The 56,790-nt window shown below is 71.9% G+C and carries 52 protein-coding genes (1 of these 52 cut by a window edge); 17 read left to right on the top strand and 35 right to left on the bottom strand.

Annotated elements, in window-relative coordinates:
• Window position 1: 1 nt before the first annotated feature.
• Window positions 2-1,411 (bottom strand): amidase, encoded by a 1,410-nt coding sequence (locus JOD65_RS10315; protein WP_307821073.1) that lies wholly within the window; start codon window positions 1,409-1,411, stop codon window positions 2-4.
• Between the two features lie 121 nt (window positions 1,412-1,532).
• The gene (locus tag JOD65_RS10310; protein WP_191196629.1) at window positions 1,533-2,087 is read right to left on the bottom strand and encodes an NAD(P)H-dependent oxidoreductase; all 555 of its coding nucleotides are present in this window, start codon (window positions 2,085-2,087) and stop codon (window positions 1,533-1,535) included.
• A 73-nt stretch (window positions 2,088-2,160) separates the two neighbouring features.
• On the opposite strand from JOD65_RS10310, the gene JOD65_RS10305 reads away from it, so the two are divergent.
• Window positions 2,161-2,748: a TetR/AcrR family transcriptional regulator gene (locus tag JOD65_RS10305; RefSeq protein WP_307821072.1), complete on the top strand. Its 588-nt coding sequence runs from the start codon at window positions 2,161-2,163 to the stop codon at window positions 2,746-2,748.
• Between the two features lie 17 nt (window positions 2,749-2,765).
• Here JOD65_RS10305 and JOD65_RS10300 read toward each other — a convergent pair whose 3' ends face one another.
• A complete protein-coding gene (locus JOD65_RS10300; RefSeq protein WP_191196627.1) occupies window positions 2,766-3,458 on the bottom strand; it encodes a DUF305 domain-containing protein in 693 nt (230 codons plus the stop codon).
• A 188-nt stretch (window positions 3,459-3,646) separates the two neighbouring features.
• On the opposite strand from JOD65_RS10300, the gene JOD65_RS10295 reads away from it, so the two are divergent.
• Complete coding sequence (locus JOD65_RS10295; RefSeq protein WP_191196626.1) at window positions 3,647-5,446, top strand: LVIVD repeat-containing protein; 1,800 nt, start codon at window positions 3,647-3,649, stop codon at window positions 5,444-5,446.
• Window positions 5,447-5,488: 42 nt separating this feature from the next.
• Here the strand turns inward: JOD65_RS10295 and cimA are convergent, their stop codons facing one another.
• The 3 genes from cimA to JOD65_RS10280 form a co-directional block, all read right to left on the bottom strand.
• Window positions 5,489-7,069 carry a citramalate synthase gene (gene cimA / locus JOD65_RS10290; RefSeq protein WP_191196625.1) on the bottom strand — a complete coding sequence of 527 codons (1,581 nt, stop codon included), beginning with the start codon at window positions 7,067-7,069 and terminating at the stop codon, window positions 5,489-5,491.
• 346 nt (window positions 7,070-7,415) lie between these two features.
• The gene (locus tag JOD65_RS10285) at window positions 7,416-8,768 is read right to left on the bottom strand and encodes a circularly permuted type 2 ATP-grasp protein (protein ID WP_191196624.1); all 1,353 of its coding nucleotides are present in this window, start codon (window positions 8,766-8,768) and stop codon (window positions 7,416-7,418) included.
• A 93-nt stretch (window positions 8,769-8,861) separates the two neighbouring features.
• A complete protein-coding gene (locus JOD65_RS10280) occupies window positions 8,862-10,658 on the bottom strand; it encodes a serine/threonine protein kinase (protein ID WP_191196623.1) in 1,797 nt (598 codons plus the stop codon).
• 89 nt (window positions 10,659-10,747) lie between these two features.
• On the opposite strand from JOD65_RS10280, the gene JOD65_RS10275 reads away from it, so the two are divergent.
• The 3 genes from JOD65_RS10275 to JOD65_RS10265 all read left to right on the top strand — a co-directional run bounded on the left by JOD65_RS10275 (window position 10,748) and on the right by JOD65_RS10265 (window position 13,121).
• A complete protein-coding gene (locus JOD65_RS10275; RefSeq protein WP_191196622.1) occupies window positions 10,748-11,092 on the top strand; it encodes a TraR/DksA family transcriptional regulator in 345 nt (114 codons plus the stop codon).
• A gap of 242 nt (window positions 11,093-11,334) precedes the next feature.
• The gene (locus JOD65_RS23985) at window positions 11,335-12,480 is read left to right on the top strand and encodes a sensor histidine kinase (RefSeq protein WP_191196621.1); all 1,146 of its coding nucleotides are present in this window, start codon (window positions 11,335-11,337) and stop codon (window positions 12,478-12,480) included.
• Complete coding sequence (locus tag JOD65_RS10265) at window positions 12,477-13,121, top strand: response regulator (protein ID WP_191196620.1); 645 nt, start codon at window positions 12,477-12,479, stop codon at window positions 13,119-13,121. Before JOD65_RS23985 ends, JOD65_RS10265 begins: the two co-directional genes overlap by 4 nt.
• Here the strand turns inward: JOD65_RS10265 and JOD65_RS10260 are convergent.
• Genes JOD65_RS10260 through JOD65_RS10240 form a run of 5 tightly spaced genes read right to left on the bottom strand, consistent with a single transcriptional unit; the run spans window position 13,100 to window position 18,071 of the window.
• Complete coding sequence (locus JOD65_RS10260) at window positions 13,100-13,777, bottom strand: DUF2306 domain-containing protein (RefSeq protein ID WP_191196619.1); 678 nt, start codon at window positions 13,775-13,777, stop codon at window positions 13,100-13,102. The two genes, JOD65_RS10265 and JOD65_RS10260, sit on opposite strands and share 22 nt — an antisense overlap.
• Window positions 13,778-13,834: 57 nt before the next feature.
• Complete coding sequence (gene nhaA, locus JOD65_RS10255; protein ID WP_307821071.1) at window positions 13,835-15,721, bottom strand: Na+/H+ antiporter NhaA; 1,887 nt, start codon at window positions 15,719-15,721, stop codon at window positions 13,835-13,837.
• The gene (locus tag JOD65_RS10250; RefSeq protein ID WP_191196618.1) at window positions 15,718-16,797 is read right to left on the bottom strand and encodes a branched-chain amino acid aminotransferase; all 1,080 of its coding nucleotides are present in this window, start codon (window positions 16,795-16,797) and stop codon (window positions 15,718-15,720) included. The genes nhaA and JOD65_RS10250 overlap by 4 nt, the downstream gene beginning before the upstream one ends.
• 34 nt (window positions 16,798-16,831) lie before the next feature.
• Entirely contained in the window at window positions 16,832-17,920 is a 1,089-nt protein-coding gene (locus tag JOD65_RS10245) for a 3-isopropylmalate dehydrogenase (RefSeq protein ID WP_191196617.1), read from the bottom strand.
• 10 nt (window positions 17,921-17,930) lie between these two features.
• Complete coding sequence (locus tag JOD65_RS10240) at window positions 17,931-18,071, bottom strand: hypothetical protein (protein WP_191196616.1); 141 nt, start codon at window positions 18,069-18,071, stop codon at window positions 17,931-17,933.
• A gap of 424 nt (window positions 18,072-18,495) precedes the next feature.
• Between JOD65_RS10240 and JOD65_RS10235 the strand changes: the two genes are divergently transcribed.
• Window positions 18,496-19,062 carry an O-methyltransferase gene (locus tag JOD65_RS10235; RefSeq protein ID WP_191196615.1) on the top strand — a complete coding sequence of 189 codons (567 nt, stop codon included), beginning with the start codon at window positions 18,496-18,498 and terminating at the stop codon, window positions 19,060-19,062.
• 106 nt (window positions 19,063-19,168) lie between these two features.
• On the opposite strand, the gene JOD65_RS23980 is transcribed toward JOD65_RS10235, so the two are convergent.
• Window positions 19,169-20,953, bottom strand: a complete 1,785-nt coding sequence (locus tag JOD65_RS23980; protein ID WP_191196614.1) for an FG-GAP repeat domain-containing protein — start codon at window positions 20,951-20,953, stop codon at window positions 19,169-19,171.
• 70 nt (window positions 20,954-21,023) lie between these two features.
• Window positions 21,024-21,728 (bottom strand): membrane protein YczE, encoded by a 705-nt coding sequence (gene yczE / locus JOD65_RS10225; protein WP_191196613.1) that lies wholly within the window; start codon window positions 21,726-21,728, stop codon window positions 21,024-21,026.
• Between the two features lie 61 nt (window positions 21,729-21,789).
• On the opposite strand from yczE, the gene yczR reads away from it, so the two are divergent.
• Window positions 21,790-23,241, top strand: coding sequence for a MocR-like transcription factor YczR (gene yczR / locus JOD65_RS10220; protein WP_191196612.1), 1,452 nt, complete (start codon window positions 21,790-21,792; stop codon window positions 23,239-23,241).
• Window positions 23,242-23,251: 10 nt separating this feature from the next.
• Here yczR and serA read toward each other — a convergent pair whose 3' ends face one another.
• Window positions 23,252-24,862 (bottom strand): phosphoglycerate dehydrogenase, encoded by a 1,611-nt coding sequence (serA, locus tag JOD65_RS10215; RefSeq protein ID WP_191196611.1) that lies wholly within the window; start codon window positions 24,860-24,862, stop codon window positions 23,252-23,254.
• A 135-nt stretch (window positions 24,863-24,997) separates the two neighbouring features.
• Between serA and JOD65_RS10210 the strand changes: the two genes are divergently transcribed.
• Complete coding sequence (locus JOD65_RS10210; RefSeq protein WP_204811096.1) at window positions 24,998-25,570, top strand: YdeI/OmpD-associated family protein; 573 nt, start codon at window positions 24,998-25,000, stop codon at window positions 25,568-25,570.
• A gap of 10 nt (window positions 25,571-25,580) precedes the next feature.
• Here the strand turns inward: JOD65_RS10210 and JOD65_RS10205 are convergent, their stop codons facing one another.
• Together JOD65_RS10205 and JOD65_RS10200 are read right to left on the bottom strand one after the other, a co-directional pair.
• On the bottom strand, window positions 25,581-26,294 hold the full coding sequence (locus JOD65_RS10205) for a DsbA family oxidoreductase (RefSeq protein WP_191196610.1): 714 nt from the start codon (window positions 26,292-26,294) through the stop codon (window positions 25,581-25,583).
• A 95-nt stretch (window positions 26,295-26,389) separates the two neighbouring features.
• The gene (locus JOD65_RS10200) at window positions 26,390-27,889 is read right to left on the bottom strand and encodes a purine-cytosine permease family protein (RefSeq protein ID WP_191196609.1); all 1,500 of its coding nucleotides are present in this window, start codon (window positions 27,887-27,889) and stop codon (window positions 26,390-26,392) included.
• A gap of 198 nt (window positions 27,890-28,087) precedes the next feature.
• Here JOD65_RS10200 and JOD65_RS10195 point away from each other — a divergent pair, with 198 nt between their 5' ends.
• From JOD65_RS10195 to JOD65_RS10165, 7 genes are all read left to right on the top strand, one after another.
• Window positions 28,088-29,650 carry a class I adenylate-forming enzyme family protein gene (locus JOD65_RS10195; protein ID WP_204811094.1) on the top strand — a complete coding sequence of 521 codons (1,563 nt, stop codon included), beginning with the start codon at window positions 28,088-28,090 and terminating at the stop codon, window positions 29,648-29,650.
• Window positions 29,651-29,725: 75 nt separating this feature from the next.
• The gene (locus JOD65_RS10190; protein WP_191196608.1) at window positions 29,726-31,015 is read left to right on the top strand and encodes a DUF4437 domain-containing protein; all 1,290 of its coding nucleotides are present in this window, start codon (window positions 29,726-29,728) and stop codon (window positions 31,013-31,015) included.
• A 25-nt stretch (window positions 31,016-31,040) separates the two neighbouring features.
• Window positions 31,041-31,757: a hypothetical protein gene (locus tag JOD65_RS10185; protein WP_191196607.1), complete on the top strand. Its 717-nt coding sequence runs from the start codon at window positions 31,041-31,043 to the stop codon at window positions 31,755-31,757.
• Entirely contained in the window at window positions 31,757-32,950 is a 1,194-nt protein-coding gene (locus JOD65_RS10180; RefSeq protein ID WP_191196606.1) for a CaiB/BaiF CoA transferase family protein, read from the top strand. The genes JOD65_RS10185 and JOD65_RS10180 overlap by 1 nt, the downstream gene beginning before the upstream one ends.
• Window positions 32,947-33,768, top strand: coding sequence for a cyclase family protein (locus JOD65_RS10175; RefSeq protein WP_191196605.1), 822 nt, complete (start codon window positions 32,947-32,949; stop codon window positions 33,766-33,768). Before JOD65_RS10180 ends, JOD65_RS10175 begins: the two co-directional genes overlap by 4 nt.
• Before the next feature lie 74 nt (window positions 33,769-33,842).
• On the top strand, window positions 33,843-35,261 hold the full coding sequence (locus JOD65_RS10170) for an MmgE/PrpD family protein (RefSeq protein WP_224747955.1): 1,419 nt from the start codon (window positions 33,843-33,845) through the stop codon (window positions 35,259-35,261).
• Window positions 35,258-36,724 carry a dihydroorotase gene (locus JOD65_RS10165; RefSeq protein WP_191196604.1) on the top strand — a complete coding sequence of 489 codons (1,467 nt, stop codon included), beginning with the start codon at window positions 35,258-35,260 and terminating at the stop codon, window positions 36,722-36,724. Before JOD65_RS10170 ends, JOD65_RS10165 begins: the two co-directional genes overlap by 4 nt.
• A gap of 91 nt (window positions 36,725-36,815) precedes the next feature.
• Here JOD65_RS10165 and JOD65_RS10160 read toward each other — a convergent pair whose 3' ends face one another.
• Genes JOD65_RS10160 through JOD65_RS10095 form a run of 14 tightly spaced genes read right to left on the bottom strand, consistent with a single transcriptional unit; the run spans window position 36,816 to window position 48,038 of the window.
• Entirely contained in the window at window positions 36,816-37,613 is a 798-nt protein-coding gene (locus JOD65_RS10160) for an SDR family oxidoreductase (protein ID WP_191196603.1), read from the bottom strand.
• A gap of 18 nt (window positions 37,614-37,631) precedes the next feature.
• Complete coding sequence (locus tag JOD65_RS10155; protein ID WP_307821070.1) at window positions 37,632-38,480, bottom strand: HpcH/HpaI aldolase/citrate lyase family protein; 849 nt, start codon at window positions 38,478-38,480, stop codon at window positions 37,632-37,634.
• Entirely contained in the window at window positions 38,470-39,630 is a 1,161-nt protein-coding gene (locus JOD65_RS10150) for an acyl-CoA dehydrogenase family protein (protein WP_191196602.1), read from the bottom strand. Before JOD65_RS10150 ends, JOD65_RS10155 begins: the two co-directional genes overlap by 11 nt.
• Window positions 39,627-40,049 (bottom strand): Zn-ribbon domain-containing OB-fold protein, encoded by a 423-nt coding sequence (locus tag JOD65_RS10145; protein ID WP_204811092.1) that lies wholly within the window; start codon window positions 40,047-40,049, stop codon window positions 39,627-39,629. Before JOD65_RS10145 ends, JOD65_RS10150 begins: the two co-directional genes overlap by 4 nt.
• Complete coding sequence (locus tag JOD65_RS10140; protein ID WP_191196601.1) at window positions 40,046-41,194, bottom strand: acetyl-CoA acetyltransferase; 1,149 nt, start codon at window positions 41,192-41,194, stop codon at window positions 40,046-40,048. The genes JOD65_RS10145 and JOD65_RS10140 overlap by 4 nt, the downstream gene beginning before the upstream one ends.
• The gene (locus tag JOD65_RS10135; RefSeq protein WP_191196600.1) at window positions 41,191-41,580 is read right to left on the bottom strand and encodes a MaoC/PaaZ C-terminal domain-containing protein; all 390 of its coding nucleotides are present in this window, start codon (window positions 41,578-41,580) and stop codon (window positions 41,191-41,193) included. The genes JOD65_RS10140 and JOD65_RS10135 overlap by 4 nt, the downstream gene beginning before the upstream one ends.
• Entirely contained in the window at window positions 41,577-42,044 is a 468-nt protein-coding gene (locus tag JOD65_RS10130; protein ID WP_191196599.1) for a MaoC family dehydratase, read from the bottom strand. The genes JOD65_RS10135 and JOD65_RS10130 overlap by 4 nt, the downstream gene beginning before the upstream one ends.
• Window positions 42,041-42,892 carry a RidA family protein gene (locus JOD65_RS10125; protein ID WP_191196598.1) on the bottom strand — a complete coding sequence of 284 codons (852 nt, stop codon included), beginning with the start codon at window positions 42,890-42,892 and terminating at the stop codon, window positions 42,041-42,043. Before JOD65_RS10125 ends, JOD65_RS10130 begins: the two co-directional genes overlap by 4 nt.
• A complete protein-coding gene (locus JOD65_RS10120) occupies window positions 42,889-44,229 on the bottom strand; it encodes an MmgE/PrpD family protein (RefSeq protein ID WP_191196597.1) in 1,341 nt (446 codons plus the stop codon). Before JOD65_RS10120 ends, JOD65_RS10125 begins: the two co-directional genes overlap by 4 nt.
• A complete protein-coding gene (locus tag JOD65_RS10115; protein ID WP_191196596.1) occupies window positions 44,226-45,434 on the bottom strand; it encodes a CaiB/BaiF CoA transferase family protein in 1,209 nt (402 codons plus the stop codon). Before JOD65_RS10115 ends, JOD65_RS10120 begins: the two co-directional genes overlap by 4 nt.
• Complete coding sequence (locus JOD65_RS10110) at window positions 45,431-46,477, bottom strand: LLM class flavin-dependent oxidoreductase (protein ID WP_191196595.1); 1,047 nt, start codon at window positions 46,475-46,477, stop codon at window positions 45,431-45,433. The genes JOD65_RS10115 and JOD65_RS10110 overlap by 4 nt, the downstream gene beginning before the upstream one ends.
• 3 nt (window positions 46,478-46,480) lie before the next feature.
• A complete protein-coding gene (locus JOD65_RS10105) occupies window positions 46,481-47,002 on the bottom strand; it encodes a MaoC family dehydratase (protein ID WP_191196594.1) in 522 nt (173 codons plus the stop codon).
• Window positions 46,999-47,721 carry an alpha/beta fold hydrolase gene (locus JOD65_RS10100; RefSeq protein WP_191196593.1) on the bottom strand — a complete coding sequence of 241 codons (723 nt, stop codon included), beginning with the start codon at window positions 47,719-47,721 and terminating at the stop codon, window positions 46,999-47,001. Before JOD65_RS10100 ends, JOD65_RS10105 begins: the two co-directional genes overlap by 4 nt.
• Complete coding sequence (locus tag JOD65_RS10095; protein WP_191196592.1) at window positions 47,718-48,038, bottom strand: antibiotic biosynthesis monooxygenase family protein; 321 nt, start codon at window positions 48,036-48,038, stop codon at window positions 47,718-47,720. Before JOD65_RS10095 ends, JOD65_RS10100 begins: the two co-directional genes overlap by 4 nt.
• A 57-nt stretch (window positions 48,039-48,095) precedes the next feature.
• Between JOD65_RS10095 and JOD65_RS10090 the strand changes: the two genes are divergently transcribed.
• Both JOD65_RS10090 and JOD65_RS10085 read left to right on the top strand, forming a co-directional pair.
• A complete protein-coding gene (locus JOD65_RS10090; protein ID WP_191196591.1) occupies window positions 48,096-48,923 on the top strand; it encodes a red chlorophyll catabolite reductase in 828 nt (275 codons plus the stop codon).
• The gene (locus tag JOD65_RS10085; protein WP_191196590.1) at window positions 48,920-49,780 is read left to right on the top strand and encodes an NAD-dependent epimerase/dehydratase family protein; all 861 of its coding nucleotides are present in this window, start codon (window positions 48,920-48,922) and stop codon (window positions 49,778-49,780) included. Before JOD65_RS10090 ends, JOD65_RS10085 begins: the two co-directional genes overlap by 4 nt.
• A 100-nt stretch (window positions 49,781-49,880) precedes the next feature.
• On the opposite strand, the gene JOD65_RS10080 is transcribed toward JOD65_RS10085, so the two are convergent.
• The 5 genes in view from JOD65_RS10080 to JOD65_RS10060 are tightly spaced (at most 54 nt apart) and all read right to left on the bottom strand, a layout consistent with a single transcriptional unit that may run on beyond the window.
• Window positions 49,881-51,278 (bottom strand): hypothetical protein, encoded by a 1,398-nt coding sequence (locus tag JOD65_RS10080; protein ID WP_191196589.1) that lies wholly within the window; start codon window positions 51,276-51,278, stop codon window positions 49,881-49,883.
• Complete coding sequence (locus tag JOD65_RS10075) at window positions 51,278-51,979, bottom strand: neocarzinostatin apoprotein domain-containing protein (protein ID WP_191196588.1); 702 nt, start codon at window positions 51,977-51,979, stop codon at window positions 51,278-51,280. The genes JOD65_RS10080 and JOD65_RS10075 overlap by 1 nt, the downstream gene beginning before the upstream one ends.
• Before the next feature lie 54 nt (window positions 51,980-52,033).
• Window positions 52,034-54,901: a branched-chain amino acid ABC transporter permease/ATP-binding protein gene (locus JOD65_RS10070; protein WP_191196587.1), complete on the bottom strand. Its 2,868-nt coding sequence runs from the start codon at window positions 54,899-54,901 to the stop codon at window positions 52,034-52,036.
• The gene (locus tag JOD65_RS10065; RefSeq protein ID WP_191196586.1) at window positions 54,898-55,677 is read right to left on the bottom strand and encodes an ABC transporter ATP-binding protein; all 780 of its coding nucleotides are present in this window, start codon (window positions 55,675-55,677) and stop codon (window positions 54,898-54,900) included. Before JOD65_RS10065 ends, JOD65_RS10070 begins: the two co-directional genes overlap by 4 nt.
• Window positions 55,655-56,790, bottom strand: partial view of a type 1 periplasmic-binding domain-containing protein gene (locus JOD65_RS10060; RefSeq protein WP_191196585.1) — the 3' portion only. It continues 262 nt past the right edge of the window; the window shows 1,136 of its 1,398 coding nt (coding positions 263-1,398); its start codon lies off the right edge, out of view; it ends in the stop codon at window positions 55,655-55,657. The genes JOD65_RS10065 and JOD65_RS10060 overlap by 23 nt, the downstream gene beginning before the upstream one ends.

Genomic DNA, 56,790 nt, shown 5'->3' with positions numbered 1-56,790 from the left:
CTCACCAGCCGGGCGGCCGGTTGTCCACCCACGCCGCCCCGCGGTCGACGTACGCCTGCTCGACCTGCGCAGCGAGCGACAGGAGCTGTTCCTCCTCGGCGGGTCGCGCCGCGACCATCACGCCGACCGGGAGACCGTCGTCGGTCCAGTGGAGCGGCAGCGACACCGCCGGCATGCCGGTGACGTTCCACGCGCTCGTCCAGGGCGTGAACGCCTTCTGGGCGGCGAAGTCGCGCGCCGGGTCGGCGTCGTCGCGCAGCGCGCCGACCTCGACCGGCGGGCTCGCGAGGGTCGGCGTGAGGACGACGTCGTACGGCGCCAGCGCGGCGAGGGCCGCCGCGGCGTGCTGCCGGAGCCGCCCGATGGCGAGCCCGAACTCCGGTCCGCTGACGGCGTGGCCGAGGCCGCCGAGCCAGCGGGTCAGCGGACGGAGCCGGTCCTCCCGACCCGGAGGCGCGGGCGAGAGCGCGGTCAGCACCGCCCAGCAGGTCTCGAAGTCCGCGACCGCCTCGCGCGGGATCGGCACGGGCACGTCCTCGACGTCGTGGCCGAGGCCCTCGAGCAGCCGCGACGCGTCGTCCCAGGCGGTCACCGCCGACGGGTGGACGTCGACGTCCGTGATGACGGGCGTGACGAAGCGCGCAACCCGCAGCCTGCCCGGCTCGCGGTCGCAGGCGTCGAGGAAGCTGCCCGACGGCTCGGGCGCCCAGAACGGGTCGCCGACGCGCCGCCCGGCGAGCACGTCGAGCAGGGCAGCGGCGTCGCGCACGCTGCGGGCCAGGGTGCCGGCGGTCGCGAGCCCGACCGGGTCGCCGTAGCGGGGCGCGCCGCTGATCCGTCCGCGCGTGGGCTTGAGCCCGACGAGGCCGCAGCACGACGCCGGGATCCGGATCGAGCCGCCGCCGTCGGAGCCGGGCGCGACGGGCAGCAGGCCGGCGGCGACGGCCGCGGCCGCCCCGCCGGACGAGCCGCCGGCGGTGCGGGTGGTGTCCCACGGCGTGACCGCCGGAGGGGCGACGTCGGGCTCGGTGTAGCAGGGCGAGCCGAACTCGGGCGTGCTCGTCTTGCCCAGGCTCGGCATCCCCGAGGCCTCGACGCTCAGGACGAGGTCGTCGGAGGCGTCGGGCACGAAGTCGTCGTACGCCGCGGAGCCGAAGGTGGTCCGGACCCCGGCCGTCGGGTGGAGGTCCTTGATCCCCGTCGGGACGCCCCAGAGCGGACCTGCGTCCGCGGGGCGTCCCGCTTCGGTGAGCCGGCGGGCGTGGTCACGCGCCAGCTCGTGGGTCGGCGTGATGAACGCGCCCACCTCGTCGGCGCGGCCGGCGTAGTGCTCGACCAGCTCGAGCGGCGACATCTCGCCGCGGCGTACGGCATCACCCTGCTCGAGTGCGGTCAGGTCGTGGACGGACACACCTCGAACCTACCGGCGGGGAGGCCGGGCGCTGGAGTCCCCGGATATCCGGTGACTCCCACGCTTTGCACCCGAGATCTGAGCCGACAAGCGGGAGACTCGGGTGCAAGGTCGGGGTGGATCAGGCCGCGACCTCGACCTCGTGCGCGACGAGGGCGTCGAGAGCGCCGAGGAAGCGCTGCACGGCCTCCTCGTTGGCCAGCGGGTCACCCTCGAGAGCGGGCTCGTCGACGACGATGCCCTCGACGACGACGGCCCCGGCGATGGTGGCGGAGTGGCGGGCGTGCTCGTGCGACCACTTGCCGCCGTACGGCGTGGGGGTGGCGCCGATGGCCGCGAAGGGCTTGCCGACGATGGCGCCCTGGCCGTAGGGCCGCGACAGCCAGTCGATGGCGTTGTTGAGCACGGCCGGCATCGTGCCGTTGTACTCCGGCGTCACGGCGAGGACGCGGTCGGCTGCCGCCACGGACTCGCGCAGCGCGGTGGCGCTGGCGGGAGCGGTCTCGCCGTCGCGCTCCTCGTTGTAGAACGGGACGGCGTCGAGGCCCTCGAGGACGTCGACGGTCACACCGGCGGGGGCGTGGTCGCGGAGGTGCTCGGCGATCCGACGGTTGAGGCTGCCGTCGCGGGTGGAACCGAGGAGGACAGCGACACGGGTCTGCTTCTGGTTGGTCATGAACGTCGAAACGGACTGCGGTCCGCTTCTATTCCGGTGCAGGCGAACTTTCTTCCGACCTACGCTGAGGGGCGTGACCCACCTCCTGCCGCTGGCCGACGAGCCTGCGCCTGAGCGGGCCGACGCGGCGCGCAACCGCGAGGCCATCCTGGCAGCGGCGCTGCGCCTGGTGGAGACGCGGGGGGTCGGGTGCGTGACGATGGACACGGTCGCGACCGAGGCAGGCGTCGGCAAGGGCACGCTGTTCCGGCGCTTCGAGAGCCGCGAGGGGTTGATGGCCGCCGTCCTCAACGAGTCCGAGACCGCGTGGCAGGGCAGCGTCATCTCCGGCCCGCCGCCGCTGGGCCCGGGCGCACCGCCGCTGGAGCGGCTCCTGGCGTTCGGACACTCGCGGATGCGGGTCAACGTCACCCACGGTGACCTGATCCGGGCCGCCACCGGGACGGACCCGGTCCGCTCCCGGGCGGCTGCCGGGTTCGCGCTCATGCACGTACGCCACCTGCTCGGCCAGCTCGAGGTGACGGGCGACCTGCACTTCCTGGCGTTCGCCCTGCTCGCCCCGCTGGAGGCGATGGCGCTCGAGCAGCAGCGGGTCGACGGGGTCAGCCTGGCGCAGATCGAGCTGGCCTGGGACGACCTCGTGGCACGCGTCGTCGGCTGACCGCAGGCACCCGCAGCTCAGCTGCCCAGTCGCTCCTTCATCGCGGCGATCTCGACCTGCTGGTCGGTGCCGATGTGGCTGGCCAGCTGGAACACCTCGGACTCCTGGCCGCCCTCGCCACCGGTGAGCAGCGTCTCGACCATCACCACCGCGCCCTCGTGGTGCCGGATCATGCCTTGCAGGAACAGCCGGTCGAACCGCTCACCCTTCGACCGCGCGAGCTGGTCGAGCTGGGCGGGGGTGAGCATGCCGGGCATGTCCTGGTGGCCGCCTCCGTCTCCGTGGCCCCCATGGTCGCCGTGCATCCCCGACACCATCTCGCCGCGCTGGTCGAGCCACTTCTCGAGCAGCGCGATCTCGTCCTGCTGTGACACCTCGATGCGCTCCGCGAGCTGGGCGAGGTCGGGGTCCGCGGCGCGGTCCTCGACGAGGGCCGTCATCTCGAGCGCCTGCTGGTGGTGCGGGAGCATCATCTGGACGAACTCGACGTCGGCGTCGGTCCAGGTGGGGTCCTCGATCGCCTCGGCCTCGTCGGGAGAGAGCGTCTTTCCCGACTCGCCGGGGGCGCCGAGCTGGACCACCGGCGCCGCGTCGTCCGCGGGCGCCTCGTCGTCGGAGGTGCAGGCCGCCGATCCGAGCGCGACGGCGAGACCGACGAGGAGGGCCGGCCACCGACGGACCCGACCGCCCCTGTTGCTCCTGCTCCCCATGTGGGTCTCCCACTCGCTCGATGCTTGCTCGTCGGCCGGATGGCTCGATCTCGGTGCCACAACTGGTCTGGTGTGGGTATGGCGGTCGACGCCCGACCCTCGCTACGTTGTCGGACATCGTAGGTCGATCTCGCGGCGGGCCTCCCGGGCCCGGGCATTCGGGCCGACCTGAGCGGGAGGGTACCCACATGTCGCGTCAGCCCCGTCCGAGCCGGTCCGTGCTACGAGCCGCCGGGGTGGTGGTCCTGGCTGCCGCGCTCCTGCCTGCGATGGCGTACGCCGCGGACCTTCCCGATCCGACCGACCCACGCGTCGGCCTCGCGCCGGGCTACCTCCCGTGGTCCGAGGTGACGAGCAACATCGAGCTGCTCGACAACGACCCACGCGTGGCGCCCTTCGACGCACCTCCGGGCAACTTCGGGTTCGTGAACTCCGACCTCGCGTTCACCGGTGACACCGCTGTCGTGGGCAGCTTCAACGGCTTCCAGTTCTACGACATCTCCGACCCGGCCGACCCCACCCTGAGCGGCTCCTTCGTGTGCCCGGGCGGCCAGGGTGACGTGTCGGTCTACGGCGACCTGCTCTTCATGTCGGTCGAGGAGACCCGCGGCCGCATCGACTGCGGCAGCCAGGGCGCCGGCGGCGCGGTCAACCTCGAGCGCTTCCGCGGCGTCCGGATCTTCGACATCAGCGACCAGGCCAACCCGGTCCAGCTCCCGGGCGTGCAGACCTGCCGCGGGTCCCACACGCACTCGATCGTCACTGACCCCGACGACCCGGCCAACATCTACATCTACAACTCCGGCACGTCCGGCGTACGCCCCGCTGCTGAGCTGGCGGGCTGCGAGAACGCGAACGCCAACAACCCGGCCCCGGTCACCTCGGGCAACCCGACGCAGTGGCGCATCGACGTGATCAAGGTGCCGTTGGCCGCACCCCAGACGGCGGCCATCGTGAGCCAGCCGCGGATCTTCACGGACCCGGCGACGGGCGCCTTCAACGGGCTGCAGAACACGACCCCCGGCACCCTGCACCCCAGCGGCACGGCGTACTCGCCCCTGCCGAACACGAACACCTGCCACGACCTGACCTCGTTCCCGGCGCGTGAGCTGGTCGCCGGCGCGTGCCAGGGCAACGGCATCCTCCTCGACACCTCGGACCCCGTGAACCCGGTGCGCCTCGACGCGGTGTCCGACCCGAACTTCTCCTACTGGCACTCCGCGAGCTTCAACAACGACGGCACCAAGGTGATCTTCACCGACGAGTGGGGCGGCGGCACGAGCGCCCGGTGCCGGGCGACCGACAAGCTGGAGTGGGGCGCCGACGCGCTCTTCGACCTCGACGGCGACCAGATGGAGTTCGCCAGCTACTACAAGATGCCGGCCGTGCAGACCACGCAGGAGAACTGCGTCGCCCACAACTCCTCGCTGGTGCCGGTGCCGGGTCGCGACATCCTCGTGCAGGCCTGGTACCAGGGCGGCCTGTCGGTGATCGACTTCAGCGACACCGCCAACCCGGTCGAGATCGCCTACTTCGACCGAGGCCCCATCAACACCCCCAACCCGGCCGGGCTCAACCTCGGCGGCCTCTGGTCGACCTACTGGTACAACGGACAGGTCTACGGCAGCGAGATCGCCCGCGGCTTCGACACCTTCGGGCTGACGACCAGCGACCTGCTCAGCGAGAACGAGCTCGACGCGGCCCGTGAGGTGCAGGTCGACGAGTTCAACGCCCAGCACCAGGAGAAGATCGTCTGGGAGCCGAGCTTCAACGTCGCCGGCGCCTACTTCGACCAGGCCGTCCGCTCCGGCGAGCTCGACGGGGCGACGCTCGACACCGTCGAGAAGCACCTCGCGAAGGCGGAGAAGCTCGAGGGCAGGGGCGCCTCGGCGAAGGCCCAGCTCGCCAACGCCATCCGGGTCCTCGACGACTCCGGCGACCAGGGTGAGCTCAAGCAGGCCCTGAAGGACCTGCGCGACAGCCTCTGAGCAGGGCGGGCGCCGCCACCGGTCCGGTGGCGGCGCCTCCCCTCAACGGTGGTGTCGGCGCAGGCCGAAGGTCAGCCCGTCGACGAGCGCGCCCCACGACGCCTCGATCACGTTGGCGCCGACGCCGACGGTGACCCACGACGACTCCCCGTCGGTGGTCTCGATGAGCACGCGGGTGATCGCGTCGGTGCCGTGGCCCTGGTCGAGGATGCGGACCTTGTAGTCGATCAGCTCGAACTTCGCGACCTCCGGGAAGGCCTGCCCGATCGCCTCGCGCAGCGCGGCGTCGAGGGCGTTGACGGGACCGTTGCCCTCGCCTGTGACGACGTAGCGCACGCCCTCCGACCGCAGCTTCACCGTCGCCTCCGAGATCGCCTCGCCGTCGGTGCGGGTCTCGGTGATGACGCGCCACGACTCGACGTCGAAGTACGACGGCCGCGCGCCCTCGACCTCCTCGGCGAGCAGCAGCTCGAAGGACGCGTCGGCGGCCTCGAAGGTGTAGCCGCGCTGCTCCATCGCCTTGACCCGGTCGGTGACGCGGGTGACGAGCTCGCGGTCGTCGGACAGGTCGTAACCGAGCTCCCGGCCCTTGAGCTCGATCGACGCGCGCCCGGCCATGTCGGAGACGAGCAGGCGCATGTCGTTGCCGACGACGAGCGGGTCGAGGTGCTGGTAGAGGTCCGGGTCGACCTTGATGGCACTGGCGTGGAGGCCGGCCTTGTGGGCGAACGCCGACGTGCCGACGTACGGCTGACGCGACGCCGGCGGCACGTTGGTGACCTCGGCGACGGCGTGCGCGATGCGCGTCGCCTCGCGCAGCAGGCCCTGCGGCAGCACGTTGCGGTCCAGCTTGAGCTCGAGGTTGGCGACGACGGTGACGAGGTCGGCGTTGCCGGTGCGCTCGCCGTAGCCGTTGATGCAGCCCTGCACGTGGCTCGCCCCGGCGGCGACGGCGGCGAGCGAGTTGGCCACCGCGCAGCCGCTGTCGTTGTGGGCGTGGATGCCGACGCGGGCGCCCGTGGTCTCGATGACGTCGAGCACGACGTCGGAGACCCAGTCGGGCAGCATGCCGCCGTTGGTGTCGCACAGGGCGACCACCTCCGCGCCGGCCTCGGCGGCGGTGCGCAGCACCTCGAGGGCGTACGCCCGGTTGGCGCGGTAGCCGTCGAAGAAGTGCTCGGCGTCGAGGAACACCGTCTGCCCCTCCTCGCGCAGGTGCGTGACGGTGTCGCGCACCATCGCGAGGTTCTCCTCGAGCGTGGTGCGCAGCGCGAGCTCGACGTGGCGGTCGTGCGACTTCGCGACCAGCGTGACGACGCCCGCGCCGGAGTCACGCAGGGCGCGCACGAGCGGGTCGTCGGCGGCACGTACGCCGGCCCGGCGGGTCGCGCCGAATGCTGCGAGCCGCGCGTGGCGGAGGTCGAGCTCCTCGCGGGCGCGGCGGAAGAACTCGGTGTCCTTGGGGTTGGCCCCCGGCCAGCCACCCTCGATGTAGCCCACGCCGAGGCCGTCGAGCTGCTTGGCGATGCTCAGCTTGTCGGCGACCGTGAGGTTGAGGCCCTCCTGCTGGGCGCCGTCGCGCAGGGTGGTGTCGTAGACGTGGAACGAGCCGTGCAGGTCCATCGGAGGTCCTCGGTCTCGGAGGTGGGCAGTGGTGGGGGCAGAAAAAAACCTCCTGGGGTGCAGGAGGTCGGCGCGGCGGGGAGTCCCGTCACGCTAGGCAATGATGATCGTGCTGGTGGTCACGACTTCATGGTGCCACCGAACCCGCGCCCCCGAGACGTGCGTCTCGCCATCCGGTCGGCACGCGCACACGTGCCCCGGGCGCCACTCCCCCACGAGCGACACCCGGGGCACGTGATGTCCCCCCGAGCTGGATCCAGTCCACCGCGCCGCACCGGGTCGGGGCCACGGCCAGCGACCCGCACAGTTCTCGTACAGTTCGCCGGTCGCGAGGGCCGCGGCCGCGCTAGCCGACCCAGGTCGCCTTGGCTCCGCCGTCCTGGGAGGAGTTGACGACCATCTGCCCCTCCTCGAGCGCCACGCGGGTCAGGCCTCCCCGCGGCACGGTGACCTCGCGACCGTCGAAGAACACGAACGGCCGGAGGTCCACGTGGCGCGGCTGCGGGACGCCGTCGACGATCGTCGGCTGGGTGGACAGCGAGACGACGTCCTGGACGATCCAGCGCTTCGGCTCGTCGCGCATCGCCTGCCGGGTGGCGGCCAGCTGGTCCGCGGACGCCGTCGGACCGATGACGACGCCCTCGCCGCCGGCCCCGTCGCGGGGCTTCGCGACCAGGTCGGGCAGCCGGTCCAGCGCCTCCTGCAGCCGGTCGGCGTCGGTGAGGTCGTAGGTCGGCACGGAGCGGACCCGCGGCTCCTCGTGGAGGTAGTAGCGGACCATCTCGTCGACGTGCGCGTAGACGGACTTGTCGTCGGCGACCCCGGTGCCGTAGCAGTTCACCATGCCCACCTGGCCGGCACGCCACGGCTCGAGGAGCAGGCTCGCCACGTCGACGCCGGCGTCGCGCGGCGTCAGGCCGTCCTGCTCGGTGCGGCGGTAGACGGCTCGCACGGGCGTCCCGTCGGCCAGTCGCAGCCCGTCCCCGTCGCGCCGGAGGCCGTCGGGCTCGACGAGCTCCAGCCCGGCCTCGTCGGCGAGGCGGCGGTGCTCGTAGTACGCCGAGTTCTCGGGGCCGTCGGTCACGAGCACGAGCGCGCCGTCGGCGCCGGGGTTGGTCGCCTCGAGGCAGCGTCGCAGCGCAGCGGCGCACTCGTCGAGGCCGGATGACGACTCGACGCCCAGCACCTCCGACACGGCCTCCGACACGGCCATGGCGTACGCCATCCCCGACGGCGTTCGGACGTTGTCCTCCAGCACCAGCAGCGTGCCGTCCTCGTCGCGGACGACGTCGAACCCGGCCACCGAGATCCAGGCGCCCGCCACGGGGGCGCTGCCGGTGAGGTCCGGCTCGAGGTAGGGCGTCGCGTCCAGGACGTGGGCCGGCACGACGCCGTCGGCGACGCACCGGCGCTCGGCGTACACGTCGGCGACGAAGGCGTCGAGCGCGCGGATGCGCTGCGCCAGGCCGTCGGCGAGGAGGTCCCACTCCCCCGGGTCGAGCAGGCGCGGGACGGGGTCGGCGCGGAAGGCGTGGCCGCCCGCTCCACCGAAGCGGACGCCCCGCTCCTCCAGCACGGCGTTGACCCGGCGGCTCAGCTCGTCGCGCTCAGTAGCGGACGAGGGCCGCTGGGTGGGGTCGGTCCGTTCGGTCTGGTCGGTGTGGTCGGTCGGATGGGCCGCGTCGGCGTGATGGTCCATCCGACCTGTCTACCAAGTGCATGACAGGCCGTTCCCCCCGAAGGGTGGTGCCCACGGGGGAACGACCCGGGCCTGCCCGAACGGCGAGGTCCGTCACAACCAGCCGGGAAGCCGTACGTCGGAGAACGGAGCCGAGTCGTCGGGCGCCCAGCTGGTGCCCCGCGCGGACGCCGCCGCACCGAGGCCGGACCCGGCGGCCGCGACGAGCAGCGTGACGAGCAGCCACGGGACGCCGCGGCGGGCGAGCGGGTCGACGACGCGGTGGACGGGCGAGCGGAGTCGCTCCGAGCCCGGGCCCCACCACGTCGACAGAGCGAACATCGCCCCGATCACCGCGAGCGAGGTGGTCAGCGACAACGCGCCCGCGAAGCACAGCAGCGCGACGCCGCAGGCGATGCCCGCGCTCCACAGGAACAGCAGCAGGGAGCCGCCGAGACCGGCCACGGCGTGCCACGGGGCGGCGAGCAGCACCTGGATGCCGTCGTACCACTTGGCCCCGCGACGGTCGCGCCGGCTGCCCGCGGACGACGCGGCCAGCGAGCCGCTGCGCAGCAGCCAGACGACGACGGCGAGGACGGCGATCGCGACGTAGGGGGCGAACGTGATGGCGCCCGCGACGACGCCGCCGACGGCGAGCAGGGTGAGTGTGCGGCGCAGCCGCTCGCCGGCCGGCACGCGCGGCCGAGCAGGCGGGCCGTAGTCACCGACGTACTCGGTGGAGCCGTCCGGCAGCACGCGGGTCTGCCGGTGCGGCTGTGTGCCGGCGTCACCCCACCCGACGGTCGCGTCGTCGTCGTGCCATGAGTCGGTGCGGTCGTCGGAGTGGTCGTCGTCGTGGTCGTCGTGCCAGGCACGGTCGCTGTGTCGGTCGAGGTCGTCGTCGCCCGGTCGGTCCCAGTCGTGGGACCAGTGCACCGGCTCACCCACCGGCTGGGTGTACGCCGGCGCGACGGTCGGCGCGAACGGCTCCGCCGCGGCCGTGCCGACGCGGGTCGGCGCCTCGAGGTCCTGCCGGATCCCGGCGACGTAGGGCAGCGTGACGGGGGCGGTCGCGCGCTCCTCACGCTCGTCGGGCTCGGGCGAACCGAGGTCCTCGAGCCAGTCGCGGACCTCCTCGAGCGTGGGCCGGTCGGCGGGCTCCGGGGCGAGCGCCTCCTCGACCAGCTCGAGGACGTCGGGGGCCAGGCCGGTGAGGTCGTGCTCGCCGCGTCGCACGCGGTCCATCACCGCCACCGACGGTCCACGGCCGAACGGCGCGCGGCCGGTGCCGGCGTACGCCACCGTGGCGGCCCACGCGTGCACGTCGGAGGCGATCGTGGCGTCGTCGCCGTAGAGGATCTCGGGGGCGAGGTAGCCCGGCGTGCCGAGCAGCCAGCCGTTCATCGTGATGCGCGAGTCCTCGGCGACGCGGGCCAGGCCGAAGTCGATCAGGATGGGCGTGCGGCCCTCCATGATGACGTTGGACGGCTTGATGTCCCGGTGGAGCACGCCGACCGAGTGGACCGCCTCGAGCGCCTCGGCGAGGCAGTCGGCGAACCACAGCAGGTCGTCGCCCTCGAGCGCTCCCTCCTCCTGCACGTGGTCGTGGAGCGAGAGGCCGGGCACGTAGCGAGTGGCGACGAAGGGGATCTCGCCGAACGGGTCGGCGTCGACGATCTCGGCGATGCGGCGGCTGCGGACCCGGCTCAGCGAGCTGACCTCGCGCGCCAGCCGGCGCCGGGCCTCGTCGTCGCCGACGACGTGCGGGCGCAGGACCTTGATCGCGACCGGGCGCTCCCCCGGCTTCTGCCCGAGGTGCACCACGCCCATGCCGCCCTCGCCGAGCCGGGCACGCAGGGCGTAGCCGCCGACGGTCAACCCGGGCGGCGGCGCCTTCGGGGACGTCGTCACGGCAACGAGGATACGGCTGGAACGGGTCGTTACCCCGATCCCGGGCGCCGCGCCGCGCCGCTGTCGGACGCGTCGGCGACGATGGGGTGGTGGAGGAGGTACGACGGCGCCTGGCGGGCGAGCGCGAGCAGGCGCTCACCCGGCTGGCCGGCCTGACCGGCGACCACGAGGCGATGGTGGCGGCCTCCCTCGACACCAACGCCGACGACGAGCACGACCCCGAGGGCACGACCATCGCCTTCGAGCGCTCCCAGATCGGTGCGCTCGTGCGCCAGGTGCGGCACCACGTGGCCGAGGTGGATGCGGCCCTCGAGCGGGTCGAGGCAGGCACCTACGGCGTCTGCGAGGTCTGCGGCCGCGACATCGGCGCACCGCGGCTCGAGGCCCTGCCTGCCGCGCGCAGGTGCATCAGGTGTGCGTCCCGGCGTTCGTGATCTCCCGCCGCCTCGGCCCCGATCCGACCGGCCGTCGCCAAAGGTGGCGGCACATCGCATCGCGGACCACCGGATCCCTGTCATCTGCCGCCACCCAGACCCCACCGCCGCACAAGGTGGCGGCACATCGCATCGCGGACCACCGGATCCCTGTCATCTGCCGCCACCTTCGCCGGGACCGAGCGACGCACTCGGTCATCCGGCCGATCCTATGAGCGGCCGCGGGGCACTAGCGTGCACCCGTGCTCGCGCAGATCCGCTCCGTCGCGCTGTCCGTGTGGCGCCTTCCGGCGCCGCCCGACGCGCGGCCTGCCGGACGCCTCGACCACGCCTTCGTGGGGGTCACTGCCGTCCTCGCCGTCGTCGAGGTGACCGTGCTGCGCCCGGACCTGCCGTTCCGCTGGCTGTCCCTGGCGGGCTTCCTCGTCTGGCTGCCGACGCTGCTCGTCCGCCGGACCCGACCCCTGCTCACCGTGACCGTCTTCGGGGCCGTGGTCCTCGCCGAGCTGGTGATCACGCGGGTGACCGACGGGGCTGGACCGGGCGACCTCAACAGCGCCATCGTCGGGCTCCTCATCCCCTACTGCCTGGCGCGCTGGGCCGGCGGCGCAGACGCGGTCAAGGGTCTCTTCCTCTTCCTCTTCGTCGCGGGCAGCTCGCTGGTCTCGCAGGACCTGCCCGCCGCCGACCGGATCGGTGGCACCGCGGTCATCGTGGCAGCGGTCGCGCTGGGTGCGGCGGTCCGCGCCCGGTCGTTGCTGCGGACGCGGCAGCTCGACGACGTACGCCGTGGGGAGCGGGAGCGGCTCGCCCGCGACCTCCACGACACGGTCGCCCACCACCTCACAGCCATCGCGATCACCGCCCAGGCGGGCCTCGCGGTCGCCGGGCGCGAGCCCGCGGCCGCGACGGACGCGCTGCGCCGCATCGACGAGGAGGCGACGCGCACGCTGGCGGAGACTCGCAAGGTCCTGCGCCTTCTCCGCACCGACGAGGAGGCGCCCGAGCGCCCGCTGGCGGACCTCCGCGGCCTGGCGAGCGGCGGGCCCGGGCCCGTGGTGGCGGTCGCGGTCGACGACGACCTCGACGACCTGTCCCCGACCGTCGCGGCCGCGCTGCAGCGCATCGCGCAGGAGGCGGTCGCCAACTCCCGCCGGCACGCCCGGGACGCCACTTTCGTGGAGGTGCGGGTCACCCGCGAGCAGGACGGTGTGCAGCTCGTCGTGACCGACGACGGACGGGGCTCGACGGGCAGCGGGGACGGCTTCGGCATCGTCGGCATGACCGAACGGGCGGCGCTGCTCGGCGGTCGCCTCGAGGCCGCGTCGCTCGCTCCCCTCGTGGGCTGGCGGGTCACTGCGACACTTCCCCTCGAGGAGGCACGATGACACTGCGCGTGCTGGTCGCCGACGACCAGGAGATCGTCCGCACCGGGCTCGCGATGATCCTCGGCGCGCAGGACGGCATCGAGGTGGTCGCGACGGCCGTCGACGGGCAGGACGCCGTCGAGCAGGCGCGCGAGCTGCGGCCCGACGTGTGCCTGCTCGACATCCGGATGCCCCGGCTGAACGGCATCGAGGCGACCCGCGCGCTCGCCGGGCCCGACGTCCCGGACCCTATGGCGGTCGTCGTGGTGACCACGTTCGACCTCGACGAGTACGTCTACGGCGCCCTGCTGGCCGGCGCCAGGGGCTTCCTGCTCAAGGACTGCGGCCCCGAGCTGCTCACCCACGCCGTACGCGCGGCCGCCGACGGCGGATCGCTGATCGCGCCGACGGTCACGACCCGCCTGCTGAAGAGGTTCGCGGCCAGGGACACGCCGCCCCAGCCGACCTCACCGCTGACCGAGCGCGAGGAGCAGGTGCTGGTCGCGGTGGCCCGCGGGCTGACCAACCACGAGGTCGCCGCGGAGCTCTACATCTCGCTCAGCACGGTGAAGACCCACCTCGGCTCCCTCATGGGCAAGCTGGGCGTCCGCAACCGGGTCGAGCTCGCACTGTGGGCCTATCAGACCCGCCGGCTCGACTGACGCACCTGCGACCGCCGCACCAGCCACTCCGCCACGGCGAGGTTCAGCACCCACGCGAACCCCATCCCGGCGGCCTTGAGGCCACCGCCGGGCTGGTCGACGACGAGCACCATCGGGCCGAGCACGAGCGCCTGCGTGCCGGCGCCCTGCGCGACGGCGTACGACCTCGCCATCCACCGCTGGTGCGTGCGCACGTCCCGGGCCCGGATCGCGGCGAGGCCCAGTACCAGCCCCACCGCCATGAGCGTGCCGAAGAGCAGGCGGAGCCACATCAGGGCGGTGTTGTCGTACGCCGGCAGCCGGCCGGACACCGTCATCACCAGCCCACTCACCGCCGCCGCGAGGCCGGCCGGGACGAGGACGCGACCGCTCCACCGGTGCCAGCGCGGACGACGGCGGCGGAAGGAGGGCATGAACTGGAAGGCCCCCAGCACGCAGTACGTCGTGGCCCCGAGGATGTGCACCACGACCGGGACGGGGAGGTCGAAGAAGCGCGCGTTCTCGGCAGTCCGACCGGACGAGAGGTCGACCAGCCGCGCGGCACCGGCGGCCACCGGCACGAAGGTGAGGGCCAGCAGGCTCGCGGGAATCCACCACTCGCGACGGGGACGGGGCGGGGCGTCGGGTCGGCCCGCTCGGGAGACGGTCGTGCTCATGCCGACGAGCCTCGCGGCGCGGGGCGTACGACGCATCGGCCCGCAGGCCGCGGCGGGTCAGCCGATCGGCCGAGGCACCGCCTGCGCCGACTCGAGGGCCTCGATCAGGGTCCGGGCGTCGTGGGGACCGATGTGGCGGGTCTCGCCGATGAAGAAGGTCGGCGTGCCCCGCACCCCGCTCTCCTCGGCCGAGGCGACGTCGTGGGCGACGTGGCGCGCCAGGTCGTCGTCGTCGAGGTCGCGGAGGAACGCCTCCACGTCGAGGTCGAGCCCGGCGGCGTAGCCGACGAGGTCCTCCAGCTCGAGCTCGTCCTGGTGGGCGAAGAGCACGTCGTGCATGTCCCAGTAGCGGCCCTGCCGCGCCGCCGCCTCGGCACCCAGAGCGGCCAGCTCGGCGTGCGGGTGGACCGGCAGGGGCAGGTGGCGGGTGACGTAGCGCAGCCGGTCGCCGAAGTGCGCGCGCAGCTCCTTGCCGACCCCGCTCACGCGGGCGCAGAACGGGCACTCGAAGTCGAGGTACTCCACCAGCGTCAGCGGCGCGTCGACCGGTCCGGTGATGTGGTCGCGCGCCGGGTCGACCGGTCGGCTGAGGTGCGTCGGGAGGGCCGCATCGCGCTGGCCGAGGAAACGGGCGGCGAACCGGAAGGCGAGCCAGCCGGCGAGGCTCGCCAGTGCGGCGGCCACCAGCACGCCGACGCGCGCCTGGTCCTGCAGCCGCGACGACTCGAAGGCGAGGCTGATGATGAGCAACGAGACCGTGAAGCCGATGCCGGAGAGCGCACCGCCGGCCAGGGTGTGGCCCAGGCCGACGCCTTGGGGCAGCCGCCCCCAGCCGAGGCGCACGCTCGCCCACGCGCCGGCGAAGATGCCGAGAGCCTTGCCGACGACCAGGCCGAGCACGATGCCCCACATCAGCCGTGACCCGAACGCGTCGCCGAGGACGCCGTCGCGCAGGTCCACGCCGGCGTTGGCCAGCGCGAAGACGGGTACGACGACGTGGCTGGTCGGGGAGTGCAGCGCCTCCTGCAGGCGCTCGTTGACGGAGATGGCGCGGGTCAGCGACCGGCGCGCAGCCCGCTGCACGCCCGGCATCGGCGACTGCCGGAACGCGCGGAAGCTGCGCGCAGCGTCCTCGACGTCGGACCGGCGCGGGTCGAGGGCGGGGACCAGCAGGCCGCTCAGCATGCCGGCGATCGAGGCGTGCACGCCGGACTCCAGGGTGGCGAACCACAGCACCAGCACGACCACCACGTAGGGCGCCGCCTGCCAGACGCCCGCGCGGTCGAGGCCGACCAGCACCACCAGGCAGAGGGCGGCGACGACCAGCGCTCCGAGGGACAGCTCGTCGGAGTAGACGACGCCGATCACGCTGACGGCGACGATGTCGTCGATCACGGTGAGCGTCAGCAGGAAGATCCGCAGCTGGGTCGAGACCGCCGGGCCCACCAGCGCCATCACCCCGAGCAGGAACGCGGTGTCGGTGCCGATGACCGCACCCCACCCGGCCGCCGCCTCACCGGACGGGTTGAGCGCCAGGAAGATCGCCGCCGGCACGAGCATGCCCGTCACGCCCGCGACCAGCGGCACCACCACGCGACTGCGGTCGACGAGCTCGCCGATGGCGAACTCCTTGCGGACCTCGAGGCCGATGACGAAGAAGAACACGACCATCAGGCCGTCGTTGATCCAGTGGTGCAGGTCCATCGTCAGGCCGCCGTCGCCGAACCTGATCGACAGCTCCGTGTGCCACAGGTCGACGTAGGACTGCGACCACGGCGAGTTGGCCCACACCAGGGCGATCAGCGCCGCCATGACGAGCATGCCGGCGGAGCCGGACTCGGTGCGGATGAAGTCGCGCAGCGAGCGCGAGCTCTGCGCCTCGAACGCCGCGGACCCCCGGCAGGAGGACTGGTCCGGGTCCGGTTGCTCCTGGTCCGTGCTCACACGACGCGGTGCATCCAGCCGAAGGTGTCCTCCGCGCGCCCGAACTGCATCCCGACGAGCGCCTCGCGGATCTGCATGGTCAGCTCGGTGCTGGACGGCGCGGGCGTGACGCCCTCGGGCGAGCGGAGCTCACCGACCGGGGTGACGACCGCGGCTGTGCCGCAGGCGAAGACCTCGGTGATCTCACCGGAGGCGACGCCGTCACGCCACTCGTCGATGGAGACCTTCCGCTCCTCGACGGCGTGGCCGAGCTTGCCGGCGAGCTCGATGATCGAGGCGCGGGTGATGCCCTCGAGGATGGTGCCGGTCTCGGGGGTGACCACACGGCCGTCGGCGTGGACGAAGAAGAGGTTCATCCCGCCGAGCTCCTCGATGTAGCGGAACTCCTGGTCGTCGAGGAACACGACCTGGTCGCAGCCCTTCTCGATCGCCTCACGCTGCGCGGCGAGGGACGCGGCGTAGTTGCCGCCCGTCTTGGCCGCGCCCATGCCGCCGCGACCGGCGCGGGTGAAGGTCTCCGACAGCCAGAGGTTGACCGGCTTGATGCCGCCCTTGAAGTAGGCGCCCGCCGGGGACGCGATCACCATGAAGGTGACGTGCTGGGCCGGACGGACGCCGAGGAACGTCTCGGAGGCGAACATGAACGGGCGCAGGTAGAGCGACTTCTCGCCGCCGCCGGAGTTGTCCGGCACCCACCGCTGGTCGACCTCGACCAGCGCGTCGACGTAGGCGACGAAGTCCTCGACCGGCAGCTCCGGGAAGGCCAGCCGCTGCGACGAGCGCACCATACGTGCGGCGTTCTGCTCGGGCCGGAACGTCCACACCGACCCGTCGTCGTGCCGGTAGGCCTTCATCCCCTCGAAGGTCTCCTGCGCGTAGTGCAGCACCGCCGTGGCCGGGTCGAGCGTCAACGGTCCGTAGGGCTGGATCCGGGCGTCGTGCCACCCCGCGTCGGGCGTCCACTCCACCAGCAGCATGTGGTCGGTGAAGTGCTGCCCGAAACCGGGGTTCGCGTGGATCTCCTCGAGCCGGGCGAGCTCGACGGGCGTGGGGTTGGCGGTGGTGCTGATCTGCATGGGGTCAACCTATTCCAGAGGCCCGGAGGGGCGCTCAGAGACGGGCGGCGATGGCGTCCCCGACCTCGCTCGTACGACGGCTCGTGCCGGGGTCGCGCTCGGTGAGGTCGGCCAGGACGGCCGCCTCGATCGCGGCGGCCGCCTCGGCGTGGCCGAGGTGGTCGAGCAGGAGCGCGCCGGAGAGGATCGCGGCGGTCGGGTCGGCCTTCTGCTGCCCCGCGATGTCGGGGGCGGAGCCGTGGACGGGCTCGAACATGGACGGGGCCGTCCGGTCGGGGTTGACGTTTCCGGAGGCGGCCAGCCCGATGCCGCCGGTGATGGCGGCGGCGAGGTCGGTGATGATGTCGCCGAAGAGGTTGTCGGTGACGATCACGTCGAAGCGGGCGGGGTCGGTGGCCATGAAGATCATGGCCGCGTCGATGTGGATGTAGTCGGTCGTGACGTCGGGGAACTCCGTGGCCACCTGCTCGAACAGGCGCCACCAGAGGGAGCCGGCGTTGACCAGCACGTTGGTCTTGTGGACCAGCGTGAGCTTCTTGCGCGGCCGCTTCTGCGCCCGTGCGAAGGCGTCACGCACCACGCGCTCGACGCCGTACGCGGTGTTGACCGAGACCTCGGTGGCGATCTCGGCCGGGGTGCCGACCCGGAGCGCGCCGCCGTTGCCCGTGTAGGGGCCCTCGGTGCCCTCGCGCACCACCACGAAGTCGACCTCGCCCTTGTCCAGGACGTGCCCGGCGAGGGGTGAGACCGAGCCCGGGAAGAGGCGCGACGGGCGCAGGTTGACGTAGTGGTCGAGCTCGAAGCGCAGCTTGAGGAGCAGGCCGCGCTCGAGGATGCCAGGAGGCAGGTTCGGGTCGTTGGGCTTGCCGCCGACGGCACCGAGCAGGATCGCGTCGTGCCCGCGGATCTCCGCGAGCACCGAGTCGGGCAGCACCTCGCCGGTCGCGAGGTAGCGCTCGGCGCCGAGGTCGTAGCGCGTCGACTCGAACTTCACCGGCGCGGCGACCTCGAGGACCTTGAGGGCCTCGGCGGTCACCTCGGGGCCGATGCCGTCGCCGGGGATGACGGCGAGGGTGGGGCTCCCGGTGTCGCGGGCGGCGGCGGTCTGGTCGGTGTCAGGCATGCGGCGAACGTTAGTTGTCGTCCGGACGCTGGCCGCCGCCGTCTCGCAGGTCAAGCGCGGTCTGGACGGCGACCGCCGTGTTCTCCGCGCTGCGCGGGTTCTCCGGGTCGTGGGCCGCGGGGCCCCAGGTGTCGGGATACATCTGGTACATCGATCTCACTCCTACGTGCGTGACGGTGTGGGTGAGCCCGAAGCCGCCGACACCGCGGCGGGTAGGGAAGCTGGACGGCGGGGATCGCCCGGGCCCGGCTGCCGGCCGACGAGCGTGCGGGTCGCGCAGGACTGCGGAGGACCCGCCGCGAAGGCGGTGGCTTCGAGCTCTGCCGAGCAGACGCTCGGCGGAGGGGCGAAAGGCCGGGTGGCGGAACCTCGTCAACGCCGAACACCGCGACGAGGTGGCCCTTCTGTCAGGCCTCGCCGCGGCAGTCGATAAGTACGAAGACGCTCCGCATGGTGGGACGACTGTACGACTGCCGGACGGGCCGCCGCACGGGGTTTCCCCGAACGTGTCAGATCGTGAGATGTCGGCCCGTCCAGTGGGATCGCGCGCGAGGAGTGACAGACTCGGCGACCTCATGTCTGCTCCTCCGGAACTCCCCGAGATCGTCCAGCGCGCGTTCGACGTCTGCCGCCAGGCCGGCTACGTCGCGTTCTGCCGCAACGAGACCGGTCGCCTCCTCGCCACCCTCGCCGCAACCAGGGGCGGCACGATGGCCGAGTTCGGCACCGGCTGCGGGGTCGGCACCGCCTGGCTGCGCAGCGGCGTGCGCAACGGGGCACGGATCCTCACCGCCGAGCTCGACGAGTCGCTGGCCGGTGCTGCGTCCAAGATCTTCGACGACGACCCCAAGGTCGAGGTGCTCGCCGCCGACTGGAGCGTGCTGCGCGAGCACGGCCCCTTCTCCCTGCTGTTCCTCGACTCCGGCACCCCGTCCGAGGTGGGCGTCGACGCCGTCATCGACCTCGTCGAGCCCGGCGGCATCGTCGTGCTCGACGACTTCGCGCCGTGCGAGTCGTGGCCGCCGATCACCTACGGGCGCGTCGACACGCTGCGCGAGCAGTGGCTCACCGACGAGCGGTTCACCGCGGTCGAGGTGATGGTGGCCGCCGACGCGTCCGCCGTGATCGCCACCCGGCGCTGACGCCGCCGCAACGTCGGTGGCTCCGGCGACGCAGTGGATGGCGTGAGGGCGACGGCGACTCCTCGCAGGAGTCGCCGTCGCCCTCACCCGGCGGCAGTTCCAGGAGCTACTTGAGCTTGACCTTGCGCACGCCGCTCGTCGCCTCGGACTGCTGAGGCGTCGCCTCGACCAGCACGCGCCACCAGCTCTGCTTGCCCTTGGCGGCGTACCTCAGCTTCACCGCGTTGCCCGGGTTGCTCGTGTAGGTCTCGTAGGTCTTCCACGAGCAGGAGTCGTCCGCGGGCCCGCACGTGCGGAACTGCAGGACGACCTCCCGCGCGGGTCCGGGCGTGACCTTGATCGTGTCCTTGATCTTCTGCCCGGCGTGCACCTTGGCGGTCTTCGTCTTGAAGCCCGTGACCGTGCTGGTCACCATCGCCGGCCCGCCGCCCTGCCTGGTCCAGATCGCGAGGGTGTTCTGCTCGAACGAGCTGAACGCCAGCTCGTTGTCGCCGTCGCCGTCGAGGTCCGCGACCACCGCGCCGCCTGCCTGCCCGAACCGCTCGCTGGGGCCGGTCAGCGTGTGCTGGACGAACGCCCCGCCCGCCTTCTGCTCGATCCAGAAGAGCCGTCGGGCGCAGGTGTTCGACGCCTGGCAGGTGCCGACGACCAGCTCGTCGCCGTCACCCGACACCGCGAGGTCGACGTCGCCGTCCCCGTCGATGTCGCCGTAGCCGAGCACGCCCGGCGCCGCCGAGCCGGCCGCCGCACGGGCGGCCATCTTGTCGGCGGGGTCCGACGGGTTGGAGAGCGTCGTGAGCGCCCACGGCTGCGCCTTGTCCGCGCCGGGAGTGAGCTCGTAGACCGATTCCGACGCCGGGAGGAAGGCGCCGCCCGGGCCGAGCTTGCTCAGGTGGTTGGTGGCAACCCAGCCGAGCTTTCCGTCACCGTGGAAGTTCGGGACCGGCTTGATCTGGAAGCCGTTCGCCGTCTGTCCGAACGTCGCGATCGTGTGCGGGGTGAAGTTGGCGCTGGTGAGACCACCCGGTGCGATGACGCCGGTCTGCTCGTACCACCTGTACGACGGCATGGCCACGGCAGCCGGGCCGGTGGGGAAGCCGAAGTACTGCGCGGACACGATGTCGAGCCGTCCGTCGTCGTTGACGTCGTGGACGACCGGCAGGCTGCCGCCGGTGGAGGCGATCGGGACCGGGGCGTCGAAGGTGCCGTCCCCGTTGCCCGGGAAGAGCTGCATCTGCACCAGGTCGTCGGTGGGGGTCGACGGGTCCACGCCCTGCTCGCCGACGGTCAGGAGGTCCTTGTGGCCGTCGCCGTCGAGGTCGGCGAACTCGGCACCGTGGTAGGCCCACGGCTGGACGGGCGGGATGACGTCGTGGCGGACGAACGCCCTGCTCGGCCCGGTGTTCTCCCACCACGTGAGCGAGCCGCGGCTCTGAGGGACAGCCGGCCCGGGCGGGTCATAGGTGTCGAAGAAGTATCCGCCGGGCACGATCAGGTCGTTGTCGGAGTCACCGTCGACGTCTGCGATGGTCGGCTGGTTGGGGGTGACGATGTTGGCACCGGTGCCGAACACCGTGACTTTGTCCCAGACACCGACGTTGCCGCCCGGTCGGTAGACCTGCAGGGTGCCGCCGCCCGTGGGCGCGCCGAACATGAACGTGCCGAACCCGGAGGTCACCAGGTTCTTCTCTGCGCCGAACACCGGGCCGGTCACGGTGAAGGCCGCGCCGGTGATGCTCGGGTCGATGTTGGTCCGCGTGAACGACGCGGCCACCGCCGGGTCGACCGGCGGGCCGGCCTGGGCCTGCGGCACGAGCAGGGCCGTCGCTGTCAGCGCGGTCGCGAGGGCGGTGCCCACGCGCAGCGCGTGCTGGGGTCGAGAAAGGATCACCTGTCACTCCTTCTGAGGCCGGTCGCCGAAGAAGCGTGATTATATATGATCTATCTCATGCGGCGACGCGCTATCGCCTGACCGCCACGCCCGCGTCACCCAGGTCGACCGTGAACCACGGCAGCATCAGCTGGGTGAGTGGACCGATCGCCAGCGCGTAGACCACGGTCCCGACGCCCAGGACGCCACCGAGCAGCAGGCCGATGACGACGACGGCCACCTCGAGGCCGGTGCGGACGAGCCGCAGCGAGATCCCGGTGCGCCGCGACAGACCGGTCATCAGGCCGTCGCGCGGCCCGCGGCCGAGCTGGGCGCCGATGTAGAGCGCGCTGGCCAGCCCGCAGAGCAGGACGCCGCCGACCATCAGGCCGAGCCGCCCCGCCATTGCCTCCGGGCGGTCGAGGACGGCCAGCGTCGCGTCGGCGGAGAGACCCACGACGATCGCGTTGCTGATCGTGCCGAGCCCCGGCATCTCCCGCAGCGGGATCCACAGCACCAGCACCACGAAGCTGAACAGCACGACGGCCTGGCCGAGCGTCATCGGGACATGGCGGATGAAGCCGGAGTGCAGCACGTCCCACGGTGCGAGGCCGAGCGCGCCGCGGACCATCAGCGCCAGCGAGACGCCGTAGAGGAAGAGCCCGACGAAGAGCTGGGGCAGGCGTCGCGCCAGGCGTCCGGCGCGCAGCTGGGCGACAGGTCCCAGGTCGACGAGGACGCCGCGGGGCGCGTGGACGGTTCCGGTGGGGGCTCCCGTGGGGGTCGTGCTGGTCATGGGTCCATCCTGATCCCAAGTGGCCTTGTCCGACATAGCCAATGGTGGAACAGTGGCCTGCATGAGCCGCATCGTCAGCGCCCAGCGCGTGGCCACCCTCGTCGGTGACTTCCCCCGCACCCCCGCCTACCTCGGGCTGGCCGAGAGCCTGCGCGTGCTCATCGGCGACGGACGGATCGGCATCGAGGTGCGGCTGCCCAGCGAGCGGGACCTCACCGCCTCGCTCGACGTCTCGCGCACGACCGTGACCCGTGCCTACGAGGTGCTGCGGGAGTCGGGGTACGCCGAGGCGCGCCGCGGCTCCGGCACCTTCACCACCGTGCCCGGCGGGCAGCGCCGCGCCCACGACCGGTCGCTGATGCCGGGCACCGGCGGCGAGGACGTCATCGACCTCAACTGCGCGGCGCACTCCGCACCGCCCGGCCTCGTCGAGGCCTACCAGCGCGCCACCGAGCAGCTGCCCGCCTACCTCAGCGGGCCCGGCTACTTCCCGCTCGGCGTGCCCGCCCTCCAGGCGCGGATCGCGGCGGCCTACGAGGCGCGGGGGCTGCCGACCGTGCCCGAGCAGGTCATGGTCACCGCCGGTGCCCTGGCGGCAGCGTCGGTGGTGGCACAGGCGTTCACCGCTCCCGGCGAGCGGGTCGTCGTCGAGTCGCCGACGTACCCCAACGCGACCCAGGCGGTGCGGCACGCGGGCGCCCGGCTCGTCGCCGCCACCGTCGACCCCGACGGCTGGGACCTCGACGCGCTGGCGGCCACCCTGCGCCAGACCTCGCCCCGGCTCGCCTACCTGATCCCGGACTTCCAGAACCCGACCGGGCACCTGATGAGCGACAGCCAGCGCGAGGAGCTCGCCCATGCGCTGGCCCGCACCCGCACGACCGTCGTCGCCGACGAGGCCCACCAGGCGCTCGCGCTCGCGCCCGGGCTGGCCGACGCCATGCCGGGTCCGCTCGCGGCCCATGCGCACGACGCGATCACGATCGGCAGCGCGAGCAAGTCGTTCTGGGGCGGGCTCCGCCTGGGCTGGGTGCGCGCCCCGCTCGCCGACATGGACCGGCTCCTGCAGGCTCGCATCGGCCTCGACCTGGGGGCGCCGGTCTTCGAGCAGCTGGTGCTGGCCGACCTGCTCGACCACGCCGACGAGGTGCTCCCGCTCCACCGCGAGCGGCTGGTCACGGGCCGCGACGCGCTCGTCGCGGCCGTCCGCGAGCACCTGCCGTCGTGGCGCTTCCGCGTGCCCGACGGCGGCCTAGCCCTGTGGTGCGAGCTGCCCGAGGCGCTCGGCACCGCGACGACGGCCGAGGCCGAGCGCCGCGGCGTCGTCGTCGCCCCCGGGCCGGTGTTCGCGGTGGAGGGCGGCCTCGACCGCTTCGTGCGGATCCCATGGACCGCCTCCCCCGACGACCTCACCGAGGCCGTACGACGCCTCGCCGCCGCCTGGGAGCACGTGACCACGGACGCAGCCCGGCCGGCAGCGCGTCGCGCTGCCGGCCGGGTGATGGTCGCCTAGATCGAGTCCGTCAGGACAGGTCCACCGCGCGCGCCGAGGCAGCGTGCATCGCGGCCTCGATCTCGGTGAGGGTGTCGGACGGGATCGCCGAGTCGACGCTGAGGGCGACGAGCGCGGCGCCACCCTTGTCCTGGCGCGAGACCTGCATGCCGGCGATGTTCACGTCGGCGTCGCCGAGGATGCCTCCGATGACGCCGACCATGCCGGGACGGTCCTCGTAGGTGAAGAAAGCCAGGTGGGTCGTCGGCTCGATGTCGACGTCGAAGCCGTTGACCTCGACCAGCCGCTCCTTCTGGGCGAGCCCCACGAGCGTGCCGCTCACGGACACCTGGGTGCCGTCGGCGAGCGTCCCCCGCAGGGTGATCAGGTTGCGGTGGTCGGGGCTCTCCGCCTCGGTCACCAGGCGCACCTCGGTCCCGCGCTCGGCAGCGAGGAGTGGCGCGTTCACGTAGGAGACCTGCTCCTCGACGATGTCGGCGAAGACGCCCTTGAGCGCGGCCAGCTCGAGCACCTTGACGTCGAACTCGGTGATCTCCCCCCGGACCTCGACGTCGAGCTGCTGCGCGACCTCACCGGCCAGGGAGGTGAAGACCCGGCCGAGCTTCTCGGTGAGCGGGATGCCGGGACGTACGTCCTCGGCGATGACGCCGCCCTGCACGTTGACGGCGTCGGGCACCAGCTCGCCGCTCAGGGCGAGCCGGACCGAGCGGGCCACGGCGACGCCGGCCTTCTCCTGGGCCTCGTCGGTCGACGCACCGAGGTGGGGCGTGGCGACGACGTTCTCGAGCTCGAAGAGGGGACTGTCCGTGCACGGCTCGCTTGCGAAGACGTCGAGGCCGGCGGCGGCGATCTGGCCGGTCTTGAGGGCGTCGTACAGCGCGGCCTCGTCGACGATCCCGCCGCGAGCGGCGTTGACGAGGACCAGACTCGACTTCGCGCGGGCCAGCTGGTCGACGCCGATGAGCCCGACCGTCTCCGGCGTCTTGGGCAGGTGGACGCTCATGAAGTCGGACTCCGCGAGCAGCGTGTCGAGGTCGACGAGGCGGACGCCCATCTGCGCGGCGCGGCCGGCCTGCACGTAGGGGTCGTAGGCGATGACCTTCATGCCGAAGGCGCTGAGGCGCTGGGCGACCAGGACGCCGATGCGGCCGAGGCCGACGATGCCGACCGTCTTCTCGTAGAGCTCGATGCCGGTGTACTTCGAGCGCTTCCACTCGCCGCCACGGAGGGCGGCGTGGGCCGGGCTGATGTGGCGGGCCGCGGCGAGCATGAGGGCGACGGCGAGCTCAGCGGCGCTGACGATGTTGGAGGTCGGAGCGTTGACGACCATGACGCCGGCCTGGGTCGCGGCCTTCACGTCGACGTTGTCGAGGCCGACACCCGCGCGGGCGATGACCTTGAGCCGACGGGCGGCGGCGAGGGCCTCGGCGTCGACCTTGGTGGCGGAACGGACGAGGATCGCGTCGACGTCGGCGATCGCAGGGATGAGCTCGGCGCGGTCGGCACCGTTGCAGCTGCGGATCTCGAAGTCCGGGCCGAGCGCCTCGATCGTGGCGGGGCTCAGCTCTTCGGCGATGAGTACGACTGGCCGGAGATCGGGCGCAGGAGCGGATGCGTTCACAGCGGGGTCCTCGGGTGATCAAGGGTGTGTTCGGGGACTGCACGACGCTGTGCCCGGCTCACATTACCCGCGAGTGGGACACGAGTCCCATCGCCCCAGCATCCGGACGTCGTACCCGGCGCCTACGATCCAGGCATGGGCGCGATGGACGACGCGGAGCGGCTCGAGCCGGCGACCGTCGAGGAGTGGAGCGCGTGGCTGCGCGACAACCACCCGCAGCCGCAGGGCGTGTGGTTGGTCAGTCCGCGCAAGGCCGCCGAGCGGGCCTTCTCCTACGAGGAGGCCGTGCTGGAGGCGCTGCGCTACGGCTGGGTCGACTCGACCGTCAAGCCCGTCGACGAGCTCCGCTCGATGCAGTGGTTCGCCCCGCGCCGCCGGAGCAGCATGTGGACCCGCATCAACAAGGGGCGCGTCGCCCGCCTCGAGGAGGCCGGCCTGATGGAGCCCGCCGGCGCGGCCGCCATCGCGACAGCCAAGGAGACGGGCATGTGGACCCTCATGGACGACGTCGAGGACTGCATCGTGCCGGACGACCTCGCCGCCGCCTTCGACCGCCACCCGGGCGCGCGCGAGCACTGGGAGTCGTGGTCGGCCTCGGCGCAGAAGCTGATCCTGTCGTGGATCGTGCTCGCGAAGAGGCCGGAGACGCGCGCCGCGCGGGTCGGGACGACGGCGGAGAAGGCCGCTCAGGGGATCAAGGCGCAGTGACGCGCAGGCGTCAGATGGGGCAGCCGTCCGGGCCGCACTCCTGCCCGTCGGCACCGGTCGCCAGCACCTCGATCTTCGGTCGCGACTCCGACCACGCCCGCTCGAGCACCTGCGTGAACACCTCGGTCGGCTGCGCCCCGGAGACGCCGTACTTCTCGTCGACGACGAAGAACGGGACACCGCTCGCTCCGTAGGCCTGCGCCTGCGCGACGTCGGCGTGCACGTCGGTCTCGAACTCCCGCGAGCCGAGGACCTCGTCGACGCGCGTGGCGTCGAGCCCGGCTCCTACGGCGACCTCACGCAGCACGGCGTGGTCGGCGACGTTGCGGCCCTCGGTGAAGTACGCCTTGAGCAGCGCCTCCTTCACCTGGCCCTGCAGCTCGTTGCCACCCTGCTCGTGGGCGAGGTGGATGACGCGGTGCGCGTCGACGGTGTTGAGGTGAAGCGTCTGCGAGAGCCGGTAGACCAGGCCCTCCTCGGCGGCGACCGCCTCGACCCGGTCCTGCATCTGCTGGGCACCGTCGGGCGACTGGCCGTACTTGCGGGCCAGCATCGTCGTCGTGCTCTCCGTCGGCTCGGTCGGCGCGCCCGGGTCGAGCTGGTAGGAGCGCCAGTGCACCTCCACCTCGTCGGCGTGCTCGAACTCGGCCAGGGCGTTCTCGATGCGTCGCTTGCCGATGTAGCACCACGGACAGACGACGTCGGACCAGATCTCGATCTTCACGATGGCCCCAACACGGCGTCTGACCTGCGTGTTCCCACGCGGACTGTGCAGTGAGTCTCCAGGAGACTCAACGTGCAGTCCGGGCGTGTCGCAGCTCAGGACTCCTGGCGGCGGACCTTCGCGCGCCGGGCCACGAACGTCACGCCGAAGCCCAGGACGAGCGCGAGCAGCACGCCGAGGTTGGCGTACGCCCACGGACCCTCCCAGTAGGGGCCGGCCGGGTCGTCGACGTACGTGCCGAGACCCAGCGGCTCGATGAGGAAGCCCTGCCAGTTGTTCCAGGTGGCGTCGGTGGCGAAGTTGTTCACGACCAGGCCCCAGCCGAGGACCGAGGCGCCGACCATCGTGGCGAGCGAGGTGACGTCGACCGAGCCGTAGCGACCCGCCGGGTCGAACAGCGCTTCGTCGTCGTAGTCGCTCTTGCGCAGCGCGATGTCGGCGATCATGATCCCTGCCCACGCCGCCAGCGGGACGCCGAGGGTGATCAGGAAGCTCTGGAACGGGCCCAGGAAGTCCTCGGCGAAGAAGACCACCCAGATCGTGCCGAGGGTCAGGATGACGCCGTCGACGAACGCCGCCGCCGGCCGCGGGATGCGCACGCCCAGCGAGAGCAGCGTCAGGCCCGAGGAGTAGATGCCGAGCACCGCGCCGCTGACGAGGGCGAGGATCGCGGCGAGGAGGAACGGCACGAGGAACCACGTCGGCAGCAGCGTGCCGAGGGTGCCGATGGGGTCGGCGACGATCCCGGCGGACAGCTCGTCGGAGGAGCCCGCGAGCAGCAGCCCGAACACGACGAGCAGCACCGGGGCCACTGCTCCGCCGAAGGTGTTCCAGCCGACGATGGCGGCGCCCGGGGCGTCACGGTGCTGGTAGCGCGACCAGTCGGCGGCGATGTTGATCCAGCCGAGGCCGAAGCCGGTCATGACCATGACGAGTGCGCCGACCATCTGCTGCACGCTGCCGTCGGGGATCGCGCTGACCGCCGACCACTCGATCTCGTCGAGCGTGAGGACCACGTAGACGATGGTGGCGAGGCCGGTGATCCACGTCAGCACCGACTGCATCCGCATGATCACGTGGTAACCGGCGACGCTGGCCGAGACGATGAGGAGCGCGACGACGATGGTGGCGACCACCTGCGTCGTGGTCCCGCCCGACCAGCCGAGCTGGTCGAAGATCGTGGCCGTGGCGAGCACGGCGAGGATCGCGAGGAACGTCTCCCAGCCGATGGAGACCAGCCAGGAGACGACGCCGGGCACCTTCTGCCCGTTGACGCCGAAGGCGGCCCGGCTCAGCACCATCGTGGGCGCCGAGCCGCGCTTGCCGGCGATCGCGATGACGCCGCACAGCGCGAACGACACCACGATGCCGACGACCGTGACGACGACCGCCTGGACGAAGGAGATGCCGAAGCCCAGCACGAACGAGCCGTAGCTGATGCCGAACACCGACACGTTGGCCGCGAACCACGGCCAGAACAGGTCCCGCGGGCGCGCGGTCCGCTCGGACTCCTCGATGATCTCGATGCCGGTCGTCTCGACGCCGAGCCGTCGGGTCTGCTCCAGCCCCGAACCGGAAGTCGCTGTCTCACTCATGACCTGATCGTCGCGCACGGGACGACCGGGAGGAAGCGCGGCGTGCCCACAGGGCCGTGCTCGTCGGGTGCACGACCCGGACGTGGGCGTCTCCGGGGATCACGGGCAAGTCGTTGCCGCTGCGCATGTCGAACCGTCCGACTCGTCCCACATGACGTCTAGATCATATATTCTGCTACGACAACGTGAGGAGCTGCCGTGTCGATACTGCCTGGGGGTGCCCCGATGTCGATCGCGGGCGGGGTTCGCGAGTTCGCCCGCGCGACGCCGCACGCGGTGGCGGTGATCGACGGCGACCGGACCCTGACCTTCGCCGCCCTCGACGAGCGGGCCAGCAGGCTCGCCCAGTGGCTGCTCGGGATCGGGCTGGGCATCGGTGACCGCGTCGCCGTCCTGCTCGGCAATCGACTCGAGTACCCCGAGGTGGCCGCGGGCATCGCGAAGGCCGGACTGGTGATGGTGCCGTTGAACCCGCGGCTGACTCCCATCGAGGCCCGATTCGTCGTCGAGCACTCAGATGCACGGGCACTCGTGCTCGACGACGCGCTGGCCGACGTCGTCGGGGACCTGGTCGTCGAGGCCGGCCTGCCGACCCTCGGCATCGGCGGAACCCGGCTCGGCCCGGCCTACGAGACCGTGCTCGCCTCCTCGTCGGCGACAGATCCACGGGTCGTGGTGGGTGAGCAGGATCCCTTCTGCATCGCCTACACCTCGGGCACCACCGGGCGACCCAAGGGCGTGGTGATCTCGCACCGCAGCCGGGCACTGACCTTCTACATGAGCGCACTGGAGTGGGGCCTGGGCACCGGCCGGGTCTCGGCCGCGATCGCCCCGATGTACCACGGCGCCGGCTTCGCGTTCGGCTTCGCGCCGGTGTTCACGGGGGGCACCGTGACCATGCTGCGCGCCTGGGACCCCGAGGAGGTGCTGGCCCTCGTCGAGCGCGACCGGGTGCAGTCGGCGTTCCTGGTGCCGACCCACGCCCAGATGATCAGGGCGCTCGGGGAGGGCGCCGTGGGGCGCCGGGACATCGCCAGCCTCGACACGCTCTACTTCAACGCCTCGGCGCTCCCGTGGGCACTGAAGGAGTGGGTGATGGAGCAGTTCCCGGCCTGCGGGGTGCACGAGCTCTACGGTTCCACCGAGGGCGGCATCGTGACCAACCTCCGACCGGTCGACCAGCGGCGCAAGCCCGGGTCGGTCGGACACCCGTGGTACCTCACCGAGATCCGCGTGGTCGACGAAGCGGGAGAGCCCGTCGCGCCGGGCGAGCCGGGCGAGCTGTTCAGTCGCTCGCCGTACCTCATGAACGGCTACCACGACGACCCGGACGCAACAGCGGCCTGCACCACCGAGGACGGGTTCATGACGTGCGGCGACCTGGTCACCCTCGACGAGGAGGGATACGTCTCGATCGTCGACCGGAAGAAGGACCTGATCATCTCCGGCGGCGTCAACGTCTACCCCCGCGAGATCGAGGAGGTGCTGGCTCGGCACCCTGCGGTCGCGGACTCCGCCGTCGTGGGTGCTCCGGACGCCACGTGGGGCGAGACGGTCGTGGCGTACGTCGTGCTACGACCCGGCGCCGATCTCGATCCTGCCGCTCTGGAGGCGCACTGCCGCGCGTCGCTGGCGGGGTTCAAGGTGCCCCGCAGCTGGCGCGCGAGTGGCCCGCTGCCCCGCAACGCCGCCGGGAAGGTGCTCAAGGGTGAGCTACGCCGACGGCACACCTCACACAGGGCCGAGTCAATTGATGCTTGACCCGACCGCCTGATTCAATATGATATACGAATTGTGCTTCCGCTTCCGGACGCACCCATCCGCGAGGGAGGTCCGGTGCGTCCGCACGTCGAGCTGATCCAGGAGGACGACTACGTCTGGCACGCCGCCGAGCTGCCCGGCGGCGAGGGCCGCGCGAGCGAGCGCCGGCTCTCGGTCGACGAAGAGGACGGCTCGTCCTCGTTGCGCGTCGACTTCCACACCGACTGGGGCCGTGGCCCCGGCATCCACCACGCCAACACCGAGTACTACGTGCTCGAGGGCCAGATCGACTACGGCGGCCAGAAGATCGGCAAGGGCGGCTACGTCTACGCACCCCGGGGCGTGCCGGTCGACTACCTCAAGATCGCCGAGGGGACCCGGCTCCTCCACTACCGCGAGTACGGCGACGCCGGCTTCGACCCCGTCGACTCCCTCGGCGGCGCGCAGCGGTGGGCCGAGGCCCGCGAGGACCTCATCGTCATCGACTCCGACGCGATGAGGTGGGACGCGGTCCCCAACCCCGGCCCGATGCCCGGCCTGTTCATCAAGTACCTCCACGTCGACCCGGTCACCGGCTTCTACACCCGCCTCGTGCACGCCCAGGAGGGCTGGTCGGACCACCGCCTGGCCCACCACCCGTGCTACGAGGAGGCCTACACGACCCAGGGCCACATGGAGTACAACTTCGGCACCCTCGACCTGGGCACCTACTTCTTCCGGCCCGCCCGGGTCAAGCACGGCCACTTCACCACCATGGAGGGCGGCGCGACCTGGCTGCTGCGCTCCGACGGTGAGCTGAAGAACTGGTACACCCAGAACGAGTGGGTGCGGTGGGGCGGTGACGGCGTCAACTACACCGCCGAGGGCCTGGACGAGGACCCCCACCCGCCGACCCGCTGGTCCTCGTCGACCCACGACCTGGCCACTCCGTGGCGTACGGACGAGGACATCCGCCAGATGAGGGCGGCGTGGCAGTTCCAGGTCGAGCAGGGCCAGCACAACTCCCCCGTCAAGCACCAGGGCACCGGCACCGATCCCTCGATCCTGGCCGTGATGAAGGCGATGGACGCCGCCCAGCTGCAAGGCGGCCACGGTCACGACCACGGTCACGACCACGACCACGACCACCAGCACGAGCACGACCACGACCACCAGGCCGGCGAGCAGGCCCGCGAGGTGGTCGACCTCGACTGGGGCTGGGCCGGGCGCGCGGTCGAGCACCCCGACGAGCGCACCAACGAGCACGCGCACAACTGGGGCACCCGGGTCAGCTGGAAGGACGGCGACCCGATCCCCGCCCCGATCATCTCCAGCCTCCCGGTGCGCAGCCGCTCCCGCGGCCGCTGGGACGGCGACGGGATGTGAGCCGCACGATGACCGAGGGAGCCTGATGGAGGCCGTGCACGGCTTCGACGGCCACAGCTTCGCCGTGTTGCTCCACGTGGTGCTGTTCGCGTACTGGCTCGGCGGCGACGTCGGCGTCTACTACGCCAGCCGCTACATCCTGCGCTCCGACCTCGGACCGGAGGCCCGCGCGGTGTCGACCAAGATCATGCACGGCGTCGACATCGCGCCGCGCGTCGCGCTCGTGCTCTTCCTCCCGAGCGGGATCACCCTGATGGCCTGGGGACCTCTCGGAGACCAGTTCTTCGTGCATGGCTGGCTGCTCGCCCTGGTGTGGGTGGCGGGGCTGACCTGGCTGACCGTGTCCCTCATCGACTACCGCGGCGGCGACACCCCCCTTGCCCGGCTCTCCCAGCGTGCGGACCTGGTGGTCCGCTACGCGCTGAGCGCTGGATTGCTCGCCGCCGCGGTCTACACCCTGGTCGCCACCGATCCGTTCGGGGTCGACACGAATCCGCGGTGGCTGGGCGCCAAGGTCGCGGCCTACGCCCTGTGCATCTTCTGCGGCGTGATGATCCGCCGACAGCTGCTGCCGTTCGGGCCCGCGTTCGGCACCCTGGTCACCTCCGGCTCGACGCCCGAGGTCGAGCGGGCGATCCTCGGCTCGATCCGACGGTGCGAGCCGTGGGTCTATGCCATCTGGTCCCTCGTGCTGCTCGCGGCCGCGCTCGGGGTCATCAAGCCCGGATCGACGGCGTTCTGATGGACGGCCCGCTGGCCGGGACGAGGGTGATCGACGCCTCGACGATCCTCGCCGGTCCGCTCGCCTGCCAGATCCTCGGCGACTTCGGCGCCGACGTCGTCAAGATCGAGCACCCGGTGGCCGGGGACGGGATGCGCGGCCACGGCCCCTCCCGCGAGGGGACTCCCCTGTGGTGGAAGGAGATCTCCCGCAACAAGCGGGCGGTCGGCCTGAGCCTGTCGACGCCAGAGGGCGCCGCGGTGTTCCTCCGCCTGGTCGCCACCGCCGACGTGGTCGTCGAGAACTTCCGTCCGGGCACGCTCGAGCGCTGGGGACTCGGCCCCGAACGGCTGCACGAGGTCAACCCCGGGCTGGTGCTGGCGCGGATCACCGGATTCGGCCAGACCGGCCCGTACGCGGCCCGCGCGGGCTTCGGCACGCTGGCCGAGGCGATGAGCGGGTTCGCACACCTGACCGGCCAGGCCGACGGCCCCCCGACGCTGCCGGCCTTCGGCCTCGCGGACTCGATCTGCGGCATCGCCGCCTCCTCCGCGATCTCGATGGCGCTGCTGGCCCGCGAGCGCAACGGTGGCCAGGGACAGGTGATCGACCTGAGCCTGCTCGAGCCGATCATGACCGCGGTCGGGCCGGGCCCCACGGTCTTCCAGCAGCTCGGGACCATCGGCGCCAGGCACGGCAACCGTTCGACGAACAACGCCCCGCGCAACGCCTACGAGACCAACGACGGCCACTGGGTGGCCGTGTCCACCAGCGCGCAGGCGATCGCCGAGCGGGTGCTTCGCCTGGTCGGTCACCCCGAGGTGATCGACGAGCCGTGGTTCGCCTCCGGGCACACCAGGGCCGAGCGGGCAGACCTGCTCGACGACCACGTGGGCAGCTGGATCGCGGCCCGAAGCCGCAGCGAGGTCGTCGAGGCGTTCACCGGCGCCGGCGCCGCCATCGCCCCGGTCTACAGCGCCCGCGACCTCGTCGAGGACGCACACGTGCGCGAGACCGGGATGCTCACCGAGGTCCCCGACGACGACCTCGGGCCCGTGCTGCAGCACAACGTGATGTGGCGGATGTCGAGCACGCCCGGCCGGATCCGCTTCACCGGCCGCGACCTCGGGGCCGACACCGACGCCGTCCTCGGCGAGCTCGGCGTACCCGCCGACGAGCTCGACCGCCTCCGCGACCAAGGGGTGATCCGATGAACGCCACCACCGCCCTGCTCGACGCCATCAGGTCCGGGCTACGGGTCGTCGACCTCGGCCGCACCCTGACCGTGGGGATGCCCCAGTCGCCCAACCATCCGGCGTACTGGCACGCGCTCCCCCGTCGGCACGGGGACATGGTCCGTGCCGACGGCGGCTCGGCAGCCAACGACATGATCTCGATGGGCACCCACGTCGGCACCCACATCGACGCCCTCGCCCACGTCTCGCAGGACGGCCTGCTGCACGGCGGGCTGGACGCGGCAACCGCGCTGCAGGGAGGCCGCTACGTCGACCTCGGCGCGCACACGATCGAGCCGATGGTGCGCCGTGGGGTGCTGCTCGACGTGGCTTCTGCGCTGGGCGTGGAGTGCCTCGAGCCGGGCTACGAGATCCGCGTGGAGGACCTCGAGGCCACGATCGAGCGACAGGGGATCACCATCGGCGCCGGCGACGTCGTCCTGGTCCGCAGCGGCTGGGGGTGCCACTTCGACAGCGACCCCCAGCTGTTCATGGGGCAGGCGTCGGGTGTGCCCGGCGTGGGTGAGGCCGGGGCGGTCTGGCTGGCCGGGCACGCGGTCCACGCGGTCGGGGCCGACACGATCGCCTTCGAGCGGCTGGCTCCGGGTGCGGGTCACGGGCTGCTCCCGGCCCACCGGGTGCTGCTGGTCGAGCACGGGATCTACATCGTCGAGACGATGGTGCTCGACGAGCTCGCACGAGACGGGATCCACGAGTTCTGCTTCGTGCTCTCCCCGCTGCCCCTGTTCGGGGCAACCGGCTCGCCGGTCCGGCCACTGGCGGTGGTCGGCGCGTGAGCACACTGCCCGAGCAGGTGAGGCGGGGGCAGGGGCACGAACAGACACCCTCGGAACGGACCCTCTCGGAGCGCTTGGCGTCCTTCGCCGTCCGGTCGGCCGAGGACGGCGTCCCGGACGACGTCGCGGCGAGCGTCCAGCAGCGCGTGCTCGACGTCCTCGGCCTCTGCGTCGCCGCCCATCGGCTGCCCACCAGTGCGGCCGCGATCGGACACGTTCTGGACCAGGGCGGTCACGCGCAGGCGACCGCGGTCGGCGTGCCGCAGCAGGTGACCGCCGCGCAGGCCGCCTTCACCAACGGCGTGCTCGCGCACTCGCTCGACTACGACGACACCCACCTGCCGTCGGTCCTGCACCCCAGCGCCAGTGTGGTCCCGGCAGCGCTGGCCGCCGCCGAGCACGTCGGTGCCACCGGCGAGCAGACGGTCCGCGCGATCGCGGTCGGGCTGGAGGTCGCCGTCCGGCTCGGGATGGCCGGCTACGACGAACGCCTCGGCAACTCGGTCTTCTTCGAGCACGGCCAGCACGCCACCTCCATCACGGGCGCGATGGGCTCCGCCGTGGCGGCGAGCCTGCTCCACGGCGCCGACGAGCGCGGCGTCGTCGACGCGCTCGGACTCACCGCCTCGATGGCGTCGGGCGTGATCGAGGCCAACCGCACCGGCGGCACCGTGAAGCGCCTGCACTGCGGGCTAGCGGCACAGGCCGGCGTCACGGCTGCGCAGCTCGTGCGCCGCGGCTTCACCGGACCTCCGACCGTGCTCGAGGGTAGGTTCGGCTTCTTCGAGGCGTGGCTGCACGGGCGGTTCTTCGCGAGCGCGGTCACCGACGGGCTCGACCCCGATGGTCGATGCCGTGACTGGTCGGTGCCCGGCATCTTCTTCAAGCCCTACCCGGCCAACCACTTCACCCACGCGGCGATCGACGCCGGCCTCGCCTTCCGGGCACGCGGCGTGCGTCCCGAGCAGGTCTCCTCGATCACGGTGGGGGTCGCGAGCGCGGTCATCCGCACGATCGGACAGCCGATCGAGGTCAAGCGTGCGCCGGCGACCGGCTACCAGGCCCAGTTCAGCGGCCCGTACGCCGTGGTCGCCGGACTGCTCGGCGGGTCCGGCCTGGGCCTGGGCCTCGACGACTTCACCGACGACCTCGCCCGCGATCCGCGGCGGCGCGCGCTGATGGCGCGGGTCGAGGTGGTGGCCGACCCCCGGTGCGACGCGATCTACCCCCACCAGCTTCCGGCCGTGGTCACGCTCCGCACGACCTCTGGCGAGGAGCTGGTCGAGGAGGTGCTGACCAACCGCGGCGGACCGGCCCGGCCTCTGAGCGACGACGAGCTGGCCGTCAAGTTCGCCGACAACGTCGCGGCTCGGCTGGCGCCGCCGGCCGCCGACGCCGTCCGCCGAAGCGTCGCCGACCTGCGCGGAGCCTCCGACGTCCGTGCCCTGCTGACCCCGCTGTCCCGCCTGTCCGTCCCCGAGGAGACCCCATGAGCGAGCTGGACCTGATCATCACCAACGTCTCGGCAGTCCTGCCCGGGTGTGACGACCCGCAGGTGGTCGACCTCGGCATCAAGGACGGCCGGTTCGCCAGGATCGAGGCCGGCCTCTCCCACGACCTCGCCGACCGGATCGTCGACGGCCGTGGGCGCACGGCCTTCCCCGGCGTGGTGGACGCCCACCAGCACTGGGGGATCTACAACCCGTTGCCCGAGGACGCGCTGAGCGAGAGCCGCGCCGCGGCCCAGGGTGGGGTGACGACCGCGCTCTCCTACATGCGGACCGGTCAGTACTACCTCAACAGGGGTGGCGACTACGCCTCGTTCTTCCCCGAGGTGCTCGACCTCACCGAGGGTCGCGCGGTCATCGACTACGCCTACCACCTGGCGCCGATGAGCCGCGGCCACATCGAGGAGATCCCCGCGCTCGTCGCCGAGCACGGCGTCACCTCGTTCAAGGTCTTCATGTTCTACGGCAGCCACGGGCTGCACGGTCGCAGCGCCGACCAGAGCTCGTTCCTGATGACGCCCGAGGGCGAGCGCTACGACTACGCGCACTTCGAGTTCGTGATGCGCGGGATCCAGGCCGCGCGGGAGAAGTTCCCCGACATCGCCGACCAGATCTCGCTGTCGCTGCACTGCGAGACGGCGGAGATCATGACGGCGTACACCCAGCTCGTCGAGGAGGACGGCACGCTCACCGGCCTGCCCGCCTACCACGCCTCGCGTCCACCGCACTCGGAAGGCCTGGCGGTCACCATCGCCTCCTACCTCGCGCACGAGACCGAGCTGCCGACGATCAACCTGTTGCACCTGACCTCGCGCAAAGCGGTCGACGCCGCCCTGCGGATGGCCGACGCGTTCCCGCACATCGACTTCCGCCGCGAGGTCACCGTCGGCCACCTGCTCGCCGACTGCGACACCGCGCACGGCGTCGGGGGCAAGGTGAATCCCCCGCTTCGTCCGCGTGAGGACGTCGAGGCGCTGTGGGCCTACCTGATCGACGGCACGATCGACTGGGTCGTCTCCGACCATGCCTGCTGCAAGGAGGAGATGAAGTTCGGCGCGGATCGCGACGACGTCTTCGTGGCCAAGTCCGGCTTCGGTGGCGCCGAGTACCTCCTGGCCGGGATGGTCACGGAGGGCTCGAGGCGGGGTCTTTCCTTCGGCCGGATCGCCGAGCTCACCGCCACCAACCCCGCGGCCCGCTACGGCCTCGGCAACACGAAGGGTGCGATCGCCGTCGGGCTGGACGCTGACGTCGCCCTCGTCGACACCTCACACACCTGGACCGTGCGCGCCGCGGAGTCGGAGTCGGCCCAGGAGTACACGCCGTTCGAGGGCACCGAGCTCACCGCCAAGGTGACCGACACCTTCGTGCGGGGACACCAGGTGATGACCGACGGCGTCGTCGGTGGGCAGCGCGTCGGTCGCTACCTCCGCCGGCCGACCGCCTGAAGGCCCTCGATCGACGCGCCGCCGACGGGTCTCCCCCCGAGCCTGTCGGCGGCGCGTCCTCCACGAGGCGCGCCCCGAAGCCACCGCGCCCTCAGAGGCCGTAGCGCGCGAGCTTGTCGTCCTTGGCGCCGCGCAGGAACTTCCTCATCATCCGGCCGGAGGTCAGCCAGGCGATCTCGGCCCCGTTCTTCCTGCTCGCCAGCATCTGGTCGACCAGGAAGGGCGCCACGTCGTCGACGTGGTCGCTGAGGATGTTGACCATCCTGCGCTGGCTGGCGACGGCGTCAGGGTGGCTGGCCGCCTCGCGCAGCCAGCCGTCGCTGATCAGGATCCCCGGGCGGACCTGGCCGACCCGGACCGCGGTGCCGTCGACCTCCTTGACCAGTGCCCGGGTGAACTGGTCGAGACCGCGCTTGGTCGAGGAGTAGACACCCATGCCGGGCCGGACGGAGCCGTCGCTGCCACCGCCGAGGATGTTGAAGACCTGACCGCGACCGGCCGCCGTCATCGAGCGCACGGCCACCTGCGCGCCGTGGATGGTGCCGAGCATGTTGGTGCCGACCATCGTCGCCACCTCCTCGGGGGTCGTCTCCAGGATCGTCCGGTTGGTGTAGGCCACACCTGCGTTGTTGACCCAGAGGTCGACGGAGCCGAACGCCGACGCGGCGGCCTCCCAGAGTGCCTGCACCTGCGTGGGGTCGGTGACGTCGGTGGGTACGCCGATCACCGCGGCGTCACCGGTGGCCTCGGGACGGAGCCTCCCGACCGCCTCGTCGACGGCATCGCGACCACGGCCGGAGACAGCGACGCTGTGGCCGCGCCGTACGAGCTCGCGGGCGAGGGCGAAGCCGATGCCCTTGGTGCTTCCGGTGATGACGGCGTTGGTCATGGTCACTCCTGGTCGTGGTCAGCGGGCTCGGGCGAGGGTCAATCGGGCATGGCGTACGACGGCCTCGTCGACGAAGTCGCCGTCATCGTCGACGGCGACGCCGGCACCGGCGAGCTCCCACTGCCCGACCAGGCGCCTGGCCGCCTCGACCTGGTCCCCGGTCGGGGTGAAGACCTCGTTGGCGACCGCGACCTGGCCGGGGTGGATGCAGGCGCGGCCGACGAATCCAAGCCGGGCGAGCTCGATGGTCGACTCCCGGAACGCACCGAGGTCACGGAAGTTGGTGGAGACCGGTGCGATCGGCGGCTTGATGCCCGCAGCCGTGGACGCCAGGACGACGTGCGAGCGGGCGTAGAGCAGCTCGCGGTCGTCGGCACCCGGTGTGATCCCGACGTCGGCACGGAGGTCGGCCTCGCCGATCTGGAGCCGGTGCACCCGCGGCGCCTCCGCCAGCTCTCCGGCGCGGAGCACCGCCCTGGCGCTCTCCAGCAGGGGCACGACGCCCGCAGTCGAGCCGAGCGACGACAGCAGGGCGTCGAGCTCGACGAGCTCGTCGACGGACTCCGTCTTGGCGAGCATGAGACCGGTCAGGGCCGGGGCTCCCACCACTGCGCGGACGTCGGCCTCTCGCAGCGCACCCGGGTTGACCCGCACCCAGACGGCGACGTCGTCCAGGACCGGCAGGTCGTGCAGCCAGATGCGCACGGTCTCGCGGGCACGGTCCTTCGCCGCCGGCGCGACAGCGTCCTCGAGATCGATGATGACCTCGTCCGCCCCCCGTTCCAGGATCCGGCGGAGCTTGTCCTCGGCATCGCCGGGCACGTAGAGCGCGGATCGCGCCAGCCAGGTGCGCACATCAACCGACACGGGTCTCCCCCTTGATCAGGGACTTCGCCACGACCGTGCGAAGGACGTCGTTGGTGCCCTCACCGATGCTCATCAGGATCGAGTCGCGGTAGAGCCGCTCGACCTCGAACTCGGTCGAGTAGCCGTAGCCGCCGTGCACCTTCATCGCGTCGATCGCGGCCTGCAGGGCCACCTCCGAGCAGAAGATCTTGGCCATGCCGGTGGCGCCGTCGGCCCGGCCTCGCCGGACGGCATCGGCGGCCCAGTAGGCCATCAGCCGCGCCGCCTGCACCTGGGTACCGAGCTCGCCGAGCGTGAGCTGGATCGCCTGGAACTCCGCGATCGGCTGACCGAACGCCTTGCGCTGCTGGGCGTAGGAGAGTGCCTCGTCGTGCGCGCGCTGGGCGATGCCCACCGAGCGGGCGGCGATGTTGACCCGCCCCCACTCCAGGGCCGACAGCACCTGCTGCATCCCGCGGCCCTCGACGCCGCCGACCAGCCGGCTCACCGGCACGTGCACGTCGGTAAGCGAGATCTCGCAGGACTCGGTTCCCTTGTAGCCGAGCTTCGGGATGTCCCTGGTGACCTCGTAGCCGGGGGTGTCGGCCTCGATGAGCAGCACACTCATGCCCCGGTGGGCGGGCGATGCGCCCGGGTCGGTCTTGACCAGGACCGGCAGCGGGTTCGCGTGGCGGGCGTTGGTGATCCACGTCTTCGCGCCGTTGACCACGTAGTGGTCGCCGTCCAGGCGGGCGGTCGTACGGATGCCCTGCAGGTCCGTGCCGGCGTCGGGCTCGGTGAGGCCGATGCCGCTGCGGCGCTCACCAGTGGCGAGCCCGGGCAGGTAGGCCTGCTTCTGCTCCTCCGTGCCGTGCATCGAGATCAGCCGGCAGGCAAGGGAATGGCTGCCGAGGATGCCCGCGATGCCCATCCATCCGCGAGCGATCTCCTCGAAGACCAGCGCGAAGGAGACCGGGTCGAGGTCGAGGCCGCCGTGCTCCTCCGGCACGGTGATGCCGAAGAGGCCCATCTCCTTCATCCGGTCCACGATCTCGGTCGGGTAGCGCCCCGAGGCCTCCCACTCCCGTGCGACGGGGACTATCTCCTTGTCGACGAAGGTGCGCAGCAGCGACTTGAACGCGCGCTGATCCTCGTCCAGCTCGAACCTCATGCGGACTCCTGGGTCGTGGGACGGAAGACGGGGAGCGACCGACCGTCGGGCAGGTCCACCCAGCCGACGGTGACGGGGTCGCCGACCTGCGGCTCGGACGGCAGTCGGGTGAGCACGACCGGGCCCTCGGCCAGCCGCACGCGCGCCAGAACGTAGGGCGTCTCGACGTCGGCCCGCGGACCGCGGTGCACGACGGTGAAGGTGTCGACGGTGCCCGCACCCGAGATCTCGCGAGGGATGAGCGGTCCGGTGCCGCCGCAGCGCGTGCAGTGCGACCGGGGAGGGTGCTGGACGTGGTCGCAGGCAGGACACGCCTGGACGGTGAACCGGTGCTCGCGGGTCGCATCCCACCAGGCCGCGGTCATCTCGTCCGCGGGCGGCACCTCGCCGGGCACGAAGGTCGTCGTGGGCTCGCTCATCCGGCCGCCCCCAGGACGACCGTGGCGTGGGTCGAGAGGATGCCGCCGGTGCCGTGGGCGACGGCGATCTCGGCGCCGGCGACCTGGCGATCACCGCACTCACCCCGAAGCTGCCGGACGGCCTCGACGAGCAGCAGCACGCCGTACTGGCCGGGGTGGCAGTAGGAGAGGCCGCCGCCGTTGGTGTTCAACGGCAGGGCGCCGCCGGGTCGGATCCGGCCGTCCGCGATGTAGTCGAGCACCTCGCCGGGACCGCAGAAGCCGAGGCCCTCGATGCTGAGCGCCGCGGTGATCGTGAACGAGTCGTAGACCTCGAGCACGTCGACGTCGTCGGCGGTGACGCCGGCTCGGGCGAAGGCGTCGGCGGCCGCGCCTCCTGCACCTGGCACCGCCAGGTCCGCCACCGTCGTGAAGGAGGTGTGCGTGGTGCGCTCGCCGTAACCGAGCACCTCCACGGGGGTACGGCGCAGGTCCCGGGCGCGTTCGAGGGAGGTGAGCACGACCGCTCCCCCGCCGTCGGTGACCAGGCAGCAGTCGGCGACCGTGAGCGGGCTGGAGACCATCGGGGCGTCCAGGACGTCGGCGACCGTCAGCGGGCCGGCCTCGTGGCGGTACGCCGCCGGGTTGAGCAGCGCCCACTCCCGCGCCGCGACGGCGACCTCGGCGAGCTGCTCGCGGCTGCCGCCGTAGCGGTGCAGGTAGGCCTGGGCGGCCATCGCGTAGTAGGACGCCGGGTAGAGCGGGTCGTAGGGCTCCTCGAACTGGGCCTCGGGCGCCCACGGCTCGAACAGTCCACCGAGCCGGCGCGACCGGGCCGAGCGCTGGTTGGACGCGAACGAGATCACGACCGTCGTGCACTGGCCGTCGCGGATCGCCTGGGTCGCCCGGGCGACGAACATCTCGAACGCGCTGCCTCCCGCGAAGGTCGAGTCGGTCCAGGTCGGTGCGAGGCCGAGGTGGTCGGCGAGCTGGGTCGCGGAGAAGCGACCCACGCCGGTGGTCGCGAGGCCGTCGACCTCGGCGAGGGTGAGCCCGGCGTCGGCCAGGGCCCGGGTCACCGCTTGCGTCTGCAGGCCGAGGATCGAGCGGCCCGTGGACCCGAGGTCCGACTCGGCTGCTCCGACGATGGCGACTGCGGTGCTCATCGCAGCCGTACCTGCGCGGCTGCCGGGGCGACGGCGACGCGCGCCTGGTCGCCGACGACCTCGACGCGGCACTCGAGCGTCGCCACGCCGTCCTCGACCGACGTCACCCGGCCCGCGCAGCGCACCCGCTCCCCCGCGAACACGAAGCTGTTGAACCGGAACGACAATGCACTCAGCGTGGCACCCGGACCGGCCCAGTCCAGCACCATCTCGGCGAGCAGGGCGCCGAAGAGCTGGCCGTCGACCACGGGCCGGTCCAGGCCGCGCTCGGCGAGCCAGGCGCTGTCGTAGTGCAGCCGGTGCCAGTCCCAGGTGGCACCGGCGTAGGCGACCATGTCGGCCAGCTCGACGGTGCGCTCGAGCGAGATCTCGGTCCCTGTCGTCATCGCGTGGGCACCTCCACGTAGATGAGCGTCTCCTCGTTCTCGACGAGCAGGTGGCCCTCCTGGTTGGTGTAGGTCGCGAGCGACGTCACGATCACCATCGCCTGGCCGCCACCCGTCACGCGCTCGGTGACGTCGGTGACCTCCCAGTGGGTGGTGACGACGTCCTCGGGCCGGACGGGCCGGTGGAAGCGGTAGGAGTTGCCACCGCGCACCTCCCGGGTGCCGGGCAGGTGGAAGCCCCAGCCGTGCCCGGCGAAGCCGTTGACGTCGCGCGGAAGGTCCACGAACTGGTTGGTCTCGCACACCAGCGTGGGAGGAGCGAGGTCACCCGCGAGGTGCAACGGGTTGTCGTCACCGGTCGCCATCGCGAAGTAGCGGATCGCCGCGCGCCCCAGCGGCTCGGGTGCGACGTACGTCGCGGTCCGCCCGACCAGCGCGCGGACCTCCTCGCTCAGCAGGCTCACACCACCACCGCCGTCGGGAAGACCTCGAAGAGGAACTCGGGTCGCAGCAGCCCGGCGCACCCGGCGACCGACGACTTCGCACCCGGGAAGCGCGCCTCGCGCGCGGATGCGATCTCGGCGGAGTCGCCGTCGGGGCAGACGTACTCCAGCACGTGCACCAGCTGGTCCGCCGTCGCACCGGCGGCGTCGAGCACCTCCTGCACGGCGGCGTACGTCGCCTCCGACTGCGCCGCGGAGTCACCCGGGAAGAGCGCTTCCTGGGTGACCATGTCCAGGGCGGCGAACCCGCTCATGTAGAGCGTGTCACCGGCCAGCACACCCGGGGTGTAGGTCAGCGTCTCGTAGCGCGTCCAGCCCGGGTTGACGGCCTTCAGCGGGAGCCGCGAGGCGGTCACGTCGAGGGCGACCAGGATCCCGGGCCGGTGCAGCCGCGACATCAGGATGCCTCCGGCCCCCGGGAAGACACCGGCACCCCCGAGCCGGTCCTTCCGCTCACGGTGGGTCCGCCGGTAGACGTCGCGGGTCGCAGGCGTGCTGTAGTCGTAGGTGGTGACGACCGCGTCGAGGGAGAGTCCGAGCGCACGCAGCCGCCGGTCGGCCTCCTCCAGGCACCAGGCGTACTGGCCCACGAAGTCCCCCTCGTGCACGACCACTCCGCGCGCGTCGACCGGCAGCACGGTCGGCAGCACGACGGCACCCGCACCCACTGGTGGCGCGCCGACCTCGGCACGGTACGACGACCCGTCCGGCAAGGACTCGACCACGATCGTCGTCACGACGTCGTCGGTCGAGCGCAGGTCGTCGTAGGCGGGCAGCGCACCCACGGTCACGTACTCGACGGTGCTCATGCATCCTCCTCGGGAGTCGCCAGCCGGTTGGCCATGGCGATCAGGGCGGTCAGGTCCAACGTGTCGACCGCGGCGGTCAGGGCCGCGGTGGCATCTGCGCAACCGAGGTTGCCGCCCAGCTTCGTGGTCGGCGAGGCCGTGGCGCTGCGCTCGACCCGGCCGGTGCGGATCTCGCCGTCGACCAGCACCACCTCCACCCGGCTCGGCGCGTCCGCGGCGACGCGGGGGTCCGGCACCTCGTGGACGCGTACGCGGGTGGCGAGGGCGGCGACGGCCGGCCGGTCCAGCGAGTCCCGCGCGTAGGTGTCGACGCCGACGCCACCGTCGGTGAGCAGCGCGGCCAGGCTCCACGGGAGGGAGAACTTGGCGTCGTAGGCCGTGCGCGGCACGACCTTGTCACGCTCGCAGACGATCGCGGCGCTGTCGGGGTGCACCTCCACGGTGACGGTGTGCACCCGGGCGGGATCGAGCGGTCCGTCGACCAGTGTCCGCAGGCCGGCGTCGAGCGCCGCGTGCATGAGCTGGCAGGCGGGGTAGGGCTTGAGGGTGATCTGCGTGGTCTCCCACCGCACGCCGAGGTCCGCGACGACCAGCGCTGGGTCCGCCTGCCCGTCGGCGTGCGCGGCGTAGAGCCCTCGACCGCCCTCGAGCACCGAGTCGGGTCCGTCCGCCCCGGCGGCGGCGAAGCGCGCCGCGAGGATGCCAGCGTGCGAGGCCAGCCCCGGGTGCAGCTGCTTGGTGTCGGATCCGGTGGCGAGGAACTCAAGCAGTCCCCCCGACGAGCTGCCGGCGATGCCCAGGGCATCGACGGTCTGGGCCTCGGTGAGGCGGAGCAGTCGGGCGGCCACCAGCGCCGCGGCGAAGACGCCGCAGGCGTGCGTGGCGTGCAGGCCGCGCTGGTGGAAGGCGTGGGGTGCGGCACCGCCGATCCGGCAGACGGTCTCGAAGCCGATCACCGCGGCGACCAGTGCCTCGTCACCGGAGGCGCCGACCTCCTCGCCGACGGCGAGCAGGGCCGGCAGGACGACGGCCGTCGCATGCACCAGCCCGCCGGCATGCGTGTCGTCGAAGTCGAGCGCGTGCACGAGGGTGCCGGTCGCGAGCGCAGCCGCCGGGGCAGAGACCCGCGTGCCACGCCCCAGCAAGGTGGCCTCCGGCGGACCTCCGAGGCCGGCCGCGACAGTCAGTGCGGGGTCGGCCAGCCCCCGCCGCGCGGCCGCGACCGCACAACCGAGACCGTCGAGCAGGTGACGGCGGGCGGCCGCGGCCACCTCCTCGGGTATGTCGTCGTGGTGCAGGCCCAGGGCCCACGCCGCGAGGTCGGAGGTCACGGTCATGCCGGGGCCACGTCCCCGAAGGCACCGCGGGCGGCGAGGTCGGAGATGGCGGTGGCTCCGTAGCCGAGCACCTCGCCCAGGATCCTGGCGGCGTCCTCGTTGCGCTGCGGCGCACGTCGGTAGGTCGGCGGCTCCGAGCCGACCCGGACCGGTGAGGCGACCTGGCGGATGACGCCGTACCGGGGGTGATCGGTCTCGACCAGGAGGTCGCGTGCGATCGTGTGCGGCTCGGCAAGTGCGGCGGCCACGTCGTTGATGGGAGCGTGCGGGATCGATGCCGTGCGCAGCGGCTCGAGCCACTCGGCGACGGTGCGCTCGGCGATGATCGCCTCGAGCAGTGGCAGCAGCACGTCCCGGTTGCGGTCACGGTCGGCGAAGGTCGCGAAGCGAGGGTCGCTCGCCCACTCCGGACGTTCGATGACGACCGTCAGTCGCTGCCAGAACTTCTCCTTGGCGCAGCCGACGACCAGCCAGCCGTCCTTGGCCTCGAAGGCCTGGAAGGGCACCAGGGAGGGATGGGCGGAGTGACGCATCCGCGTCGGTCGGAAGCCGGCGTTGAGGTGCCAGGCGGCAGGGTAGGTGAGCATGCCGATGGCGGTGTCGTAGAGGCTGACGTCGCAGTCCATGCCGATGCCGTCGCGGCGTGCGGCGTGGATGCCGGCCAGCAGCGAGATCGCGGCGACGAAGCCGCCGCTGTAGTCGACCATCGACAGCCCGGACTTCGACGGGGGGCCGTCCGGGTCACCCGTCAGCTCCATCCAGCCGCCGAGCGCCTGGAGCACGTAGTCGTAGCCGGGCTCCGAGGCCCGTGGACCGGTCATGCCGAAGCCGGTCAGCGAGCAGCACACGATCGCGGGGTTGAGGTGCGCGAGGTCGTCGTAGGTGATCCTGATCTTCGCCGGGACGTCGCCGCGCAGGTTGCTGTAGACCGCGTCGCTCGTCCTCACCAGGTCCTCGAAGACCGCGCGGCCGGCCGGAGATGCCAGGTCGAGCGAGAGGCTCGACTTGTTGCGGTTGAAGGCCTCGAAGAACAGCGAGTCCTCGCCCTCGGCGTACGGCGGCACATAGCGGCCCACGTCGCCACCGACCCGGGGGTCCTCGATCTTGATCACCTCGGCACCGAGGTCGGCGAGGTGCACGCTCCCGAACGGCCCGGCGCCGTACTGCTCCACGGCGAGGATCCGGACGTCCTCCAACGGCCTCATCGCAGTGCCCCGGTTCCGGAGGCTCCGGTCAGGTCGGCGATCAGCGCGATCAGCTCCTTCTGGGCGGCCCGCGTCTCGGCGGCGGACAGCCCGTGGGTGGGCGGGGTGAGCTTGATGCTGTCGGTGATGCCGTCATAGGCGGCGAGTCGCTCGGCGACGTCGTCGCGGGTTCCCGACAGGGTGAGTGCGTCGACCATCCGGTCGGCGACCGCATGCGCGAGGTCGCCGGCGCCGCGCCCGGCGCGGAACGCCTCCACGACCGCGGCCTGCTCGTCGGCGAGGTCGTGGAAGGCGAAGAAGTCGGCGTAGGTGCGGACGGAGGCGTAGAAGCCGACCATCCCGGCGGAGCGGCGTCGGGCCACCTGCGGATCGGCGTCCACCGAGCAGCAGGCGGAGGTCACCACGTCCAGCGCATCGCGCGGCCGGTCACCGCGAGCGAGCCCGGCCTCGAGCTCGGGCAGGATCAGGTCGCGCAGGTAGTCCGGGGAGATCAGCTCGTGGGAGATCCAGCCGTCGCCGATCTCGCCCGCGAGCCGGGTCATGGCCGGGCCCATGGCCGCGAGGTAGACCGGGATGTCCGTCCTCAGGACGGGGTAGGGGCGCCGGTAGCCCCGGATCTGCATCGGCTCGTGGTCACCGTCGAGCGCGATGGGCTCACCGCTGGTGCAGCCTGCCCAGAAGGCCCTGATGTTGCGAACGGTCTCGCGCAGGTGGGTCACCGGCTTGCCCCACGTGACGTGGTGCCAGTCCTCGTTGAGCCGCTGCACGCCGGTGCCGAGGCCGAGCACGAACCGGCCGCCCGAGAGCTCGTCGAGGTCGAGGGCCTCCAGTGCCGTCACCATCGGGCTCCGGGTGAAGGCGAGCGCGATCGCGGTCCCCACCCCGGTGGTGCTGGTGGCCTGGGCCAGCGCGGCCGCGCCGACCGTGGCGCTGCGGTGCAGCTCGGGCACCCAGACGACCTCGGCCCCGGCGTCCTCGGCGGCTCGCGCCGCGTCCGCGACCTCGCCCAGCGTCTCGCCCCACGGGCCGAAGGTGATCCGCACGCCTCAGCCCTCCAGGCCGATGGGTCGCTCGCCGTCGGGGAAGATCCCCTCGAGCTGCGCGGCGCCGTGCTTGTAGACGTAGAAGGTGCGCCTGAACGAGCACACCTCACGCCCGTCCTGGTTGAGCGTGCGGGTGCGGACGGTGACGATGCCGGCGTGCGGGCGCGAACCCGACTCGCGCTTCTCGAGCACGATGGACTCGCTGAAGAGCGTGTCGCCGGCGAACACCGGATGGGTCATCCGGATCTCGTCCCAGCCGAGGTTGGCGAAGGCGTTCTGGGTCAGGTCGGTGACGCTCTGGCCGACCGCGATGGCGACCGTCAGGGTCGAGACGACCAGCGGTCGCCCGAACTCCGACCGTGCGGCGTACTCGGCGTTGAAGTGCATCTGGTTGCTGTTCATGGTCAGCAGCGAGAACCACGTGTTGTCGGCCTCGCTCACCGTGCGGCCGAGGGGGTGCTGGTAGACGTCGCCGACTCCGAAGTCCTCGAAGAACCGTCCCTGCCAGCCTGGCTTGACGCTCACGCCGTTCTCTCCTCCGTGCCGATGATCGTGGTGGTCCGGTCGGCGGCGCGGAGCAGCAGCTCGGCGACCGCGTCGGGACGGGTCAGGGGTGCGTCGTGCCCGGCGTCGAGGAGGACGTAGCCGGTGCCGCGCTCGTCGAGCCGTCGCCGGGTGGTTCCCGATGGGTACGTCGCCGGGGTGCCCGTGCAGAAGGCGTAGGTCGCGGGAACATCCGGCAGCGCATCCGCGACCGGGTCCAGGGACGGCGCGAGCGGCGTCGGGGTGAGCCGGGCGTTGATCCACTCCGCGGTGGCGACGTCGAGGTCGCCACCGGGCTCGAGCGGCCGGGCCGGCACCAGGGTGTCGCGGGGAGGGAGGCTGTGCGGGTGGGGCGGCGGCGGTCCGAGGTCCACGGCCCGCTCCCCCGGGTCGGGGACCGCGGCGTCGAGGTAGACCAGCCGGCGCAGTCGTCGGGGTACGCGCAGCGCGACCTCGCGCACCACCACCCCGCCCTGGCTGTGACCGACCAGCACGACGTCGTGGAGGTCCTCGAGCACCAGCAGGTCGGTCAGCTCGTCGACCCAGGTCGACAAGCCGGAGACGTGGTGGGCCGCCCGCTCACCGGCGCCCGCGAGGCTGGGCGCCTGCACGTCGTGACCCGCGGCGAGCAGCCGGGTCCGGACCCTGGCCCAGGCCCAGCCGCCGCGGAAGGCGCCGTGCACCAGGACGTAGGGGCTCATGCGTGGCCCGGTTCGTTGAGCACGACCTCGAGGTACTCGCGCGGATAGGAGTCGTAGGGCCGCAGGTGCTTGTACATGGCCATCAGGTGGTCCTGGTAGCCCGCGGCGCGGGTGCACTCCTCGTAGCTGTCGACCGAGTCGAAGAAGCGCAGGTGGGTGAAGTGCGTCGGGTCCTCCACACCGCGGACCAGCTGCCGGCCGCGATAGCCCGGATGGTCGCGGAAGAAGCGTCCGAACTCCCCCGACAGCTCGATGTACACACGCGCGTGCTCCTCGCCCTCGCGGGTCCACGCCTGGCTCACCACCACGACCGTCACGGCATTCCTCTCGCCAAACTCTGGATGTCATAGATCATATATCTTTATGCTGTCGCTATGACCAGTAGCGCGCAGACAAAGACAATCCATGAGTTCCTGGCCGACGCTCCCGATGTCGACCGCTCCGAGCTGTGGGCCTCGCTGTGGGGGATCCTCACCGAGGTCAAGGAGACGATCACCGCCGAGCTGGCGGTGCATCCACATCCCTCCGGCGAAGGCCTGGGCTACTGGACCTCCGAGGACGGCCGCTACGAAGGATCCCTGAACCCCTACGTCGGCGACGCCGACCACGGCGCCGAGTGGCTGGTGCACTCCTGGATCGGGAACCGCAGCGCCTCCATCCTCGACATGAACCTCCAGGTCTGGCTCGGCCCGCACATCGACGTCCCCCACCTGGTGATCGTGTTCGGCACCGTGCCGAACGTCTTCCACTTCAGCGACCTGGTGCCACGGCGTGACCTGATGACCGACATCGAGTACCTGGATCGCTACTACGGCGGCCAGAACGACGCCTGGCTGGCGCTGCGCGGGGACAACCGCTTCTCGTGGTCGGTCAGCCATGGCACCTACATGCGCGCGTTCAACTCCCCCGTCGCCAACTCCTACATGGCGACCTGCCCCGACGACGAGGCGGTCGAGGTGCTCGGCCAGTCGGTGCGGGACCGGGTCGAGACCTGGCTCGGCTGGGTCCGCGAGGCGTCCCCGGTGCCCGAGGACGAGAGGGCTGCGCTGCGCGAGCGCGACCACCTGGTGCGCACCTACGGCTACACGCTCGACCCGATGAACGAGCTGTCGAAGCGTTTCCTGGGAGCCGAGCGGGTCGAGGAGCTGGTGGCCACCCGTGCCGGACTCGGCCAGATCCGTGAGATGCGGACCGGCGCATGAGAGTCCTGGTGATCGGTGCCGGGCTGGTGGGCTCGGCCGCCGCCGCACAGCTCCAGGAGCGCGGGCACGAGGTGACCGTCACGACCACGACGCCGGCGAAGGTGGAGGGTCTGCGCGAGAGGTTCGACGACGTGCTGGTCCTGGTCGGGTCGGACCGGGACGCGGTCGCGGCCGCGGTCGTCGGTGCCGACGCGGTCGTGGTGACGGCCGGACCGTCGGCCCAGCGGGCGATGACTCCGGAGGACCGGGCCGCGACCTACCACCAGGTGCTGGTCGAGACCGCCCGGAACGTGGTCGCGGCCGAGGGCGCGCCCCACCTCGTGGCGCTGTCGGCGCTGTCGGTCTACGGCCGTGCCGCCGACCACCTCGGCGGGGTCCTGGAGGACGGCCCGGTGACGGACTCCCCCGACCCGAGCCCGACGAAGTTCCTGGAGATGGAGGCCACCTACCTCGGCGCCGGTGGCGACCGGACGTGCGTCTTCCGGTGCGGCGACGTCTTCGGCGCCGACGACCCGCCCATCGAGGCCAAGGTGGCCATGGCCCACCAGTACCTCGGCGGCTCGGTCCCGTTCGGGGCCGACGCGCTGTTCTACCGCCTCTCGGTCCAGGACGCGGCCGCGGCGGTGGTGCACGCGGTGGAGCATCGGCTCACCGGCGTCTACAACCTGACCCACCCGGAGCTTCCTCCCACCAACGCCGAGCTGTTCGACGCGATCTCGCTGAGCCAGGGCCTCCCGCCGCTGGTCTACCGCGACGAGATCGCAGGTCCCGCCTGCGCGGTCTCGGTCGACCGGCTGGCGGAGGCGGGCTTCGTGGCCGTGACGTCGTACGAGCCGCACCCGACGCTGGCCCGCTGAGCAGACCGTTCCGCCCACGAGGCGAGCCCCCCGCGTCGACAGGTGACGCGGGGGGCTCGCCGTCCGTGGGGACCTGCGACAGGTCCGGCCGGGTCGCAGCTCAGTGCTGCCGGCGATAGGACACGCGGGGCACCAGCAGCAGTCCGGCGGCACCGAACAGGACCAGCGCGCCGGCCCAGAGGCCCAGCACCGGCAGCGAGGCGGGATCGCCGGTCTGGGGCAACGACGTCGTTGTGCCGCTCGACCCTCCGCCGCTCGAGCTCGCGTCGACCGAGCCTCCCCCGCCCGAGCTCGCGTCGGTCGAGCCGCCGCCTCCGTCCGCGGGCGCCTTGCTGCCGACGGTCAGCTTGCCGAGGCCGGCACCGGACGCCTTGCAGTCGGCGTCGATGGAGAGCGCCTTGAACGCGAAGGTGAACTCCTTGACCTCGATCTCCATCTCGTCGGCGTCCGAGCTGACCGTGCCGACGAGTGCCGGCACGGGAACTGGCTGCTTGGGCGGCGCCTTGACGTCGGCACCGCCTGCCATCTTCATCGACTTGCCGCCGGCGACGAGCCCGAGGGTGACATCCATCCGGCCGTCGATCGGCAGCGGGGCGATTCCCGGCAGGTCGGACATCTGTGCCCGAAGCTGGACCGGTGCCCCCGTCTTCGGACGGAAGCCGCTGACCGCGATCGTCGCCGGGTAGCTGAAGTCCGACCCGAGCGGGTTGAGCACGCAGGCGAACTCGGCCTTGCCCTTCGCGGGCACGGAGGTGCTGGCCTGGGCGTTGGGAGAGGCGGACGGTGACTTCGTGGGTGACGCCGTCGGCGACTTGGTGGGCGACGGGCTGGGCGACTTCGTCGGAGTGGCGCTCGGGGTTGCCGTCGGGGTCGGGGTGGGTTGTGGAGCCACGGGCTCACCGGCCCCGGTCACGCTGGCCGTGACGTTGGTCGCCAGCGGCTTGGTACGTGGGTTGTCGCCGCCCTTGACCCCGCTCGTCTGGCCGTTGCAGTCGATGTTGATGTCGAAAGCCGCTGCGCGGAACTGGACTCCGGCGAAGGTCACCGTGTTCGCACCGGCCACGGCGGGGAACGTCGCGGTGACGGTCGAGCCGGGGATGATCGAGGCACCCTTGACCTCGACGGCCGGCATCGTGCCGCTGACCGTCTGTCCGTTGGCCGAGAAGTCGAATCGGCCCGAGACCGAGGCCTTCGGCCCCCCGTTCTTCGGCCCCTTGTTGAAGGTCAGCGAGATGGTGACGTTCTCGCCCGGTCGGGGCGCGGCAGGCGACAGCGTCATCGTGTAGTCGGCAGGCCCGGCCGGTGCGACGTCCGGGTCGGTCCAGGGCGCCAAGGACGTGGAGATCTCGTACAGGTCGGCACCCGAGCCGCCCCAGACCCAGCAGCCACCCGGCGGGGTGACGGCGCCGGCCGGGGTGGCCAGCAGGGTGGCCGGAGCGAGCGTCCCCGCGGCGAACGCGACCAGCACCGCCAGCGAGCCGAGTCGAGGTGCGCGCATCACGCCTGCCCCCCGATCCGGCGTCGACCGGGCACGAGCAGCAGCACCGCGGCCCCGAGCAGCAGCAGCGCGCTGCCTGCGATGAGCACGACCGGCAGGGCGTCCAGCGGTCCGGTGTGCGGAAGCGCGGCCGAGCCGCCCGATGTCGTCGGCGCGCTGGTCGGGGCGGCGGTCGGGGTCGTGCTCGGTGCCGTGCTGGGGTTGGAGACCGGTGCCGTGCTGGGGCTGGAGACCGGCGCCGTGCCACCGCCGGCGGCACCGAAGACCAGCGGCATGTTCACGGTGTTGGCCGAGACGACCGCGGGCGGGTTCGAGGTGGGCAGCGGCCCGATTCCGATCACGCACTTGACCTGGGTGCAGTCGACGGTGGCCCCCGAACCTGTCGTGAACTTCGCCGAGAGCGTCAAGGTGGTGTCCTCGATCTTGCCGCTGGCATCGGCGGTGCGCAGCGTCGCGCCGCCGCTGATGTTGCAGTCCGCCGGCCCGGCGTAGGGCACCCGGCACTGACCCACTGCGACGGGCTTGGTGTTCGCGGGGAACCCGGAGACGCTCACGGTGACCTTGGTGCCGTCCTGGATGGTGCCCGACACCGACGGGGTGGTGGTCACCCGCGGGGCCGCCGAGGACGGCGAGGCGGTGAGGACCAGGAAGCCGATCGTGGACAACGCGACTGCCAGGCCAGAGAGAAGCCGTCTCTTCATGTGTTCGTCTCCATACTGCTCGGGTTCGGGCGTGGTGCGGTCATCGCGGAGGACTCACAACGGCGTTGTGAGCGTCATGGTGTCGCTCCCCGTCCGGGGAACACTTGACAGATGCGGGCCGGAGCGGTCGTTCGCAGCCGCGGAGGACCCCAGGTAGGACTCGACGACGGCGGGGTGCGCGCGGACCTCGTCGGGAGTCCCGGAGGCGACCAGGCGGCCCAGGTTCATGGCCACCATCCGGTCGCACAGCCGGGCCAGCAGGGGCAGGTCGTGCTCGATCACGATCATGGTCGTGCCGAGCTCGCGCCGGATGTCGAGCAGCAGGCTGCCCAGGGCCTCGCTCTCGCTCTGGGCGATCCCCGCCGAGGGCTCGTCGAGGAGCAGCACCCGTGGCTCCAGGGCGAGCAGGCAGGTCAGCTCGACCACGCGACGGGTCCCGGTGGACAGCTCCGCGATCGTCCGGCCCTCGAACGGTCCCAGGCCCATCCGCTCGATCAGCTCGTCAGCCTGCGCGGCCTTGCGCCGGTCGGGCAGCCGTGTGCCGAGCGCCGAGGCGAGCACGTTGCTGGGCGCCACGCGCTCACCCGCGATCATCACGGTCTCGCGCACCGTGAGGGTGCTGAACAGCGCGGCGTCCTGGAACGAACGCACCAGGCCTGCCATCGCCCGGCTCTCCGGGCTGGATCTGGTGACGTCGACGCCCTCGAAGAGCACCTGGCCGGCGTCCGCCGCGGTGAATCCTGCGATGACCTCGAACAACGTGGTCTTGCCGGCACCGTTGGGCCCGATGATCCCCAGGATCTCGCCGCGGCCGACCTCGAGGTGGACCTGGTCGACGGCGACGACGCCACCGAAGCGCCTGGCGAGCCCCTGGACGACGAGCTGCGGAGCTCCCGCGGCCCCCACCGCCGGCGGCTCCTCGAAGAGTCCCTCGAGGCGCGCAGTGGCGCGCAGTGGTGAGGGCGCGTCCTCGAGCTCGGCGCGCGCCGACGCCGGGTCGATGCCTGCCCGGGTCGCCAGCAGGTCATACCAGCGATCGCGGGCGCGGATGCCCAGCCCACCGAGCCCGTCGGGGAGCAGCACGACGACGGCCAGCCAACCCACCGCGAGCGCCGCCTGGCCGGGGAGCCCGAGGGCCACAAGCGACGGCAGTCCGACGATCAGCAGCGAGCCGACCAGCGGTCCCAGGACGAGTCCGAGACCACCGACCACGGTCAGGGCGACGACGTCGATGCTGGCGGAGGCGGGGAAGGAGTTGACGGTCAGCTGGGACTGGCCGTGACCGATCACGACGCCGCCGAGACCTGCCAGCGCACCGGCGGTGAAGTAGAGCTGGAGCTTGCGGCGCCGGCTCGGGACGGTGAAAGCCCGCGCGGCGTCCTCGTTGTCGCGCAGCGCCTGCAGCGAGCGTCCGAAGCCGCTGCGCCACAGGTTGGCGGAGACCCAGAGGCCCAGCGCGAGCATGAGCAGCGCGAACAGGTAGTAGTCGCGCGAGAGCTCCAGCGAGTAGCCGAACCAGGTCGGCTTCGGCGGTGAGACCCCGTCGCCCAGGAACAGGTCCAGGCGCAGCACCCACGCCGACGTCGCCAGCGCGAAGGCGAGCGTCGACACCGCCAGGGCCAGGCCCTTGAGGCGCAGCGCAGGGATCCCGACCAGGGCCGAGACCAGCCCAGCAGCGACGACGCCGCCGACCACCCCGACCACGAAGTTGTCCGAGCGGGTCGCCAGGTGGACCGAGACGGCTCCCCCGATCCCGGCATAGGCGAACTGACCCAGCGACAGCTGGCCCGCCACCCCGGTGATCAACCCGACGCTGAGACCGACGAGGGCGAACCCGGTGACCGAGGTGAGCACCGAGGCGGTCTCGTTGCTGACCACATAGGCCAGGGACACGGCCACGAGCGCCAAGGATGCGCCGAGCACGACCGGGGTCAGGCGGATCGCCCGCACGTCAGCGTAGGCCGCGGGAAGGGGCGAGGGCCCGATCCGTCGCCAGCCGATCCGTTCCTGCCCGGCCCGACCGAGCTCCGGCTGGCGCAGGAGCGCGGCCACGATCACCAGGCCGAGGACGACGGGGACCAGGTCGCGGGTGTCGGGGTTGGAGAGCAGGACCTGCTCGAGCACGCCCACGCCGAGCGAGGCGCCGACCGCGATCGGGATCGAGGACATCCGCGCGATCACCGCGCCGGCGAGGCCCTTGAGCAGCAGGTCCGGGCCCAGCGTCTCGATCGACTGTCCCGACGTGGTCGGAGTGACCAGGATCGCCGAGAACGCCGCGATGCCACCCGCGATCGCCCACGCCAGGCTCGCCATGCGGGGCGCCCGGATCCCTTCCAGGGAGGCGGCGTCCGGGTCGTCCGCCGCAGCCCGGATCGCCAGTCCGTGCCGGCTGTGCCGCAGGAACCGGGCCAGGCCGAGCAGCACGAGCGGCCCGAGGACGAACATCGCGATGTAGGGCGGACCCACCGGCATCCGGCCCATGGTGAACGACGGCAGGTAGGAGGGCTGAGGGAAGGTGAAGCCACTGACGCCGTCGCTGTTGATGAGCAGCGCGCTGATCAGGATGAACTGCGAGAGACCGAGCGTCGCGATCATCCCGATCAGGCTCGGACGGCCCGCGAGCCGGCGAACGACGCCCACCTCGATAGCCCCGGAGAGGGCCGCCGCCACGAGAATCGCCGCCGGGAAGCCGATCCAGTAGGGCGCTCCCCAGTCGCCCACGAACAGGGCCAGGATGGCGGCACCGAACGCGCCGATCGAGCCGTAGGCGAAGTTCACGAACCTGCTCGAGCGGTAGACCAGCACCAGGCCGACTGCGAGCAGCCCGTAGGTCAGGCCGCTGAAGAGCCCGATGACCACGCGGTCGATACCGACGTCGAAGCCGCCCACCGCCACCAGGCCGTTCGTCAGGAGGAGGGTCATGGCCGCTCCCCCACGTGGCCCCCGAGCATCAGGGCGTGCACCCGCTCGGGGTCGGCGTGCAGCGCGGCCGCGGCGTCCTCCGCCACGATCCGGCCCTTCTCCATCACGTAGGCCCGGTCCACCAGCGAGAGCGCGACGTTGACCGACTGCTCGACCACCAGCACGGCAGCGCCGCGCTCGTTGAGCCGGCGGACCAGGTCGAGGAGGCCACCGACCACGACCGGCGCCAGTCCCAGGGAGAACTCGTCGATGACCAGGAGCCGTGGCGACTGGACGATCGACTTGGCGAGCGCCAACATCTGACGCTCACCCCCCGACAACGTCGAGGCGGGCTGGGCGCTGCGCGCTTCCAAGCGCGGGAAGACAGCGAGCGCGGCGTCGACCGCCTCACGTGCCCACTCACGGTCCTGAGCACCGTAGGCGTGCATGCGGAGGTTCTCCTCGACGCTCAGCGAACCGAAGGTCGACTGGCCGACGACCTGGCAGAGGCCGTGCTCGATGCGTTCCCGGGTGCTCCACCGGGTGACGTCGAGACCGCCGAGCGCGACGGTCCCGGCGTCGGGAGCCAGCAGTCCGCCGATGACCTTGAGCAGCGTGCTCTTGCCGACCCCGTTGGGGCCGAGCAACGCCACCATCTCGCCCTGGTCGACGCGCAGCGAAGCGTCGAAGAGCACCTGCACCTGGCCGTAGGAGCACTGGACGCCGGACACCTCGAGCGCGGGCGCGCCCGCGACCGGCGCGGTCACCACGCGCTCACGGCCGCGGGAGAGCAACATCTTCACCCTCGTACTGGAAGCAGCCGCACGTGTCGTCGAAGGCCATCACTCGGTAGGCGCCGGAGGCGGAGTAGGAGTCCGTGGCGACACCTCCCGCGAAGCCCGTGGCCGGGACGAACGAGTCACCCAGGCCCTGGACGGCAGCACCCCAGGCCGAGGCGTTGAGGTTGTCGGTGAGGTCGGCCGCACCCGCCTGCAGGATCCGAGCCGCATCGCAGTAGGGCAGGGCGACGCGAGCCGACTCCCGGGAGTCGAAGGTGATCCCTGCATCGGCGTAGATGTCCATGCACTCCTGCTCAGGCCCCTGACGAGGGAAGGGCAGCTGCGCATCGGAGACGTCGCCGCTCGGGTTGAAGCTGATCCCGACCATGCCCTGGAGCACCTCGGGCGGGACCGTGTCGGGGTTGTTCACGAAGAAGCCCGGGCTGTCGAAGCTGGAGATGGCGTAGGTGGCGTCGAACTCCTGGGTCCTGGCGACGGTCGCGAAGATCGAGGCCAGCCGGGCGCCGCCGAGGAACATCACCCGGTCCAGCCCCTCCGAGCGGAACGTGACCGCCGCCTGCTCGTTGCCCTGGAACAACGACCCCAGGTCGGTCGTGTCGACCCACCCGACTTCAGGCGTGACCCCGAGCTCCTTGAGCATCGAGGTGGCCAGGCCTTCGACCACGCGTCGGTTGATCGGGGTGTCGTCGGCGACCAGCCCGACCCTGTCGCGGCCCTCGAAGAAGCCCTTTTCGTCGAGGGTGTCGATCAAGGCGCGCACCGTGCCGTCGTACTCCGGGTAGGCCGGCGACCAGAGGTAGGGCGCCATCTCCTGGTAGGCCTGCTTGTCGGTGGCGACCAGGGTGGCGTCCAGGATCAGGGTCTGGCGCTTGGCGTAGCAGGGGCGGGCGTTGCTCTGGAGCTGACCGGTCAGTACGACGGCGAAGGCTCGGTCGTCCTGCGTGATCTGGTTGCAGAACTGTTCCTCCGCGGCCGGCGAGTCCTCGGTGGCGTCGTACATCTTGAACACCGCGTCGAGCGTGCGACCACCGATCCCGCCGTTGGCGTTGACCCACTCCTCCAGCGCGGCCACCTGGGCCTCGGGGTCGCCGGCGTCGGCGGTCTTGAAGC

It is taken from the genome of Nocardioides cavernae, assembly GCF_016907475.1.
Classification (GTDB): domain Bacteria; phylum Actinomycetota; class Actinomycetes; order Propionibacteriales; family Nocardioidaceae; genus Nocardioides; species Nocardioides cavernae.
This window is presented reverse-complemented; position numbering and strand designations above follow the sequence as displayed.

Coding starts and splice junctions, on each gene's coding strand:
- JOD65_RS10310 (WP_191196629.1), bottom strand. CDS start 2,087: ATGACCAACCAGAAGCAGACCCGTGTCGCTGTCCTCCTCGGTTCCACC.
- JOD65_RS10300 (WP_191196627.1), bottom strand. CDS start 3,458: ATGGGGAGCAGGAGCAACAGGGGCGGTCGGGTCCGTCGGTGGCCGGCC.
- JOD65_RS10295 (WP_191196626.1), top strand. CDS start 3,647: ATGTCGCGTCAGCCCCGTCCGAGCCGGTCCGTGCTACGAGCCGCCGGG.
- cimA (WP_191196625.1), bottom strand. CDS start 7,069: ATGGACCTGCACGGCTCGTTCCACGTCTACGACACCACCCTGCGCGAC.
- JOD65_RS10285 (WP_191196624.1), bottom strand. CDS start 8,768: ATGGACCATCACGCCGACGCGGCCCATCCGACCGACCACACCGACCAG.
- JOD65_RS10265 (WP_191196620.1), top strand. CDS start 12,477: ATGACACTGCGCGTGCTGGTCGCCGACGACCAGGAGATCGTCCGCACC.
- JOD65_RS10260 (WP_191196619.1), bottom strand. CDS start 13,777: ATGAGCACGACCGTCTCCCGAGCGGGCCGACCCGACGCCCCGCCCCGT.
- JOD65_RS10250 (WP_191196618.1), bottom strand. CDS start 16,797: ATGCAGATCAGCACCACCGCCAACCCCACGCCCGTCGAGCTCGCCCGG.
- JOD65_RS10245 (WP_191196617.1), bottom strand. CDS start 17,920: ATGCCTGACACCGACCAGACCGCCGCCGCCCGCGACACCGGGAGCCCC.
- JOD65_RS10240 (WP_191196616.1), bottom strand. CDS start 18,071: ATGTACCAGATGTATCCCGACACCTGGGGCCCCGCGGCCCACGACCCG.
- JOD65_RS10235 (WP_191196615.1), top strand. CDS start 18,496: ATGTCTGCTCCTCCGGAACTCCCCGAGATCGTCCAGCGCGCGTTCGAC.
- yczE (WP_191196613.1), bottom strand. CDS start 21,728: ATGACCAGCACGACCCCCACGGGAGCCCCCACCGGAACCGTCCACGCG.
- yczR (WP_191196612.1), top strand. CDS start 21,790: ATGAGCCGCATCGTCAGCGCCCAGCGCGTGGCCACCCTCGTCGGTGAC.
- JOD65_RS10210 (WP_204811096.1), top strand. CDS start 24,998: ATGGGCGCGATGGACGACGCGGAGCGGCTCGAGCCGGCGACCGTCGAG.
- JOD65_RS10200 (WP_191196609.1), bottom strand. CDS start 27,889: ATGAGTGAGACAGCGACTTCCGGTTCGGGGCTGGAGCAGACCCGACGG.
- JOD65_RS10185 (WP_191196607.1), top strand. CDS start 31,041: ATGGAGGCCGTGCACGGCTTCGACGGCCACAGCTTCGCCGTGTTGCTC.
- JOD65_RS10180 (WP_191196606.1), top strand. CDS start 31,757: ATGGACGGCCCGCTGGCCGGGACGAGGGTGATCGACGCCTCGACGATC.
- JOD65_RS10175 (WP_191196605.1), top strand. CDS start 32,947: ATGAACGCCACCACCGCCCTGCTCGACGCCATCAGGTCCGGGCTACGG.
- JOD65_RS10165 (WP_191196604.1), top strand. CDS start 35,258: ATGAGCGAGCTGGACCTGATCATCACCAACGTCTCGGCAGTCCTGCCC.
- JOD65_RS10160 (WP_191196603.1), bottom strand. CDS start 37,613: ATGACCAACGCCGTCATCACCGGAAGCACCAAGGGCATCGGCTTCGCC.
- JOD65_RS10150 (WP_191196602.1), bottom strand. CDS start 39,630: ATGAGGTTCGAGCTGGACGAGGATCAGCGCGCGTTCAAGTCGCTGCTG.
- JOD65_RS10145 (WP_204811092.1), bottom strand. CDS start 40,049: ATGAGCGAGCCCACGACGACCTTCGTGCCCGGCGAGGTGCCGCCCGCG.
- JOD65_RS10140 (WP_191196601.1), bottom strand. CDS start 41,194: ATGAGCACCGCAGTCGCCATCGTCGGAGCAGCCGAGTCGGACCTCGGG.
- JOD65_RS10135 (WP_191196600.1), bottom strand. CDS start 41,580: ATGACGACAGGGACCGAGATCTCGCTCGAGCGCACCGTCGAGCTGGCC.
- JOD65_RS10125 (WP_191196598.1), bottom strand. CDS start 42,892: ATGAGCACCGTCGAGTACGTGACCGTGGGTGCGCTGCCCGCCTACGAC.
- JOD65_RS10120 (WP_191196597.1), bottom strand. CDS start 44,229: ATGACCGTGACCTCCGACCTCGCGGCGTGGGCCCTGGGCCTGCACCAC.
- JOD65_RS10115 (WP_191196596.1), bottom strand. CDS start 45,434: ATGAGGCCGTTGGAGGACGTCCGGATCCTCGCCGTGGAGCAGTACGGC.
- JOD65_RS10100 (WP_191196593.1), bottom strand. CDS start 47,721: ATGAGCCCCTACGTCCTGGTGCACGGCGCCTTCCGCGGCGGCTGGGCC.
- JOD65_RS10090 (WP_191196591.1), top strand. CDS start 48,096: ATGACCAGTAGCGCGCAGACAAAGACAATCCATGAGTTCCTGGCCGAC.
- JOD65_RS10085 (WP_191196590.1), top strand. CDS start 48,920: ATGAGAGTCCTGGTGATCGGTGCCGGGCTGGTGGGCTCGGCCGCCGCC.
- JOD65_RS10080 (WP_191196589.1), bottom strand. CDS start 51,278: ATGCGCGCACCTCGACTCGGCTCGCTGGCGGTGCTGGTCGCGTTCGCC.
- JOD65_RS10075 (WP_191196588.1), bottom strand. CDS start 51,979: ATGAAGAGACGGCTTCTCTCTGGCCTGGCAGTCGCGTTGTCCACGATC.
- JOD65_RS10070 (WP_191196587.1), bottom strand. CDS start 54,901: ATGACCCTCCTCCTGACGAACGGCCTGGTGGCGGTGGGCGGCTTCGAC.
- JOD65_RS10065 (WP_191196586.1), bottom strand. CDS start 55,677: ATGTTGCTCTCCCGCGGCCGTGAGCGCGTGGTGACCGCGCCGGTCGCG.